Origin of the sequence: Cloacibacterium normanense, from assembly GCF_003860565.1 — a bacterium.
Taxonomy (GTDB): Bacteria; Bacteroidota; Bacteroidia; order Flavobacteriales; family Weeksellaceae; genus Cloacibacterium; species Cloacibacterium normanense.
The window spans coordinates 2,536,798-2,594,468 of record NZ_CP034157.1; the positions used below are offsets into that span (position 1 = coordinate 2,536,798).

The 57,671-nt window shown below is 33.5% G+C and carries 59 protein-coding genes (2 of these 59 only partly in view); 30 read left to right on the forward strand and 29 right to left on the reverse strand.

Annotated elements, in window-relative coordinates; all coding sequences use genetic code 11:
* The 8 genes from bglX to EB819_RS11660 all read left to right on the forward strand — a co-directional run.
* Nucleotides 1–802: the end of a beta-glucosidase BglX gene (gene bglX, locus EB819_RS11625; protein WP_069799738.1), read on the forward strand. 1,418 nt of this gene lie to the left of the window's left edge; the window shows 802 of its 2,220 coding nt (coding positions 1,419–2,220); the start codon falls outside the window, past its left edge; the stop codon is at nt 800–802.
* Nucleotides 803–851: 49 nt separating this feature from the next.
* Nucleotides 852–2,774 (forward strand): sialate O-acetylesterase, encoded by a 1,923-nt coding sequence (locus EB819_RS11630; protein WP_069799736.1) that lies wholly within the window; start codon nt 852–854, stop codon nt 2,772–2,774.
* A gap of 20 nt (nt 2,775–2,794) precedes the next feature.
* Nucleotides 2,795–3,634, forward strand: a complete 840-nt coding sequence (locus EB819_RS11635) for an endonuclease/exonuclease/phosphatase family protein (protein WP_069799734.1) — start codon at nt 2,795–2,797, stop codon at nt 3,632–3,634.
* Between the two features lie 85 nt (nt 3,635–3,719).
* Nucleotides 3,720–4,436 carry a class I SAM-dependent methyltransferase gene (locus EB819_RS11640; protein ID WP_069799732.1) on the forward strand — a complete coding sequence of 239 codons (717 nt, stop codon included), beginning with the start codon at nt 3,720–3,722 and terminating at the stop codon, nt 4,434–4,436.
* A gap of 74 nt (nt 4,437–4,510) precedes the next feature.
* A complete protein-coding gene (mutL, locus tag EB819_RS11645; protein ID WP_069799730.1) occupies nt 4,511–6,289 on the forward strand; it encodes a DNA mismatch repair endonuclease MutL in 1,779 nt (592 codons plus the stop codon).
* Between the two features lie 14 nt (nt 6,290–6,303).
* The gene (locus EB819_RS11650) at nt 6,304–7,011 is read left to right on the forward strand and encodes a rhomboid family intramembrane serine protease (protein ID WP_069799729.1); all 708 of its coding nucleotides are present in this window, start codon (nt 6,304–6,306) and stop codon (nt 7,009–7,011) included.
* 3 nt (nt 7,012–7,014) lie between these two features.
* Complete coding sequence (locus EB819_RS11655) at nt 7,015–8,013, forward strand: endonuclease/exonuclease/phosphatase family protein (RefSeq protein WP_069799727.1); 999 nt, start codon at nt 7,015–7,017, stop codon at nt 8,011–8,013.
* A gap of 2 nt (nt 8,014–8,015) precedes the next feature.
* Complete coding sequence (locus tag EB819_RS11660) at nt 8,016–8,390, forward strand: hypothetical protein (protein ID WP_069799725.1); 375 nt, start codon at nt 8,016–8,018, stop codon at nt 8,388–8,390.
* A gap of 91 nt (nt 8,391–8,481) precedes the next feature.
* Here EB819_RS11660 and EB819_RS11665 read toward each other — a convergent pair whose 3' ends face one another.
* The gene (locus tag EB819_RS11665; protein WP_069799723.1) at nt 8,482–9,075 is read right to left on the reverse strand and encodes a DUF3244 domain-containing protein; all 594 of its coding nucleotides are present in this window, start codon (nt 9,073–9,075) and stop codon (nt 8,482–8,484) included.
* 169 nt (nt 9,076–9,244) lie between these two features.
* On the opposite strand from EB819_RS11665, the gene EB819_RS11670 reads away from it, so the two are divergent.
* The gene (locus EB819_RS11670; protein ID WP_069799721.1) at nt 9,245–10,117 is read left to right on the forward strand and encodes an AraC family transcriptional regulator; all 873 of its coding nucleotides are present in this window, start codon (nt 9,245–9,247) and stop codon (nt 10,115–10,117) included.
* Between the two features lie 86 nt (nt 10,118–10,203).
* Here EB819_RS11670 and EB819_RS11675 read toward each other — a convergent pair whose 3' ends face one another.
* Complete coding sequence (locus EB819_RS11675) at nt 10,204–11,430, reverse strand: aminotransferase class V-fold PLP-dependent enzyme (protein WP_069799719.1); 1,227 nt, start codon at nt 11,428–11,430, stop codon at nt 10,204–10,206.
* A 240-nt stretch (nt 11,431–11,670) separates the two neighbouring features.
* Nucleotides 11,671–12,825 carry a serine hydrolase domain-containing protein gene (locus EB819_RS11680; RefSeq protein ID WP_069799717.1) on the reverse strand — a complete coding sequence of 385 codons (1,155 nt, stop codon included), beginning with the start codon at nt 12,823–12,825 and terminating at the stop codon, nt 11,671–11,673.
* Nucleotides 12,826–12,967: 142 nt separating this feature from the next.
* Between EB819_RS11680 and EB819_RS11685 the strand changes: the two genes are divergently transcribed.
* Nucleotides 12,968–13,567: an OmpW/AlkL family protein gene (locus tag EB819_RS11685; protein WP_069799954.1), complete on the forward strand. Its 600-nt coding sequence runs from the start codon at nt 12,968–12,970 to the stop codon at nt 13,565–13,567.
* 100 nt (nt 13,568–13,667) lie between these two features.
* On the opposite strand, the gene EB819_RS11690 is transcribed toward EB819_RS11685, so the two are convergent.
* Nucleotides 13,668–15,209, reverse strand: coding sequence for a glycine--tRNA ligase (locus EB819_RS11690; protein WP_069799715.1), 1,542 nt, complete (start codon nt 15,207–15,209; stop codon nt 13,668–13,670).
* Between the two features lie 635 nt (nt 15,210–15,844).
* Between EB819_RS11690 and EB819_RS11695 the strand changes: the two genes are divergently transcribed.
* Together EB819_RS11695 and EB819_RS11700 are read left to right on the forward strand one after the other, a co-directional pair.
* Entirely contained in the window at nt 15,845–16,870 is a 1,026-nt protein-coding gene (locus EB819_RS11695) for a quinone-dependent dihydroorotate dehydrogenase (RefSeq protein ID WP_069799711.1), read from the forward strand.
* An 87-nt stretch (nt 16,871–16,957) separates the two neighbouring features.
* Complete coding sequence (locus tag EB819_RS11700; protein WP_069799709.1) at nt 16,958–17,278, forward strand: DUF6572 domain-containing protein; 321 nt, start codon at nt 16,958–16,960, stop codon at nt 17,276–17,278.
* Between the two features lie 48 nt (nt 17,279–17,326).
* Here EB819_RS11700 and EB819_RS11705 read toward each other — a convergent pair whose 3' ends face one another.
* Entirely contained in the window at nt 17,327–18,571 is a 1,245-nt protein-coding gene (locus EB819_RS11705; RefSeq protein WP_069799706.1) for a DUF445 domain-containing protein, read from the reverse strand.
* Nucleotides 18,572–18,792: 221 nt separating this feature from the next.
* On the opposite strand from EB819_RS11705, the gene msrB reads away from it, so the two are divergent.
* Together msrB and EB819_RS11715 are read left to right on the forward strand one after the other, a co-directional pair.
* The gene (gene msrB / locus EB819_RS11710; protein WP_069799704.1) at nt 18,793–19,314 is read left to right on the forward strand and encodes a peptide-methionine (R)-S-oxide reductase MsrB; all 522 of its coding nucleotides are present in this window, start codon (nt 18,793–18,795) and stop codon (nt 19,312–19,314) included.
* Between the two features lie 131 nt (nt 19,315–19,445).
* The gene (locus EB819_RS11715) at nt 19,446–20,186 is read left to right on the forward strand and encodes a murein L,D-transpeptidase catalytic domain family protein (RefSeq protein ID WP_069799702.1); all 741 of its coding nucleotides are present in this window, start codon (nt 19,446–19,448) and stop codon (nt 20,184–20,186) included.
* A 54-nt stretch (nt 20,187–20,240) separates the two neighbouring features.
* Here the strand turns inward: EB819_RS11715 and EB819_RS11720 are convergent, their stop codons facing one another.
* From EB819_RS11720 to EB819_RS11730, 3 genes are all read right to left on the reverse strand, one after another.
* A complete protein-coding gene (locus EB819_RS11720) occupies nt 20,241–22,910 on the reverse strand; it encodes a TonB-dependent receptor domain-containing protein (RefSeq protein WP_069799952.1) in 2,670 nt (889 codons plus the stop codon).
* A gap of 74 nt (nt 22,911–22,984) precedes the next feature.
* A complete protein-coding gene (locus EB819_RS11725) occupies nt 22,985–23,356 on the reverse strand; it encodes a hypothetical protein (protein ID WP_069799700.1) in 372 nt (123 codons plus the stop codon).
* A gap of 76 nt (nt 23,357–23,432) precedes the next feature.
* A complete protein-coding gene (locus EB819_RS11730; RefSeq protein WP_069799950.1) occupies nt 23,433–24,260 on the reverse strand; it encodes a GLPGLI family protein in 828 nt (275 codons plus the stop codon).
* 142 nt (nt 24,261–24,402) lie between these two features.
* On the opposite strand from EB819_RS11730, the gene EB819_RS11735 reads away from it, so the two are divergent.
* Genes EB819_RS11735 through EB819_RS11765 form a run of 7 tightly spaced genes read left to right on the forward strand, consistent with a single transcriptional unit; the run spans nt 24,403 to nt 29,870 of the window.
* Nucleotides 24,403–24,732 (forward strand): HesB/IscA family protein, encoded by a 330-nt coding sequence (locus tag EB819_RS11735; protein WP_069799698.1) that lies wholly within the window; start codon nt 24,403–24,405, stop codon nt 24,730–24,732.
* Nucleotides 24,733–24,734: 2 nt separating this feature from the next.
* The gene (sufB, locus tag EB819_RS11740) at nt 24,735–26,183 is read left to right on the forward strand and encodes a Fe-S cluster assembly protein SufB (protein WP_069799696.1); all 1,449 of its coding nucleotides are present in this window, start codon (nt 24,735–24,737) and stop codon (nt 26,181–26,183) included.
* Between the two features lie 24 nt (nt 26,184–26,207).
* Nucleotides 26,208–26,951, forward strand: a complete 744-nt coding sequence (gene sufC / locus EB819_RS11745) for a Fe-S cluster assembly ATPase SufC (protein ID WP_069799694.1) — start codon at nt 26,208–26,210, stop codon at nt 26,949–26,951.
* An 18-nt stretch (nt 26,952–26,969) separates the two neighbouring features.
* Nucleotides 26,970–28,262 carry a Fe-S cluster assembly protein SufD gene (gene sufD / locus EB819_RS11750; RefSeq protein ID WP_069799692.1) on the forward strand — a complete coding sequence of 431 codons (1,293 nt, stop codon included), beginning with the start codon at nt 26,970–26,972 and terminating at the stop codon, nt 28,260–28,262.
* A 21-nt stretch (nt 28,263–28,283) separates the two neighbouring features.
* Entirely contained in the window at nt 28,284–28,793 is a 510-nt protein-coding gene (locus EB819_RS11755; RefSeq protein ID WP_069799690.1) for a hypothetical protein, read from the forward strand.
* A 27-nt stretch (nt 28,794–28,820) separates the two neighbouring features.
* Nucleotides 28,821–29,519 (forward strand): 3'-5' exonuclease, encoded by a 699-nt coding sequence (locus EB819_RS11760; RefSeq protein ID WP_069799688.1) that lies wholly within the window; start codon nt 28,821–28,823, stop codon nt 29,517–29,519.
* A gap of 21 nt (nt 29,520–29,540) precedes the next feature.
* Nucleotides 29,541–29,870, forward strand: a complete 330-nt coding sequence (locus tag EB819_RS11765) for an SUF system Fe-S cluster assembly protein (RefSeq protein ID WP_069799686.1) — start codon at nt 29,541–29,543, stop codon at nt 29,868–29,870.
* A gap of 54 nt (nt 29,871–29,924) precedes the next feature.
* Here EB819_RS11765 and EB819_RS11770 read toward each other — a convergent pair whose 3' ends face one another.
* From EB819_RS11770 to EB819_RS11780, 3 genes are all read right to left on the reverse strand, one after another.
* Nucleotides 29,925–30,476, reverse strand: coding sequence for a GNAT family N-acetyltransferase (locus tag EB819_RS11770; protein WP_069799684.1), 552 nt, complete (start codon nt 30,474–30,476; stop codon nt 29,925–29,927).
* A 1-nt stretch (nt 30,477) separates the two neighbouring features.
* Nucleotides 30,478–31,377 carry a sulfurtransferase gene (locus EB819_RS11775; protein WP_069799682.1) on the reverse strand — a complete coding sequence of 300 codons (900 nt, stop codon included), beginning with the start codon at nt 31,375–31,377 and terminating at the stop codon, nt 30,478–30,480.
* 225 nt (nt 31,378–31,602) lie between these two features.
* On the reverse strand, nt 31,603–32,448 hold the full coding sequence (locus EB819_RS11780) for a hydroxymethylglutaryl-CoA lyase (RefSeq protein ID WP_069799680.1): 846 nt from the start codon (nt 32,446–32,448) through the stop codon (nt 31,603–31,605).
* 301 nt (nt 32,449–32,749) lie between these two features.
* On the opposite strand from EB819_RS11780, the gene pepT reads away from it, so the two are divergent.
* Both pepT and EB819_RS11790 read left to right on the forward strand, forming a co-directional pair.
* Complete coding sequence (pepT, locus tag EB819_RS11785) at nt 32,750–34,000, forward strand: peptidase T (RefSeq protein WP_069799678.1); 1,251 nt, start codon at nt 32,750–32,752, stop codon at nt 33,998–34,000.
* Nucleotides 34,001–34,103: 103 nt separating this feature from the next.
* Nucleotides 34,104–34,955: a UDP-2,3-diacylglucosamine diphosphatase gene (locus tag EB819_RS11790; protein WP_069799676.1), complete on the forward strand. Its 852-nt coding sequence runs from the start codon at nt 34,104–34,106 to the stop codon at nt 34,953–34,955.
* 90 nt (nt 34,956–35,045) lie between these two features.
* Here the strand turns inward: EB819_RS11790 and thiL are convergent, their stop codons facing one another.
* Nucleotides 35,046–36,098, reverse strand: a complete 1,053-nt coding sequence (thiL, locus tag EB819_RS11795) for a thiamine-phosphate kinase (protein WP_069799674.1) — start codon at nt 36,096–36,098, stop codon at nt 35,046–35,048.
* A gap of 51 nt (nt 36,099–36,149) precedes the next feature.
* On the reverse strand, nt 36,150–36,650 hold the full coding sequence (locus EB819_RS11800) for an acyl-CoA thioesterase (protein WP_069799672.1): 501 nt from the start codon (nt 36,648–36,650) through the stop codon (nt 36,150–36,152).
* Nucleotides 36,651–37,032: 382 nt separating this feature from the next.
* On the opposite strand from EB819_RS11800, the gene EB819_RS11805 reads away from it, so the two are divergent.
* Nucleotides 37,033–38,238: a BaiN/RdsA family NAD(P)/FAD-dependent oxidoreductase gene (locus tag EB819_RS11805; protein ID WP_069799670.1), complete on the forward strand. Its 1,206-nt coding sequence runs from the start codon at nt 37,033–37,035 to the stop codon at nt 38,236–38,238.
* Nucleotides 38,239–38,333: 95 nt separating this feature from the next.
* Here EB819_RS11805 and EB819_RS11810 read toward each other — a convergent pair whose 3' ends face one another.
* Nucleotides 38,334–39,689 (reverse strand): DUF4403 family protein, encoded by a 1,356-nt coding sequence (locus tag EB819_RS11810; RefSeq protein WP_069799668.1) that lies wholly within the window; start codon nt 39,687–39,689, stop codon nt 38,334–38,336.
* Complete coding sequence (locus tag EB819_RS11815) at nt 39,686–40,054, reverse strand: ribosomal maturation YjgA family protein (protein ID WP_069799666.1); 369 nt, start codon at nt 40,052–40,054, stop codon at nt 39,686–39,688. Before EB819_RS11815 ends, EB819_RS11810 begins: the two co-directional genes overlap by 4 nt.
* 28 nt (nt 40,055–40,082) lie before the next feature.
* Between EB819_RS11815 and EB819_RS11820 the strand changes: the two genes are divergently transcribed.
* Nucleotides 40,083–40,520, forward strand: coding sequence for a hypothetical protein (locus tag EB819_RS11820; RefSeq protein ID WP_069799664.1), 438 nt, complete (start codon nt 40,083–40,085; stop codon nt 40,518–40,520).
* A 1-nt stretch (nt 40,521) separates the two neighbouring features.
* Entirely contained in the window at nt 40,522–40,920 is a 399-nt protein-coding gene (locus EB819_RS11825) for an energy transducer TonB (RefSeq protein WP_069799663.1), read from the forward strand.
* A gap of 33 nt (nt 40,921–40,953) precedes the next feature.
* On the opposite strand, the gene mutS is transcribed toward EB819_RS11825, so the two are convergent.
* Both mutS and EB819_RS11835 read right to left on the reverse strand, forming a co-directional pair.
* A complete protein-coding gene (gene mutS / locus EB819_RS11830) occupies nt 40,954–43,533 on the reverse strand; it encodes a DNA mismatch repair protein MutS (RefSeq protein WP_069799660.1) in 2,580 nt (859 codons plus the stop codon).
* 29 nt (nt 43,534–43,562) lie between these two features.
* On the reverse strand, nt 43,563–44,312 hold the full coding sequence (locus tag EB819_RS11835) for a DUF2625 domain-containing protein (RefSeq protein WP_245993160.1): 750 nt from the start codon (nt 44,310–44,312) through the stop codon (nt 43,563–43,565).
* A gap of 111 nt (nt 44,313–44,423) precedes the next feature.
* Between EB819_RS11835 and EB819_RS11840 the strand changes: the two genes are divergently transcribed.
* Both EB819_RS11840 and EB819_RS11845 read left to right on the forward strand, forming a co-directional pair.
* Nucleotides 44,424–44,960 carry an RNA methyltransferase gene (locus EB819_RS11840; RefSeq protein ID WP_069799658.1) on the forward strand — a complete coding sequence of 179 codons (537 nt, stop codon included), beginning with the start codon at nt 44,424–44,426 and terminating at the stop codon, nt 44,958–44,960.
* 112 nt (nt 44,961–45,072) lie between these two features.
* Nucleotides 45,073–46,427 (forward strand): IS3 family transposase gene (locus EB819_RS11845; RefSeq protein WP_124878766.1). Its coding sequence is split into 2 segments (ribosomal slippage): nt 45,073–45,547 and nt 45,547–46,427, totalling 1,356 coding nucleotides; the frame shifts between segments, so codons are not numbered across the junction.
* A 45-nt stretch (nt 46,428–46,472) separates the two neighbouring features.
* On the opposite strand, the gene EB819_RS11850 is transcribed toward EB819_RS11845, so the two are convergent.
* The 6 genes from EB819_RS11850 to EB819_RS11875 form a co-directional block, all read right to left on the reverse strand.
* Nucleotides 46,473–46,784 carry a hypothetical protein gene (locus EB819_RS11850; protein WP_069799981.1) on the reverse strand — a complete coding sequence of 104 codons (312 nt, stop codon included), beginning with the start codon at nt 46,782–46,784 and terminating at the stop codon, nt 46,473–46,475.
* A 7-nt stretch (nt 46,785–46,791) separates the two neighbouring features.
* Nucleotides 46,792–47,643, reverse strand: a complete 852-nt coding sequence (gene ypfJ / locus EB819_RS11855) for a KPN_02809 family neutral zinc metallopeptidase (RefSeq protein WP_069799983.1) — start codon at nt 47,641–47,643, stop codon at nt 46,792–46,794.
* A 45-nt stretch (nt 47,644–47,688) separates the two neighbouring features.
* Nucleotides 47,689–49,773, reverse strand: coding sequence for an LTA synthase family protein (locus tag EB819_RS11860; RefSeq protein ID WP_083250195.1), 2,085 nt, complete (start codon nt 49,771–49,773; stop codon nt 47,689–47,691).
* Nucleotides 49,774–49,809: 36 nt separating this feature from the next.
* Nucleotides 49,810–50,298 carry a 6,7-dimethyl-8-ribityllumazine synthase gene (ribH, locus tag EB819_RS11865; RefSeq protein ID WP_069799988.1) on the reverse strand — a complete coding sequence of 163 codons (489 nt, stop codon included), beginning with the start codon at nt 50,296–50,298 and terminating at the stop codon, nt 49,810–49,812.
* Nucleotides 50,299–50,307: 9 nt separating this feature from the next.
* Nucleotides 50,308–51,018, reverse strand: coding sequence for a YfgM family protein (locus tag EB819_RS11870; protein WP_069799990.1), 711 nt, complete (start codon nt 51,016–51,018; stop codon nt 50,308–50,310).
* A 99-nt stretch (nt 51,019–51,117) separates the two neighbouring features.
* Nucleotides 51,118–52,131 carry a potassium channel family protein gene (locus EB819_RS11875; protein WP_069799993.1) on the reverse strand — a complete coding sequence of 338 codons (1,014 nt, stop codon included), beginning with the start codon at nt 52,129–52,131 and terminating at the stop codon, nt 51,118–51,120.
* A 75-nt stretch (nt 52,132–52,206) separates the two neighbouring features.
* Here EB819_RS11875 and EB819_RS11880 point away from each other — a divergent pair, with 75 nt between their 5' ends.
* Complete coding sequence (locus tag EB819_RS11880) at nt 52,207–52,416, forward strand: DUF389 domain-containing protein (RefSeq protein WP_069799995.1); 210 nt, start codon at nt 52,207–52,209, stop codon at nt 52,414–52,416.
* A complete protein-coding gene (locus EB819_RS11885; protein WP_069799997.1) occupies nt 52,417–53,253 on the forward strand; it encodes a DUF389 domain-containing protein in 837 nt (278 codons plus the stop codon).
* Here the strand turns inward: EB819_RS11885 and EB819_RS11890 are convergent.
* From EB819_RS11890 to nrfD, 6 genes are all read right to left on the reverse strand, one after another.
* Nucleotides 53,250–53,786, reverse strand: a complete 537-nt coding sequence (locus tag EB819_RS11890) for an adenine phosphoribosyltransferase (RefSeq protein WP_069799999.1) — start codon at nt 53,784–53,786, stop codon at nt 53,250–53,252. The genes EB819_RS11885 and EB819_RS11890 overlap by 4 nt on opposite strands.
* Nucleotides 53,787–53,802: 16 nt before the next feature.
* A complete protein-coding gene (locus EB819_RS11895; protein WP_069800001.1) occupies nt 53,803–54,951 on the reverse strand; it encodes a DUF6694 family lipoprotein in 1,149 nt (382 codons plus the stop codon).
* Between the two features lie 75 nt (nt 54,952–55,026).
* Entirely contained in the window at nt 55,027–56,361 is a 1,335-nt protein-coding gene (locus tag EB819_RS11900; RefSeq protein WP_069800003.1) for a quinol:cytochrome C oxidoreductase, read from the reverse strand.
* A gap of 15 nt (nt 56,362–56,376) precedes the next feature.
* On the reverse strand, nt 56,377–57,069 hold the full coding sequence (locus tag EB819_RS11905) for a c-type cytochrome (protein WP_069800005.1): 693 nt from the start codon (nt 57,067–57,069) through the stop codon (nt 56,377–56,379).
* Nucleotides 57,062–57,583: a DUF3341 domain-containing protein gene (locus EB819_RS11910; RefSeq protein WP_069800008.1), complete on the reverse strand. Its 522-nt coding sequence runs from the start codon at nt 57,581–57,583 to the stop codon at nt 57,062–57,064. The genes EB819_RS11905 and EB819_RS11910 overlap by 8 nt, the downstream gene beginning before the upstream one ends.
* Nucleotides 57,570–57,671 carry the end of an NrfD/PsrC family molybdoenzyme membrane anchor subunit gene (gene nrfD, locus EB819_RS11915; RefSeq protein ID WP_069800010.1) on the reverse strand. Its footprint extends 1,296 nt past the window's final position, so only the last 102 of its 1,398 coding nucleotides appear in the window; the start codon falls outside the window, past its right edge; the stop codon is at nt 57,570–57,572. The genes EB819_RS11910 and nrfD overlap by 14 nt, the downstream gene beginning before the upstream one ends.

A 57,671-nucleotide genomic window follows, 5' to 3' on the forward strand; every position in this document is an offset into this window, starting at 1 on the left:
GAAAGCAGACGTAGTGATTATGACTTTAGGCGAAGGTCACGCCATGAGTGGCGAAGCAAAAAGCCGAAGCAACATCCATTTTTCTGGCGTTCAAGAAGATTTATTAAAAGAAATTGCCAAAACAGGAAAACCAATTATATTAATGATTAATGCCGGTCGTCCTTTGGTTTTTGATTGGGCTTCAGAAAACATTCCTACCATTGTTTATACTTGGTGGTTAGGTACAGAAGCAGGAAACTCTATTGCAGATGTACTTTTCGGGAAAATAAATCCTGGAGGTAAATTGCCAATGACTTTTCCTAGAACTGAAGGTCAAATTCCTATTTATTACAATCATTACAATACAGGAAGACCTGCTAAAAATAATACAGACAGAAACTATGTTTCGGCGTATATTGACTTAGATAATGACCCAGCTTATCCATTCGGATTTGGCTTGAGTTACACTACATTTCAATATTCGGATGTAAACGTAAGTGCTACGCAACTGAAAGGCAACCAAACTTTGACGGCTTCAGTTACCCTCACCAATTCAGGAAATTATGACGGAGAAGAGGTGGTTCAGTTGTACATCAGAGATTTAGTAGGAAAAGTAGTTCGTCCTGTAAAAGAACTGAAAGGTTTTCAAAAAATATTCTTGAAAAAAGGAGAAAGCAAAACCGTTTCTTTTAACATTACACCAGAAGATTTAAAATTCTATGATGATGAACTCAATTTCGATTGGGAATCAGGAGAATTTGACATCATGATAGGAACCAATTCTGCTCAGGTACAAACCAAAAGAGTAAATTGGGAAAAATAACATCCTTAAAAAATTAACCTTATAAGAAATAAATCTTAAAGGAATTAAAATGAAAAAATCACTCAGCGTATTCTTATTAATGACCATTCAATTATTGATGGCGAATGTTTCTTTACCATACATTTTCTCAGACAATATGGTGTTGCAGAGAAATTCTAAAATTCCAGTTTGGGGTTTTGCATCACCTCATGAAAAAGTGTTGGTAAGTTTTAAAAATCAAACCAAATCCACTGTTGCTGACCAAAATGGCAATTGGAAAGTAGATTTAGACCAAGAAAAAGAAGGTGGTCCTTTTACATTGACGATTAAAGGAAATAATGAAATTGTTTTCAAAAATGTTTTGGTAGGAGATGTTTGGTTATGCAGCGGACAAAGCAATATGGAGTGGGCTCTCTCATCTTCTGAAGGTTATAAAGAGGAATTAAATCAAAAAGAGTTTCCGATTATTAGACATATTAAAGTTGAAAGAAAAATAAATTCTTTACCTCAAAATAACCTTGCAAAAACAGAATGGAATGTTGCGAATGCTTCTAATATTGGAGATTTTTCTGCAGTAGCCTATTTTTTTGCTAAAAAAATGTATCACGAGAGACAAGTTCCTATAGGAATCATTAATTCTTCTTGGGGCGGAACTGTAATTGAAGCTTGGATTCCTAAAAACGCATTCGAGCAATCGCCTTATTTCAAAGAAATGATTGCCAATATGCCACAAATAGACATAGAAAGTCTTCAACAGAAAAATTTCGAGGCTAAAACTGTTTTTTTTGAGAAAAAACTGAATGCTAAAATTGCAGATTTTAATCAAGAACAATTCTTGAGTGCAGATTATAACGCTTCTGTTTTAAAAGATTTATATGTTCCAAAAGCATGGGAACAACAAGGTTTCGAAGGTTTAGACGGAGTAGCTTGGGTTAGAAAAACAATCGTTCTTTCAGAGGAAGACCTTACTGGAAATGCAGTGCTGTATTTAGGAAAAATTGATGACGAAGACCTTACTTATTTTAATGGAAAATTAGTGGGACAAATGAAACAATGGTCAGATGATAGAATTTATACCATTCCGAAAGAAATTTTAAAGAAAGGAGAGAATATTATTGCAGTAAAGGTTAATGACACTGGTGGTGGCGGTGGTTTGTGGAGTAATGATGATGAGGTGAAATTAGTCACCGCTCAAAAAAGTATTCCATTGGCAGGAAATTGGAAATTTGCTGTAGAAAAAATTTATGCAGCCATTAATCAAAATGAATTTCCTTCTTTGATTTACAATACCATGATTCACCCGATTGAAGATTTTAGAATTTCTGGAATGCTTTGGTATCAAGGAGAATCTAATGCAGAGAGAGCATATGAATATAACCAAAGTTTCCCACTATTGATTAACAGTTGGAGACAGAGATTTGGAGAAAACTTACCTTTTTATTTCGTTCAATTAGCCACTTTTAACACTAAAGGCGACAGTAATGAAGGTTGCGATTGGTGTGAAGTACGAGATGCTCAACTGAATACTACCAAAATGAAAAACACTGGAATGGTAGTAACTACCGATGTAGGAAATCCGAATGATATTCACCCAAGAAATAAAAAAACAGTAGGAGAAAGATTGGCTAATTTAGCCTTAAATAATGGTCTGAAAAGCCCAATTTATCAAAAATCAACGGTAAAAGGAAATAAAATTACCATCAGTTTCAATACAAAAGAAAAATTAATTTCTAAAAATAATGAAATCTTAAAAGGTTTTGAAATTGCAGGAAATGACCAAAAATTCTATCCAGCAAAAGCAGAAATTAAGAAAAATAAAATTGTAGTTACATGCGAAAAGGTAAGCAATCCCGTTGCTGTAAGATATGGCTGGAAAGGAGATGACTCAGAAATTAATCTTTTCACCGAAAAAGGATTACCTATAGCGCCTTTTAGAACAGATTCTTTTAAACTTTCTACAGAAAACAAAAAATATCAGTTCGAGTTAAAATAATTTTCATCAAGAATTAAAATATGAAAACAAAAAACATTTCTACCATTTTGTTTATACTTTTTGCATCGTTTTTATTTTGCCAAACCATTGATGTAATGAGTTTTAACATCAGATTGGCAAGCGTAGATGATGGCGAAAACCACTGGAACATCAGAAAAGATAAAGTAAAAGACCTTATTTCTTATTATGAAGCAGATTTTGTAGGACTACAAGAAGCGCAGAAACCTCAGATTGATTATTTATTAGATAACAACTCTGCTTATAGTTTTTTAGGAAGACCGAGAACAGATGAAGCGAATGCAGAATTTTCATGTATTTTTTATCTGAAAAATAAGTATAAAGTTCTAGAACAAAACACATTTTGGCTTTCAGAAAATCCTGAAAAATCAGGAAAATCTTGGGACGCAGCATATCCTAGAATCGTTACGTATGCTCTTTTTGAAAATATAAAAACCAAAAAGAAAGTTTGGGTACTGAATACGCATTTTGACCATGTAGGTGTTATTGCGAGACAGAAGTCTGCAGAAATCATTCTGGAAAAAATTAAAACCTTGCAGAAGAAAAGAAATGTTCCTGCAGTTCTTACGGGTGATTTTAATTCTGTAGAGAGTGATTCATGGATGAAACCGCTTTTTGAGAATTTGCAAGAAGCCAGAAGCAATAGCGTTACAAAACCTTACGCTGATAAAGCAACTTGGAATGGATTTAAATTCAATGAAAAACCTAGCGAACAAATAGATTTTATTTTTAGCTCAAAAAACAATACGAAAGTTTTAAAATACAGAACGATTACAGACTTTTATGATTATAAATATCCGTCTGATCATTTTCCTATAGTAGCAAAAATACAATTGAAATAATCTGAAAAAAATATAATTCAACCTTCTCAAAACGAGAAGCCTTTTTTATTTATTTTGTATTTTTATTGGCTCAAAATATTTTCAGATGAAGAAAGAAGAAGTTTCTCAGTTCTATGACCAGTTCTCCGAAAGACAAATAAAAATAGGAGTTAATGAAAGATTGATTTTTTTGTTTAAACAACTTAAAAAATTAGGACTTACTAAAAAATCTAAAATTTTAGAACTGGGGTGTGGAGTGGGAGCTTTTACCTATTTACTTTCTAAAAAAGTAGAAAAAGGTTATATAGAAGCAGTAGATTTAAGCGAAAAAAGTATAGAAAACGCACAGAAAAATATCCAAAAAAATAACGTTCAACTTTTTGTAGGAGACGTGGTGCATTATCAGCCCCAAGAATCTGATTTTGATTTCATCACACTGTTAGATGTTATAGAGCATATTCCTGTAGAAGAGCATTTTAATTTGTTTAAAAACATCAGCAATTATATTTCAGAAAAATCTCTTTTACTCATCAATATTCCAAATCCAGAATACATTAAATATCTTCATCAGCATCAGCCAGAATCACTTCAAGTGATAGACCAACCCATCGAATTGCCAACTTTAGCAGAAAATATAGATAAAAATAATCTAGAGATGGTTTTCTTTCAGAAATATGGAATTTGGGAGCAAGAAGATTATCATCTTTTTGTAGTGAGAAAAAAAAGAGAATTTAAACTTCGTCATCTTGCTGATGAAAGAACATTAACCCAGAAAATCACTAAAAAACTTCGTCAGAAATTAGACTTCATAAAATTTTCTTAACAATCAGGATTACTCATCCACAAATTCAATTTTTTTAGAAATTAAACACTATTTTTGGAGTTTCAATTATAGAAATGTCAGATATTATTCAACTTTTACCAGATCATGTTGCCAATCAGATTGCTGCAGGAGAAGTAGTGCAAAGACCTGCTTCTATTGTTAAGGAATTGCTAGAAAACGCCATAGATGCTGGTGCTACTAAAATAGAATTGATTGTAGAAGAAGCGGGCAGAAATCTCATAAAAGTAGCAGATAACGGAAGCGGAATGTCTGAAACCGATGCGAGAATGGCGTTCGAAAGACACGCTACTTCTAAAATTAGAACTACAGAAGATATTTTTCATATCGCTACTAAAGGTTTTCGTGGTGAAGCTTTGGCTTCTATTGCTGCGGTAGCTCAGGTAGAACTCAAAACCAAAAAACAAGACGCAGAAATAGGAACCGTTATCTACATAGAAGGCGGAGAATTACAATTTCAGGAGCCTGCACAAACTACGGAAGGCGCTGTTTTTTCGGTGAAAAATCTGTTTTTTAATGTTCCAGCGCGTAGAAAATTTCTGAAATCCAACAATATAGAATTCAGACATATTATAGATGAATTCCAAAGAGTAGCTTTGGCTCATGAAAATTTAGAGTTTTCGCTCTACCATAATGATGAGGTGATTTTTAACCTCAGAAAAGGAAGCCAAATGCAGAGAATTGTAGATATTTTCGGTAGAAAATTGCATCCACTTTTGGTTCCTATCAAAGAAGATTTAGGTTGGGTAAAACTCAATGGTTTCGTGGGAAAACCAGAAGCAGCGAAAAAATCTAGAGGCGAACAGTTTTTCTTTGTCAATGGAAGATATTTTAGAAGTCCGTACTTAAATAGAGCGGTTCAGGAAGCTTTTGAAGGGCTGTTGCAAAGCAATTACAGCCCGAGTTTTTTCTTGTATTTGGATCTTGACCCAGAAAAAATAGATGTCAACATACATCCGCAAAAAACAGAGGTAAAATTCGAAGATGAGAACCTTATTTTTGCATTGATTCGTTCTACAATTAAAAAATCTTTGGGAATTTATAATGTAGCGCCAAGTCTAGATTTTGAGCGAAATGAACAAATGGATTCATTTTTTCCACCAAAAGTAGATGCTGCGAAAAGTTATCACGCTCCAGGAATTCATATCGACAGAAATTTTAATCCGTTTAAAGACCAAATTCCTTCTAAAATTAATGATACAGCAATGGTAAATCTCACCGAAATGTATCAACAAGAATCATCAGCTTTGCCATCTAAAATTAACCTTTTTGATGAAGAAGACGAGGATTTAGAAGAAGATTTGCTCAGATTGCCAAATGGTTATTGGCTTTTTAATAAAGACCACAGAACGTTGATGCTCGATTTGGGAAGAATTCACCAAATTGTCTTAGCCGAAAACCGTAAAAATGTTTCTAAAAGTAAGAAAAGTCAAAGTTTGCTGTTTTCTTTAGAATATCATTTAAATGAAATTGAGAAAAATAAATTTCGTTCGATTAAAAAATACTTGCCAGATTTAGGTTTCGATATTGTTTTGGCACAAGATAATGTGCTGAGAATAAATGCGGTGCCTGAAGATGTGAAAGAATCTCAAGTAATCAAATTTTTAGAAAATCTCTTCGAAATTTTAGAATACAAAACTGAAGAAGAATTTTTAGAAAATTATAACAATCAGTGGATTAGAACCAATGCGAAATCTAAGTTTGATTTTCTGTATAAAGCTGAAGTGGAACAAATTTTGAAAGATTTTATCAAGTTAGGCTTCCCAGAGTTTACAACAAACGGAAACAGAACCTTTGTAGAAGTTCCTACAGAAGAATTGAAAAATAAATTTTAACACACCAAAACAATATGTTTCAAAATATAACACCCATCACCAGAAATATTATCATCCTGAATGTGATTGTTTTCATTCTAGCGATGCTTATTCCGCAATCCTATCAATATTTAGCGGCTTTTTTTCCTACATCTCCTTATTTTAAATCTTGGCAAATCATCACACACATGTTTATGCATGGAGGTTTTATGCATATTGCTTTTAATATGTTGACTTTTGCGAGTTTCGGACCAGTTTTAGAGCGGTTTTTAGGAGAAAAGAAATTTTTAATTTTATATTTTCTTTCTGGGTTAGGAGCTTTTGCATTGTTTAATCTTTGGGAATATTATCAGTTATACCAAGATGCTCAACCGCTTATTGTAGAAGGTTTACAATTTTCGGATATTTTAAAGGGTGATTTTGGAAAATTTCCAGTAAGATTAGAAGGAAATGCACAGAATATAGTAAACATACTTTCTACACCGATGGTTGGAGCTTCTGGAGCTATTTTTGGTGTAATTGCGGCGTTTTCTTTGCTGTATCCTAATGCAGAAATGTTCATTATGTTTATTCCGTTTCCGATTAAAGCAAAGGTTTTATTTCCTATTACTATTATAGTTTCTCTATATCTAGGTTTTTCTGGAAGTGGAGGAAATATTGCACATTTCGCACATATCGGTGGCGCTTTAGTAGGCTATATTTTAGTGAAAGTTTGGGGTAGAAACAGATATAGAATTAATTAATCAGTGGGGATTTTCAGAAGTATTTTTACCGTTGTTCATGTAGTAATTGTGTTGCTTTTAGGAGCAACCATGCTTAATGCTTATATCCCTCCAAAAGTATTTCCTTTACTCAATTTATTATCATTGGCATTTCCTTTTTTGATGATTGCCAATCTGTTACTCTGTGTTTTTTGGATTTTTTCTTGGCGAAAAAGAGCCTTTGTTTTTTTGCTGATTTCCACATTATTTTTAACTCCAGTAAGAAGATGGATTAATTATTCTGAGCCAAAAAGTGAGGAAAATTCTATTAAAGTAATCAGTTATAATGCGAGAATTGTAGGCTGGGAAACAATAAATCCCACTTCTGATTTTATTGACGAGCAAAATGCAGATGTGATTTTGATGCAAGAATGTGGTGACCGAAAAATTGTAAAACCAAAATCCTCTAAATATGCCATTATTGATGATTATAAAATCATGACCATCTATACCAAACATCCTATTATAGAACATGGTCTGATTTTAGAAAATAGAATGGCTGGAAATGCTCATTATGCAGATATTGATATTAGCGGAAAGAGAATTAGATTTATAAATGTTTACTTAGAGCCCTATAAATTACACGAAGATTTGCAAGAAACACCGGAAAATATAGATAACACCGAGAAAAAAGCGAAAACCATTGTTGGGAAAATGTTACCCATATTTAAAAAACATCAAGAACAGGTAGAGAAAATTGCAGCTTTTATTAAGAAATCTCCTTATCCTGTTATTTTAGCGGGTGATTTCAATGCTGTTCCTAATTCTTATGAATATTATAAACTTTCAGAAGGTTTACAAGATGCGTTTTTAGAATCTGGAAAAGGCAGTGGAACCAGTTTCCATGATTATATTTTCCCTTTGAGAATTGATTATATTTTTGCATCAAAAGAATTTGAATCCAATTCCTTTAAAGTAAAAAGAAATTTGGGATTAACTTCTGACCATTATCCCGTTTTTGCAGAATTTAGTTTTAAAAATTAAAAATGAAGAAAATAGCCTTTTTATTAACCAGTTTTATGTTACTTTCTTGTTGGAAAAACAATAAAGAAGAAGAGCAATTTTATGCTGAAGACAATTCTCCTATTGATACCACTTTGGTAGATTCTGTAGTGGGACAAACTTCTTTTTCGGCAATTAATTCTGCTATTGAAGATGCTAAAAAAGCGCCTGTTTTAAAACAAGACACCACTAAAAGTCCCGAACAGAAATTGGCAGAGGAAAAGAAAAAAATAGAACAAAAAAAGAAATCAGAGCTAGAGAAAAAATTGGCTGAACAAAACGCTGCTAAAAATGCAGAAAAAGAAAAAGCTCAGCAAGAAAAAAAAGTAAATGAATTAGTTACTCCAGAAAAAGAATAATTATTCTCTAAAATTTTTAGCTCTTAAAAAAACAAAAAGTCTCAATTTTATGAGACTTTTTTTGATGTGATGTGAAAATTAACCCTAAAATTTATTTTAGATATATGATTTTGTTGAAGGTGTTATCGCCTTTTTCCACACTGATTACATACGCATCAGCATTTTCTGGGTTTAAATCAAATTGTATAACCAATTCGCCATTATTTGGAGTTAAGGTTTGGTTATAATAAACCGTATTCGTGAAATCTTCAACAGAAACTGTTACTCCATCAGTTAGTTTAGGCATCACTAATTTTACATGATTGCCTTCAATCGTGTATTCTGGTTTGAAAATTTCAGCAACTGGTGTCTTCTCAATTGAAGCATCAGTTTCGTCAATAGTAATTTTATATTTTTCGATTTTAGAATCAGATTCCGCTACTAAATAATAAGTTCCAACAGGAAAATTTTTCAAGTCATACGTTCTAGAAACCTCATCTTGTTTTCTCACTTTTTCAGCAAAAAGTTCTCCTTGCTTGTCATTGTAAACATATAGCGCTACATTCTTTGCATTCGTCATTTGAAAGCTTAGTTTTTTCGCACTGATGTTGTCAATAGAAATAGAGAAATCTTTGTCATTGGCCATTACATTTGCCGAAATAAATAGAAATCCTATAAGGAAGCTGAATTTTAATAAATTTTTCATAATTATAATTGTTAGTGTGTTAGTCAATTAAGTACACTGCAAATCTAGACTTGAATTTTGGGTTATTTTACAAGATAATTTTCTTATATATGCTCTATTTTAACATTAATACAAAATTAACATTAACTTAAAGATAAAATAGTATATTTGTATATCGAAATAGAACAAAATGAAGCAGACAAGTCCTACATATGAAGCAGTTAACCCCAATATTGGAAGTAGTTTTTCTTGTTTCAAATTCCTTCAAAATGAAAATTTAAAATCTAATTTTTGGCACTATCACCCAGAAATAGAATTGGTTTTTGTAGGTGGAGGTTCTGGGAAAAGACAAATTGGTAGCACCATTTCTTATTTTACTAAAGGAGATTTGGTTTTAATAGGCAGTAATTTACCGCATTGTGGTTTAACCAATGAAAATACCAGAAATGAGTATGAAATTGTAGTTCAGTTTTTGCCTGATTTTTTAGGAGCTCACATCTGGAAAACTCCTGAAATGAAGAAAATTACGAATTTATTAGATGCTTCAAAAGGTGGAATTGTGTTTGGTGAATCGGTTAAAAAATCTTTAGAAAGTAAAATTTTAGAAATGTATGAGGCAACTTCACTGGACAAGTTGATTAAATTTTTAGAGATTTTAAATGTTCTTGCCAATACCGAAGATTTCAAAATTCTAAATGCTGGAAATTTCTATATTCAAACTCAAGTGGAAGATAATGAGAGAATTAACCTCATTTTCAATCACGTAAAAAATAAATTCAAAGAGCAAATTACTTTAGAAGAAGTAGCCAATCTCGCCAATATGACTGAACCTTCTTTTTGCAGATATTTTAAAAAAATTACCAATAAAACGTTTACACAATTCGTGAATGAATATCGTATCATTCACTCTATGAAATTGTTGGCAGAGAAACCACTGAGTATTAACGAGATATGTTACGAAAGCGGATTTAATAATTTCAGTTATTTCAATAAAACTTTTAAAGAATATACGCAGAAAAGCCCATCTCAATACCGAAAAGAGTTTAAAAATATTATTGAATAAAACTTTTAGAAGCAATAAAAAACTCCCGAAATTTAAATTTCGGGAGTTTGTATTTTTATGAAATTAAATTTGAAATTATTTAAAATTTACATCAGCATTCTTTGAGCCTTTTTCACGCCTTCTACTAAAGCATCTACCTCTTCTAAAGTGTTATACACCGCAAAACTCGCTCTTACGGTTCCTGCAATCTTGAAGAATTCCATAATAGGTTGTGTACAATGATGACCTGTTCTTACAGCAATTCCCAGTTTATCCAGAATCATTCCTACATCCGAAGCAATTCCTATTCCTTCTAAATTAAAAGAAACTACACTGGTTCTATTCGCTTTTTCACCGTAAATTTTAAGTCCATCTATTTCTAGAAGTCTTTTTTGGGCATAATTTAGCAGTTCATTTTCATGATTTCTGATATTTTCTACACCTATTTTTTTCATGAAATCTATGGCAGCTCCTATTGCAATATTTCCGCCAACATTTGGTGTTCCCGCTTCGAATTTAAAGGGAAGTGCAGCATAAGTGGTTTTCTCAAAACTACAAGTAGCAATCATCTCACCACCTCCATGAAAAGGCGCTAATTTTTCTAAAATTTCTTCCTTTCCGTAGAGAATACCAACTCCCATTGGTGCGTACATTTTGTGACCAGAAAATGCAAAAAAGTCGCAGTCTAATTTCTGAACATCAATCTCGAAATGTGGTACAGATTGTGCTCCGTCAATCATCATGAGTGCAGAAGAATTTTTTCTCACTTTTGTGATGATTTCTTCAATAGGATTAATGATTCCTAAAGCGTTAGAAACATGATTTACAGATACAATTTTGGTTTTTTCTGAAAGGTTTTTATCTAAAAAATCGAGTTGAAGAATTCCGTTTTCGTCCATCGGAATTACTTTCAATTTTGCACCCGTTCTTTCGCAAAGCATTTGCCAAGGAACAATATTGGAGTGATGTTCTAAATAACCGATGATGATTTCGTCATCTTTTTTTAAGAAATTAGAATTTCCCAAAGCGTAGGCAACCAAATTGATGCTTTCGGTAGTTCCTCTGGTAAAAATCACCTCATAATCATGCTTTGCATTAATGAAATGTTGTACTTTTTTTCTGGAATTTTCCATTTCTTCTGTTGCCAATTGAGACAAAGTGTGTATTCCTCTGTGTACATTGGCATTGATTTCTTCATAATATCTTTTCCAAGTTTCAAGTACAGAAATTGGTTTTTGAGAAGAAGCGGCATTGTCTAAATAAACCAATGGTTTACCGTTAACTTGCTGCTGAAGAATAGGAAACTGATTGCGTATTTCTTTTATATTAAACATTGTAAATTTTGTTTAAACCGCAAAAGCAACAAATTTTTTATTTTTAAGTTTTTACAAAAGAAGAAAAAGCGAATTGAATTTCACTTTTTTTACTTTTGAATTGCTTGTTATCAATATTTTCTTTTGTCTCTTTTGTGGTAAATCATTTAAGTAAAAAATAAAACCACTCTAAAACTTGTTTAGAATGGTTCAAAATTACGGAATTAATTATTAAAATTTCTAATAATTTCTTCTATTGCTTTAATTGGCAAACGTTTTCACAGCATTTTCGGCTAAAAACGCAGCTTGTACAGAACGGCCTTTATCGTCTTTGGCTTCATTGTTAAACTTGCCAGTTCTCACCACGACCATATTTTTTTCAGGAATTACGATGATTAATTGGCTGGTAAATCCCCAGAAATGATAATATTTATAAGGGGCGTCATTATTAACCCAAATTCCCAAACCATAGATTCCGCCAGAATGTTGAGTTGGCGTAATCATTTTTTGAATGTAGGTAGAATCAATCAGTTGTTTTCCGTTCCAATTTCCTTTTTGGAGCATCAGTTGTCCTAATTTTGCATAATCACGAGGAATAGCATTGATACAGCAGAACGTTTTTTCCATTTTATTGTCTTCATCCACATTCCAATAAGCGTCTGATTCCATTCCTAGAGGTTTCCAAAGTTTTTGAGAAGCATATGCAGAAAGCGGAATATTTACCGCCTTTCTAATCGCAAATCCCAATAATTGCGTAGCACCAGATTGGTATTCGAATCTGCTTCCTGGTTTTGCCTCAAATTGAGGAGATTTCAAGAGTGCTTCTGCCATGTTTTTACCGTAATAAATTCTAGGATTTTGTAAAAACGGATTTCTGTAATCTTCATCCCAATAATAGCCAGCTTCCATTGCGGCTAAATCTCTTAAGGTTAACTCGTTACCGTGTTCTACTTCGTTGAAATTAGGATAAAAATCTGCAAATTTTTGATTTTCTGATTGTATTTTGTGGTCTTCAATTGCCAATCCCATCAATAAAACGGTGATGGCTTTTGCCATAGAAAAAGAATTGGTTTGCGTGGTAGGTTTGTACTCTCCGAAGTATTCTTCATGAACTAATTTGCCATCTTTTATCACCAAAAATGAAGCAGAATTCGTAGATTTTAAATTGTCAACGATGTTTTTCGGTAAAGAAGTTTTATTGTATAACGAATCTTTTTGCCAAGGTTGTGCCACTCCTTTTTCTATATTTCTAGACGGAAAATCTACACCATCATCTATGGTAGCGCTGGTTTTGCCTTTGAGATATGTAAGCGCAATTGCATTAAAAAGATGTTGATAATTAAAAGCATAAGCCAGCGCAATAACTGTTGCTATAAAAAGTAGAATTCCAAATAAGAGGTTCTTAAGCGTTTTCATAAATCATTTTTTTCAAATTTAAAAAATATTTCGAAGCAAAATTATTTCCACCATAAATATGATAAAACTCAGTGATATAAATCATTTTGGGCGTTATACTGAAAATAATATCTTAGCCACCATAACAAAAAAAAAAATAACAATGAGAAAATTACTATTTTTAGCTGGGTTATTATTTACCGTAAGCTTAAGTGCACAAAACTGGCAAGTTAGATTAAGAGGTGTAAGTGTACAACCTTATGAAAAATCTACAGTAGGAGGAGAAGACAGCGATGTAAACATTTCAAACGCATTTATTCCAGAATTAGACTTTACTTATTTCTTTAACAAAAATTTTGCAGCAGAACTAATTCTAGGAACTTCTAAACATGATGTTAAAGTTGGAAATGATGAAGTTTCTCTAGGAAGTGTAAGATTATTACCTCCAACAGTAACTTTGCAATATCACTTTTATCCAACTAAAAGTTTAAAACCTTATGTAGGAGCTGGTCTTAATTATACCATTTTCTATGATGTAGAAAACGGTGATACACTAGGAATGGATTACAAAAACAATGTGGGAATTGCATTACAAGGTGGTGTAGATTATTTTGTGAATGACAAATTTTTCCTTAACGTAGATATTAAAAAACTTTACCTTCAAACAGATGTAGATGTAGACTTAGGTTTACCAGCAACTGTTCCTGCGGAAGTTAAAATCAATCCACTTTTAATTGGTTTTGGTGTAGGAATGAAATTCTAATATTTCGCTATAAACTAAATTATGAAAAAATCCCGAAGAATTTTCTTCGGGATTTTTGATAATTATCAATCCTTAAAGGTTTTTAAAACCTTTAAGGATTCTATATTTTAGAAAGCAAAGTTCTGAAATTTACTTTTTCATCAATAATTCTTCTTAAATCTTCTACTTTTACACGCTCTTGTTTCATGGTGTCTCTTTCTCTTAAAGTTACCGTGTTATCTGTCAAAGAATCATGGTCAACAGTAATACAGAAAGGTGTTCCGATAGCATCTTGTCTTCTGTAACGTTTACCAATGCTGTCTTTTTCCTCAGAAATCACATTGAAATCATATTTCAAATCATTGAAGATTTTTTCTGCAAATTCTGGCAATCCATCTTTTTTCACTAATGGCAAAATAGCTGCTTTTACAGGAGCTAAAGCTGGCGGAAGTGATAAAACTGTTCTTTCTGAACCGTCTTCTAAAACTTCGTCTTTTAAGCAATTAGAGAATAATGCCAAGAACATTCTGTCGAGACCAATAGAAGTTTCTACTACATAAGGAACGTAGTTTTCATTTCTTTCTGGGTCGAAATATTGTAGTTTTCTACCAGAATGCTGCTCATGTGCAGATAAATCGAAATCAGTTCTTGAGTGAATTCCTTCTAATTCTTTGAAACCAAATGGGAATTTAAATTCAATGTCAGCAGCAGCATTCGCATAGTGCGCCAGTTTTTCGTGATCGTGGAATTTATAATTTTCTTGTCCTAAACCAAGCGCCAAATGCCAGTTGAGACGTTTTTGTTTCCATTCTTCGTAGAATTTCAATTCTGTTCCTGGTGGAACGAAAAATTGCATTTCCATTTGTTCAAACTCTCTCATTCTGAAGATGAATTGTCTTGCAACAATCTCATTTCTAAATGCTTTACCTATTTGCGCAATTCCGAAAGGCAATTTATGACGAGAAGTTTTTTGTACGTTTAAGAAATTCACGAAAATACCTTGTGCAGTTTCCGGACGAAGATATAAATCCATCGCACTTTCCGCAGAAGCTCCTAATTTAGTCCCGAACATTAGGTTGAATTGTCTTACATCCGTCCAGTTTTTAGAACCAGTGTCAGGATCAGCAATTTCTAATTCTTCAATGAGTGCTTTTACATCTGCTAAATCATTGTTTTCCAGAGATTTTGCCATTCTTGCAAGAATGGTTTTTTGTTTTTCTCTGTATTCTATAACTCTAGGATTGGTAGCTTCAAACTGTGCTTTATCAAAAGCATCACCAAATCTTTTTTCTGCTTTTTCGATTTCTTTTTGCGCTTTATCTTCTAGTTTTGCACAGTAATCTTCAATCAAAACATCTGCACGAAAACGCTTTTTAGAATCTTTATTGTCAATCAATGGGTCGTTAAAAGCATCCACGTGTCCAGAAGCCTTCCAAGTAGTTGGGTGCATCAGGATTGCAGAATCCAGTCCTACAATATTCTCGTTCAGTTGCACCATTGCTTTCCACCAATATTGCTTGATGTTATTTTTCAGTTCTGCACCATTTTGTCCATAATCGTAAACCGCCGAAAGTCCGTCATAAATTTCAGAACTTGGGAAAATAAAACCATATTCTTTTGCGTGAGAAACTACCTTCTTGAAAACGTCTTCTTGTTTTGCCATAACTTTTGAATTGAATTGCAAAAATAGGGAATTTATAGCAATTTTATACATTTTTAAGGAGCAAGAGATTTCGTAAATTTATAGAAACTCAGTCCTGCTTTCCGTTGCAATTCCTCGTTCCATTACTTAACCCAACGCTTACTGCGGGATTTCCACTGCAATCAGGGCTAAAAACACCTTTCAATTATTCTTTCACTGAAAAATCTGCATTAAAAATTAACATCCACTTTGTCATTGACTTCATCGAATCTTCGATTTCCGCAGGAATCTCTACAAATAATTACAGATAATTTTGAGTTTAGATTCCTACGGATGACAAAAAAACCGTTAAAAATCTTCGTGTACTTAGCGAAACACTTAGCGACTTTGCGTGAAAAAAAACTTTAAAATATTTCTTCCACTAAAATAAGCATCATCTGCAAAATCAGCGAGAACTTTCTTCATCATAAACTTTCAAAAACCTTTGCGCTCATTTCATTAAAGATTTAACCACAGAGAAATCAGAGTTTACACAGAGATTACAGAGGGAAAATATTCCTAAAATCAATTAAGGAAAAAAACTCTATGAACTTCGTGTGAAACTCTGTGTCTCCGTGTTTAAAAAATTCTGTACATTTGTAAAACCTTTTTTCAAAATGTACAAATCACTTCTTCGTCCGATTTTTTTCAAATTTGATCCTGAAAAAGTTCATCATTTCATCTTTTTTGTCCTTAAAAATTTCGGTTTCTTAATCAGATTATTTTTCCCAAAACCTAAAGAAGATAAACGTCTCGAACGTGAATTATTCGGCTTGAAATTCAAAAATCCAGTAGGTTTAGCTGCGGGTTTTGACAAAAATGCAGTGCTGTTTAATGAATTAGCAGATTTAGGATTCGGATTTGTAGAAATAGGAACCGTAACACCAAAAGCACAATCTGGTAATCCGAAAAAACGTCTTTTCAGACTAATAGAAGACGCCGGAATTATCAACAGAATGGGTTTTAACAATGAAGGTTTAGCAAAAATTGTAGAAAATCTTAAAAAATCTCCTCACAAAGTAATCATCGGTGGAAATATTGGTAAAAACACAGACACTTTACCCGAAAATTACACCGCAGATTATGTAGAATGTTTCCGAGGTTTGCACGATTTTGTAGATTATTTTGTACTGAATGTGAGTTGCCCAAATGTTTCTAGTCACGCCAAGTTAGAAGACGCAGATTATTTAAAGGAACTGATTACAGAAATTCAGAAAGTGAATGCTGAGTATGCTCAGCCAAAACCTGTTCTTCTGAAAATCGCTCCAGATCTCAATAAAATTCAACTCGATGAAATCGTAGAGTTGGTTGCCGAAACCAAAATTGATGGAATTATTGCCACCAATACTTCTGTTTCAAGAGAAAACCTTAAAGCCTCTAAAGAAACTTTGGAAAAAATTGGAAACGGAGGACTTTCAGGAAAACCTATTCGCGAAAAAAGTACAGAAGTCATCAGATATTTGGCTGAAAGGTCTAACAAATCTTTCCCAATCATTGGAGTGGGCGGAATTCACAGTGCAGAAGATGCCATCGAAAAATTAGAAGCAGGGGCAAGTTTGGTGCAAATTTATACAGGATTTATTTACGAAGGGCCAGGTTTGATTAATGAAATTAATAAGAAGATTTTACAGTCCGAAGACTGAGGATTTTTTTGTGAAATGTAATTGCGATCGGAATGCGCTGAAGCGTAGAATATTTTCTTTAAATTTAGAAAAAATTAATTTACCATTATGAGTGTTGAACAAATTGATAAAGTTGACTTTATAAGCACAACTGAAAAAGGAATTATAAAACTCACTATTTCTGATCATCTAGAATGGGATTCAAAAAATGAGCACCTTTTAATTTTGCAAAATAAAATAAATGCATACTTAAATTTTATAGAAAGTGGACAAATTTTTGAAGAATATCCAAGTTCCGTAAATAAAAAAGTTGAGATTGAAATTGTTTTGAAATTTCCTCCAAATGAAATTGGAAATACTTTTTTAGATAAATGCAAAAAAATAATTGATGAACTAAAAATTGAATTTTCTTGGAAAGTTTTTGAATAAAGTTTCAGAATGACAAAAACATAATTTTCCTTAAAATCTGCGGGAAAATTAAATGAGTTGCGCAATACTGTAAATCAACAAACCAACCAATCCACCAACCAAAGTCCCGTTAATTCTAATAAATTGTAAGTCTTTCCCAACTTCTAATTCTAGTTTTTCGGAGAGTTCTTTTCCTTGCCAGTTTCCTACGGTATCTGCAATCAAATCTCCAAATTTATTGGTGTTTCGCAAGATATGTTTGTATGCGGTAACTCTTACCCAATGGTCAATTTTATGCTGTAGTTTTTCGTCAGTTCTTAGGTTTTCAGAAAATTCTGCAATGTTTTTGTGAAGGTAATTCTTGAGCGAAGAATGCTCTTGTATCAATTCTTCCGTCAATGTCTTTTTCAAAGAAACCCAAATATCATGGGAATATTGATGAATTTTTTCTGGTTGCAGAAAATCATCTTTCATCGCATTGAGTTCTTGTTCGTAATGAGGATTGATTTTGATTTCAGATGAAAAATCAAATAATTTTTGAGTGATTTCTTTTCTCAAAGCATGGTTTTGATCTTGCTCTACTTCTTCAAAATATTTAGAAAGTCCAGAAGTGATTTTCTCTGCGATTTTATCATCTACAAAACTTGGGATAAGCGTGAAACTCTCTTTTTTCACACGTTCTCTCACCATTTCGTGGTGTTCCAGAATATAGTTTTTGATTTGCGCAGAAAGGCTGGTAATGAGTTTTTGATGGTCATTTTTTTCGAGAAGATATTCCATTCCATTTCCTAAAATTTGATTGATTTTAACATCTCCCGTCATTTCTTTTGCTTTTTTGCTGATGAAATTTACCACAGCGTCATCTTCTAATTTATGGAGAATATCCAGTACGATTTCTGATAAATTTTTCACCAGAACAGAGGCGTTTTTCTCTTTCTGAAGCCATTCTCCAATGAAATGAGAAATCTTCAAATTCTGTATGTAAGGTCTTATATTTTGTGGCGAAAGAAAATTAGTAACCACAAAATTCCCCAGATTATCGCCGATTCTTTCTTTAGATTGCTCAATTAAATTGGTGTGTGGAATTTTTAATCCAAGCGGATGATGAAAAAGTGCTGTCACCGCAAACCAATCTGCCAAAGCTCCCACCATCGCTGCTTCAGAAAAGGCTTTTACATAACCTACCCAATGTCCGAAATTTTGATATTTCTGAAGATAAGTCATCGTCAAAAAAATACAAGTCATCAAAACGAAAAGTCCTGTTGCGAGCATTTTATGATTTCTGAGTTGGCGTTTTTTTATTTCTTCATTCATCTCAATAATGATTATCGAAATTTTTTATAAAGATACGAATCCTAAAAATTGTTTTCTTTCTATTTTTACCAAACTTTATTATAAAATTAAAATAACAACAAACCAAGAGTTTAATTTAATGAACTTAATTTCTTAATTAAAATTTAATGGAAAAATTTTAACATTAAGAATACGTTAAGGTATTAAGGGAATTAAGTTTTCCGAAAATCAAAGATTTTCATATGAATAAAATTTTAAAAATATTATTTTGCTTGTTATTTCTGCAAAGTTGTTCACAAATACAAAAACCAAAGTCAATGGAAAATCAAACCGTTAAAAACCCATATTATTCTAGAACAGATAAAACGAAACTGAATGTTTCTAATGCAGAATGGAAGAAAATTCTTCCTACAGATTTATATTATGTAGCGAGAGAAGCAGATACAGAACGTCCTTTTACAGGGAAATACAATGATTTTGACGAAATAGGAGAATATTATTGTGCGGTTTGCGGCAATCATTTATTCAGAAGTTCTTCTAAGTTTGCATCAACTTGTGGCTGGCCAAGTTTCTTCGAAGCAGATAAAGAAGGCGTATCTTACAAGAGAGATTCTTCTCACGGAATGGAAAGAATAGAAGTGCTTTGCAAGCGTTGTGATTCGCATCTTGGTCATGTTTTTAATGACGGTCCAGAACCTACAGGAATGCGCTATTGTATGAACTCTGTGAGTCTAGATTTTCAGAGAGATTCTGAGAAAAAATAGCATTTCTATAATTCTAGTTTCTTTATATTATGTTAAATAGAGTTAAATAAAAGTTAATTAATTTTAATTTAATTTGTTGGTTTATAGTGTTTTGTATTTTTGCCCGACTAAAAATACCAAAACCAAAATCGATGAAGAAATTACTATTACTACTCACGGCAATTTTGATGATTGCCACGTCATTTTATAAAAAAACAAACTTAGAAGTTAATTCTAAAAAATCCTTATCAACTAAAATTGAAAAGAATTCTGGTAAAGCAACAGAACTTAGCGAAGCTGAAACTTTATACCATGCTATAGAATTCAATAACTCCAATAAACTAGAATTAGATGTTTTTGAAAAAGCAATTTTAGGTTTCAATAATTTAAAAAAAGCTGAGAAAATAGATGAAAACTGTCACCTTTTAACCGTTTGTGATTTTTCACTTTCGTCTACTCAAAAAAGACTTTGGGTAATTGATTTAAATGATAAAAAAATATTGTTTAATTCTCTGGTAGCCCACGGAAAAAACACGGGTGAAGAATTTGCCAGAAAATTTTCGAATACAGAAAGTTCATTGCAAAGTAGCCTTGGTTTTTACGTTACAGAATCTACTTATAACGGAAGTAATGGGTTTTCACTAAAGCTTCACGGAATGGATAAAGGCTTTAATGACCGAGCTTTACAGCGTGCTATAGTGATGCATGGAGCAGATTATGTGAGCGAAGATTTTATAAAATCTCAGCGCAGAATTGGCAGAAGTTGGGGTTGTCCAGCTGTTCCGACAGCGTTAGCAAAACCAATTATCAATACAATTAAAGATAAAAACGTAATATTTATTTATTATCCAGACGAAAATTATCTTTCATCTTCAGTGTGGCTAAATGCTTAGTAATTGATATAAAAGAAAAAGGATTTCAAAATTTTGAAATCCTTTTTTATTTGTTTAAAAATTTACATCAAATCCTACATAAAAATTGGCAGGCATGATGGGCGCATAAACCATTCCTCCGTCAAAATAATTTCCGAAAGGATTTTGTGCATCTACAATCGGATTTTTTTGTCGAGTTCCAGTCAGGTTTTCCCCACCGAAATACGCTCTGATGTTTTTATTGAAATTGTGAGCAATTTGAGCATTCCAAGTCATATAAGAATCAGAAAATTCTGGCAACTGTAAATTTTGAGGGTTAGAAGCAGTATTCGGAATTCTCTGTTTTCCCACGTATTGAACGGTTGTGTCAAAGGTCCAAAAAGCATCTTTTCCTTCTTTTTTAGTGCTATAAGCGGCGTTGAAAAAACCTCTGTTTTTCGCCATGAAAGGAATTTCTTTTCTTCCGCTAGCGAAATCTGCTTGTACATCATAATACTTGTACGCTACTCTGAAATCTAGATTTTTTGCCACGCTAAAGTCTAATTGCGTTTGCAGTGAATTGGCAAATGATTTTCCATCTAAATTATAGAAAACGATTTTCTGAGGATTTTCTAAATCTACTAAAACTTGATTTTGGAAATCTGTTCTGAAGAAATCTGTAATCCAACTTGCTTTTTTGCCAAAAAGTTTGAAATCTTGTTGTAGGCTTGCTCCATAATTCCAAGCGATTTCTGGTTTTAGACCGTATGTTTTCCCTCCGTTTTGTAAAATTTCTACACTTCTGTTTGATGCAAAAAACTGTTGGTTTTCTGCAAAAATATTTGCTGTTCTAAAGCCTTTTCCAGCAGAAAGTCTCAAAATGGTTTTTGGCGAAAAGTCATATTTGAAATTAATTCTCGGCGTGAATTGAGTTCCCGCTAAATTGTGAAAATCTACACGAGAACCTGCTACCAAAGTGTATTTAAGTCCCGTTAAAGTATATTCGAAAAACAATCCGGGAACGGTTTCTGTTCTTTGGAAATTTTGAGCTAAATAATCTTCATTATAGTCATCATATAAGAAACTTGCTCCTGTTTTATATTTATGATTGGTATTTCCAAAAATAGATTCGAAAATCAAGTTAGAATAATAGGTTTTCTGTTCTCCGAAATAATTTCTAAGACCAAAAAAGCTATTTTGTTTATGATAAGTAAATTGGTTCATCAAACCGATGCTTTGGTAAGGTTTTCCTTTGAAAATGTAACCTGTTTTGTTCCAAACCTGAAAACGATTGATGTCAATATTCACTCCATATTTATTCTGAGCAATTTGCGGAAGTTTGTCATCAAATCCCACTTGTCCTGCAATTCTTTTGTCTACTAAATATTGAATCCCAAAATGTGAACCAAAACCGGAGTTTTCTAAATCATTGTAATCCAATAAATAAGCTGCATTAATTTGGTTTCCTTTTGGTCTGTCAAGAAATGTGTCATTATTATCATCCATTTCACCAACGGTTGCGTTTCCGTGCAGTAAAATAGATTGTCCCCATTTTTCATTCAATTTAGATGTAGAAACAATGTTCGCTTCGTATCTTCCGTTAAAATCTGCAAAAAGATTTACAGAGTTTTCTGGTTCTTTATTGAATTTTACAAATTCTGTATTGATTTGTCCTGTAATGCTTTCGTAACCATTTACTACGGTGCTTCCTCCTTTTGTTAATTGAATCCCTGAAATCCAACGACCAGGAATGAAATTCAAACCATAAGCAGAAGCTAATCCTCTAATTTCTGGTAAAAGTTCTTTGGTTAAAGCGGTATATTTTTGGTCTAAACCAAGCATTTTCAACTGTTTAGTTCCTGTAACAGCGTTAGAAAAAGAAACGTCTACTGTTGCATTGGTTTCGAAACTTTCAGAAAGGTTACAACAAGCCGCTTTCAATAATTCTTTTGAATTAATATTGAAAACCAAGCCTGCTTCTTTTTTATTGAGTGCGGTTGCTGCTTGATATTTGGTTAGTTTTACTCCCTCTATCATTTTTTCGTTTTTGCTTGTTTCAGCATTATGTTCAGAATGATCTTCCGTAGATGCTGTGTGTTCAGAATTTTTAGAAGTAACTGCTTCTTCCATATTGGCTGTTCTATCATAATGACAACATCCAGGCAAAGCATTGTAGGTGCTCTCGTCTGTTTTATATTTTTCATTGTCGTGGCCTACTGTTGCAATGTCCTTTAGAATTTGGTCTAAAGAAGTTTTGCTTTGGTCAAATTCTAACTTTAGAAGAAGTGTTTCTGCGTTCCATTCTGCTTGAGTTGCGCCAGATTTTTTGGCAGTTTCTTCTATTCTTTCTTTACACATTTCACAAGCGCCATTCACTTTTGCTAGTGTTGTAATGACTTGTGGAGTGTTTTTCTCTTCGTTTTTGTTAAAAGTAACCGTTCTGTCGTAATGACAACAAGCGGGTAGATTGTCATAAACGTCCTGGGAGGTTTTATACTTTTCGTTATCATGACCTACATCTGCAATGTTTTTCAGAAGTTTGTCCAAAGAGGTTTTAGAAGTGTCAAATTCTACTTCTAAGGTTTGGGTTTCTGCGGTCCAAGTTGCGGTTTTGGCACCAGATTTTAGTGCCGTTTTTTCTATTCTGTCTTTGCACATTCCACATTCGCCTTTTACTAAAGCTTTTTCTTTGGTGATTTGTGAAAAGGTAATTTGGAATACGAATAAAAGGAGTAAAGTCAGAAGACTTTTCTGTATATTTTTCATTTTTAATAAGTTAAGTAAATTTTGTTGAAATAATTTTTCAGAATAAGCCACAGTTATGGCTGTACAAATTTTATTTAACCTATTTTGGGCGGTTGCCAAATCGAAATAGAAAGTTGAGATAAATAAGGGTCTAAGTAGAAATTTTCTACTTTATTAGAAATTGCGTGAGAAGAAATTTCGCCTAGAGATTTGTCCGTTTCTTCGCCTAAGAAAACCACACTTAATGAGCAAGAAGTACATTTTGCACAATTGCTATTACAAGATTGTGATTTTTTGGAAGTATCGTGACAAGGACTAGATTTTTTAGAAGCACTACAGCAATCTTTCTCGGATTTTTCTGTAGTACAACAAGCAGTTTCTGTATTTTGAGCAAAAAGCATCTGATTAGGAACGATGAACATTCCCAATGCGAAAATCATTACAATTATTTTTAAATGCTTTGCCATTTCGGGAGCAAAATTATAAAAAAAACTTTGCCAAAATACATTTGTTGAGTTTTTGACAAAGTTTAACTTTTTTTTTTTAATTCTTTTCCAGTGGATTATTGTTGGCTTTCGCTTCTTCTTTCAGCCTTTCTTCCATTCTTTTTCGTCTATCAGCTTCGTTAGAATTATCTCTACTTTGTGGAGGAGCAGGAGCTCCAAAACCTCCACCACCTTGATTTTGAAAAAATGACATCGGGTCTTTATTGAATTTTTCTTGCTGTTTTAAGAATTCGCTTCTTTTCACTTTAATATTATTGCCAAATCTGCTTTCAAAATTAGGAAGTTCAGCAATTTTTTTGGTTTCTTTCAGGTCAAAAGAATAATCTCCTTTTTCGTCTTCTACTTTTACGATTAATCCTGGCAATCCAGAAAATTTATAAGGGCCATCTATAAAAGGAAGATCTTGAGTAAACCAAGCAAACCATTTTCTACCTGCAAAAGTAGTTTCTGCCTTTTGAGTTTCATATTCACCGATTTTTACAGTTTCTGGTAAGATTTTCCAAGTAAAGGTTCTGTCTTCATCATACCAATATTGGTCTCTTGCGATTCTGTCTTTATAAGAAATGGTTTTGGTAGCGTGATTTTTTTCGATGGAATAAGTGATGGCAGTTCTGAACTGCTCCATAGAATTTCTGTCAAAATTGAAATTTCTGGTTTCCATCGCTTGACGAATGGTAGAATCTCTTTTCATTCTTTTTTCACCATAGAAAATAGATTTTTCTGTAGAGATGTCTAAGTAAGCATTTTCTATTTTAGGAGCTGCAGTAGAATCTGTTTTCATAGAAACTTGATACACAAAACGTGTATTTTGTGAAAAACTGAATGCTGACATGAGTCCTAAAAATAAAATTCCTATTTTTTTCATGTATAAATTTTCTTTTTGATGATTAAATTTCCCCAAAGTTAAAATTTATCTATGAAATACATAGACAAATATTTCGCCACAAATTTGATATTGATTTGAAATGTAGTATTTTTGCAATCTAAAATCATTCTAAATAAAAATAATGATTAAAGTATCAGATTTAGCAAAAGAAAAAGCATCTCAATTGATGAAAGAAGAAGGCTTCAACCCAGAAACCGACTACATAAGAGTTGGCGTTAAGAGTGGAGGTTGTTCTGGATTAGAGTATGTTTTGAAATTCGACAATGAAAAAACAGAAGCTGACCAAGTTTTTGAAGACAATGGGGTAAAGATTGTGGTAGATAAAAAATCATTCTTATACCTTGTTGGAACCACGCTAGAGTTTTCTGGTGGTTTGAATGGAAAGGGTTTCGTTTTTAATAATCCAAACGCTGCAAGAACTTGCGGTTGTGGAGAAAGTTTTAGTTTATAAGTATGGCAAAATATACAGAAGATGATTTGAGGGAAGACCTCAAAACCAAAGAATACGAAGCTGGTTTTTATACAGATATTGAATATGAAGATTTTCCAACGGGATTGTCTGAAGAAATTGTGCGCATGATTTCTGCAAAGAAAAATGAGCCAAGTTGGATGACCGAATGGCGTTTAGAATCTTTCAGAATTTGGCAAAAAATGGAAGAGCCAGATTGGGCAAATATTAAATATGAAAAACCTGATTTTCAGGCGATTAAGTATTACGCTGCTCCGAAAGTAAAGCCAGAATTGGCAAGCTTAGATGAAGTAGATCCAGAATTACTGAAAACTTTTGCGAAGTTAGGAATCAATATCGAAGAACAAAAGCGTTTAGCTGGAGTTGCAGTAGATATTGTGATGGATTCGGTTTCTGTGAAAACTACTTTCCAAGCAACTTTGAAAGAAAAAGGAATTATTTTCTGCTCTATTTCTGAAGCGATTAAAGAATATCCTGAGTTGGTTCAAAAATATATTGGAAAAGTTGTTCCAAGAGGAGACAATTTCTATGCAGCTTTAAACTCTGCTGTATTTTCAGACGGAAGTTTCTGCTACATTCCGAAAGGTGTAAAATGTCCGATGGAACTTTCTACTTATTTCAGAATTAATCAGGCAGGAACTGGTCAGTTCGAGAGAACTTTGGTGATTGCCGATGAAGGTAGTTACGTTTCTTATTTGGAAGGTTGTACTGCTCCAGCTCGTGATGAAAACCAATTGCACGCTGCTGTGGTAGAATTGATTGCGATGGACAATGCAGAAATTAAATATTCTACCGTACAAAACTGGTTTCCAGGAGACGAAAACGGAAAAGGTGGAGTGTATAACTTTGTGACTAAGAGAGGTTTATGCGAAAAAAATGCTAAAATTTCTTGGACTCAAGTAGAAACAGGTTCTGCGGTAACATGGAAATATCCTTCTTGTATTTTGAAAGGTGATAATTCTGTTGGCGAATTTTATTCGATTGCAGTGACTAATAATCATCAGTATGCAGATACTGGAACCAAGATGATTCACATTGGTAAAAACACCAAATCTACGATTATTTCTAAAGGAATTTCGGCAGGGAAATCTAATAATTCTTATCGTGGTTTGGTGAAAGTTATGCCTTCTGCAAAAGGTGCGAGAAACTTTTCACAGTGTGATTCTCTTTTGATGGGGAATGAATGTGGAGCGCACACTTTTCCTTACATCGAAATCAAAGATCCAACTGCACAATTAGAACACGAAGCTACAACTTCTAAAATTGGTGAAGACCAAATTTTCTACTGTAACCAAAGAGGAATTGATACAGAAAAAGCCATCGCATTGATTGTAAATGGTTTCAGTAAAGAAGTTTTGAACAAATTACCAATGGAATTTGCGATTGAAGCACAGAAATTATTAGAAATTTCATTAGAAGGTTCTGTAGGATAATCTTTAAATAAGAAAATATACAAAATGTTAAAAATAAATAACTTACACGCCAAAATTGAAGACGGCGTAGAAATTCTGAAAGGAATTAATTTAGAAATAAAACCAGGCGAGGTTCACGCGATTATGGGACCAAATGGTGCAGGAAAATCTACCCTTTCTTCTGTTATTGCAGGAAAAGAAGATTACGAAGTTACTGATGGAGAAATTCTTTTCGAAGGAGAAGATATTATAGAAGATGCTCCTGAAGAAAGAGCACACAAAGGAATTTTCCTTTCTTTCCAATATCCAGTAGAAATTCCGGGAGTTACGGTGACTAATTTCATCAAAGCAGCACTTAACGAAACCAGAAAAGCAAATGGTTTAGAAGATATGCCTGCTAAAGAAATGTTGGCCTTAGTTCGTGAAAAATCAGAATTATTAGGAATTAAAAAAGACTTCCTTTCTCGTTCATTGAATGAAGGTTTTTCTGGTGGCGAAAAGAAAAGAAATGAAATTTTCCAAATGATGATGCTTAATCCTAAATTGGCTATTCTTGATGAAACCGATTCAGGTTTGGATATTGACGCACTGAGAATCGTAGCTGATGGTGTAAATGCTTTCAAAAATGAAGGAAATGCAGTGCTATTAATTACGCACTACCAAAGATTATTAAACTACATTCAGCCAGATTTTGTACACGTTTTAGCAGACGGAAAAATCATTAAAACGGGTGATAAATCTCTCGCGTTAGAACTCGAAGAAAAAGGATACGATTGGCTCTTAAAATAATGAAAATTGTAAATTAAAATGAGTTTATTCGAACAAATAGAACTTCAAAAAGCTTCACTTTCTAGGAGCAAACTTCAGGCTTTAGAACAATTCTTGAGCGCAGGTTTTCCTACCAAAAAAGACGAAGAATACAAATATACCAACCTGAAGGAAATTGTAGAAAAAGATTACAATTTTTCTGCTTCAGAGCACCATTCTATCAGCAAAAAACAATTGGATGAACTTCACCTTGGCGAAGAACATTTCGATTTTATTGTTTTTGTGAATGGAAAATTACACAAAGAATTATCGAATATTTCTGTAGAAAATGCTGAGTTTTTAACCTTGAATTATGCACTTTCTCACGAATCTTATTCAGAAATTATTAAAAATCACTTCAATACAATTGCTAATCAAGATTTAGCTTTTTGTAATCTTAATGAAGCACTTCATGAGAATGGTTTCTTCCTTCTCGTTCCGAAAAATGTGGTGATAGAAAAGCCAATTCATGTTTTCTATCTTTCTCAAAGTCAAGAACAGAACACTTTCTATAATACCAGAAATTTATTGGTAGTAGAAGAAGGTGCGAAAGTAGAAGTGATAGAATCTCATCATAATTTTGATGAAACTTACGTGTTTACCAACTCTGTAACCGAAATTTTTGCAGGCAAAAACGCAAAAGCAGATTGGCACAAATTGCAAAATGATTCTGATACTTCTTATTTGGTAGACCACACTTTTGCGAAGCAAGAAAGAGATTCTTTGGCAACCGTAAATACATTTTCTTTCGGTGGAAAATTGGTGAGAAACAATCTAGATTTCATTCATAACGGAGAAAACATCAACTCGTTTATGAACGGAATTACCATTATTGGTGGGGAACAACTAGTTGACCATCACACTGCGGTTCATCATAACCAACCGAATTGTGAATCTTATCAGAATTACAAAGGTGTTTTCAAAGATAAAGCGCATGGCGTTTTTAACGGAAAAGTTTTTGTAGATAAAATTGCTCAAAAGACCAATGCTTATCAGCAAAACAATAATATTTTGTTAGACGAAGGTGCTACAATTGATACGAAACCTCAGTTAGAAATTTTCGCAGATGATGTAAAATGTTCTCACGGTTGTACGGTTGGTCAGCTGAATGAAGATGCTTTATTTTATCTAAGAGCGAGAGGAATTTCTAAAAAAGAAGCACAAGCATTGTTATTATACGCTTTTGCGAATGATGCGATGCAAAACATTGATATTGAGCCTTTAAAGTTGAAAATTTCTAAACTTTTGGCTGAAAAATTAGAAGTAGAAATTGCTTTTGAAGATTTAGATTAAAATTCATATTTTCGTTAAGAAATGAATTTAGAACAAGTTAATTTACATCTTAATGCTTATAAAGAAAGTAACCAAATTTTAGATGCAGCCAAGTATCTGATTAGAAATTTCGACTTAGAACATGAGAATTTTGCAGGTTTTGCGTTCAGAGATGAACTGAAAAATGATGGACTTTTATTAACTGCAGAAGGAGAAATAGGAGAAAAACAAATCGTAAAAATTCCTAGAAATTTGTTTGATTTTGATATCAAATTGGTTTTGAATATGGTGGCTCACGAAATGCTTCATGTTCGTCAAAAAGACCCAAATTCTCTAGTGGAAGATAAAAATGAAAGAGAATTTCAAGCTTATTATGAAATGCTTTTTCATAAAGTTTTTCCACAAATTCCTGAGCTTTCGCCTTTTTACATTAAACAATTTGGTGGTAAAGCTTTAGAATATTACAAAAGAATGGGAGAAGGTTCTGAATTGCAGCAGAAATATGCCGAACAGAAAAAAGAAGTGGAGGAACTTATATCTGTTCAACCATAATTTTAAAAAAAACTAAAACCAACCAAAATGATAAAAAATATTCCGATAGAAAAAGTGCTTTTTCTGGATATAGAAACCGTTCCGCAAGTAAGTAATTTTGCAGAACTTTCTGAAGCCGAACAAAAACTTTGGGACAAAAAAACTGCAAGACAAAGAGAAGAAGATATTTCTGCCGAAGATTTTTACAGAGATAGAGCTGGAATAATGGCAGAATTTGGTAAAATTATTTGCATTTCTATTGGGATTTACGATAAAAATAATAAAATTCTCATCAGAAGTTTTGCAGGAGACCATGAAGAAGAATTATTAAAAGAATTTGGAGAAATTTTCAATCGCCCGAAGTTGCAAAACGTAATTTTGTGTGCACACAACGGAAAAGAATTTGATTTTCCTTGGATTGCTAGAAGATTTCTCATTAATGGAATGCAACCACCAATTCCATTCCAGATGTTTGGAAAAAAACCTTGGGAAATCCCGCATCTTGATACGATGGAATTGTGGAAATTTGGTGATTGGAAAAGTTTTATTTCTTTGGAATTAATGGCGCATATTTTTGGCGTTCCTACTCCCAAAGATGATATAGATGGTTCTATGGTTTCGTCTATTTATTATATAGAAAAAGACTTGCCGAGAATTGTAAAATATTGCGAAAAAGATGTGCTAACTTTGGCCAATATCTTTCGCAAAATGAGACAAGAAGATTTATTAGAAAGAAGAGAAGATTAAATCTCAAATGTATTAAGAATTATGAAATATACAGACGAACAAATTGCAGATATAGGTGAAAATATCATTAAAGCCTTAAAAACCGTTTTCGATCCAGAAATTCCTGTAGATATCTACGAATTGGGATTGGTTTATGATGTGCAAATTTCTGAAGATGGAGATGTAAAAGTGGTGATGACTCTTACTACGCCGAATTGTCCTGTAGCAGAATCTCTACCTCAAGAAGTAAAAGAAAAAGTTGCGGCTGTAGAAAATGTAAAATCTGTAGATTTAGAATTGACTTTTGAGCCAAGTTGGAACAAAGACATGATGAGTGAAGAAGCAAAATTTGAATTGGGAATTCTTTTTTAATCCCAATCATTTCACAGATAAAAATTAAAAACACCAAATTATTAGGTGTTTTTTTTATCTCCAATCCCATAAAACCACTAACCAATCTATTCCAAAGACATCAGTGTAACGATGTATGGTTTTAAAGCCTATCCTTTCGTGTGCACGTATAGAACGAGTATTATTTACTGCAATTTCTGTGATGCAAAAATCATAGTCTTTTTCTAAATTTTCTCTGTAAAATTGGTAAATTTCATCAAAAACACCTTTACCTCTTACTTTTTCTCCCACACAAACTTGTCCACAAACCATGTAATTATAATCAGAAATTTTCTTGTTTTTGTAAAAAATTTCATCAAAAATTTTAAACATTGGCTCTAGAATTGGAATTAAGTTTTTAGATTTTTTAGTCATTGCTAAAACATACGCTTCTACTTGGTTATCGACTTTCAGAATTGTGTGTTTCTCTATGTTGTTTAATGCTTTTATTTCTGAAAATGAATGCTTTACCGTAACGAAGCCTTGTTTTGCTTTGGTGTCTTCATCTACAGAATCCTTATGGTTTTGGGCTTGTAATTGAAGAATTTGTTTCAATTCTTCATCTGTTTCAGAAAATTTGTAAATCATTTTATACACCTTTAGCAATTTCTTTTCCTTCTCTTCGGCTCCATTCGCTCCAAGAACCTACATATAAATTCGGCACTTCGAGGACTTCGTCCGCAGACTTTCTGTCTGTGCTCAGTGTGACGAAACCAGCATAGTCTAAAGCCAAAATCGTATGACAAGCAGTAACGCCAGAACCACAGTGAATGATTAATTTTTTTGTCATGTTTAGCTGTGGCGAAGCATCGGCCAAAAATTGTTGATATTTTTCCTTCAAAATTTCAGGAGAAAGAAACTCGCCATTTTCATCTAAATTTTCAGAAAAAGGAATATTGATTGCGCCAGGAATATGTCCTGCAACTAAATCTATCGGTTCGCTTTCTCCACGGTATCTGTAAGCATCTCTTACATCTATGACGGTAGCAGAATTTTCGGTAATTTCTTTTTCTACCTCTTCCAAAGTTGAGGTTGGCCAACTCCAATTTTCTTTCAATATAAAAGAAGTTTTTTCAAAAATTTCTTCACCAGATTTTAAAGGAATCCCGGTCTTTTCTGCCGTTTTAAATCCACCACTCAAAACCTGAACTTTTTCAATTCCAAAAGATTTTAACATCCACCAACAACGAGCCGCTGCATTTGCACCGTTAGAAGTGTCATAAACCACAAGGTGTGAATCTTCAGAAATTCCTAAATTTTGTAGAGTCTCTGCAAATTTTGAAATCTTTGGCAAGGGATGCCTTCCTCCGAAAGCTGCATCTTCGCCAATTTCTGCTAAATCTTTGTCAAGGTCGATAAACCTAGCACCTTTGATGTGATTTTGCAGGTAATTTTCACGGGCATCTTTTCCCGTTCTAGCATCAAGAATCACTAAGTTTTCTTGATGGAAAATTTCTGAAAGTTCGGTTGCAGTGATGATGGGTTTCATTGAAAGAATATTATATATGAAATTAAGAAAATGTGTATTAATAGCAGTAAACTTGGAATTAATATTGACAGTTTTTTATTGCCTCTTTTTTTGAAGAAATTATAGGTTGATATTATTACCATCACTGGAATTACAAACACAGAGAAGATAACAATGATGAAAGTAACTAAGCCTAAACTTGCTAAAACTGGACTTTCTTCAAAGGTTTCTATCATTATATTTTATTTAAAACTTAAAAATATCTTTTGCTCTATTCCAAGCTGCTTCAAAATTAAGAAGATTCAGTTTGTGGTTTATTTTTTCAGATGCCATAAAATTTATGACTTGTTCCGTTGGCATATTTCCTACTAAATCATCTTTTGCATAAGGACAACCGCCAATTCCTTTAATCGCAGAGTCAAATCTTCTGCAACCTTGATCATAAGCCGCTTTCAGTTTTACGTAAGAATCTTCGTATTTATTATGAAAATGTGCTCCGAAATGAATATCAGGAAACTGCGCAGGAATTTTTTCAAACAATTGCGAAATTCGCTCTACGTTACCAGTTCCTGTAGTGTCTGAAAGCAAAATGTTTTTGATGCCAATTTCCGCAAATCTTTTAGCCCAAAATTCTACATCTTGCCATTTCCAGATTTCGCCATAAGGATTTCCGAAAGCCATAGAAAAATAAAGGTTCAATTCTCTGTTTTCGGATTGTACTAACTCCCAAATTTTAACAATTTCTTCATACGCTTCTTCTTGGTTTTTATTGGTGTTTCTGTACTGAAACGTTTCAGAAATAGAAAAAGGAAAGCCTAAAATATCTATATTTTCATGCTTCAAGGCTCGTTCTGCTCCAGAAAGATTGGCAACGATGACAGAAATTTTGGTGTTATTTTTTTTCTGAATTTCGGGGATTACGTCTTTAGTATCTGCCATTTGAGGAATGGCTTTTGGCGACACGAAACTTCCACAATCGAGTACATCAAAGCCTACTTCCATCAATGCATTAATGTAATCAATCTTTTTTTGAGTGGGAATAAATTCTCCCCAACCTTGCATGGCGTCTCGTGGACATTCAGTTAAAAACATTTCTAATTTTTAGATTTTATTTCTTGCCTAAAAATACGATTTTTTTGACCAAAAGAAAATGGAAAGTCAATTTTATGAAAACCCTTGATTCTGTGTGCCAAACTGCGCCCCAGATTGAGCGGCATGTTTGAGCTCTTTTTTCTAAAAATTTTGAAAAGATGGCTAAGAGGATGAATTTTTAGAAAAAAAGCGAGTAGCGAAAGCTGGAATTTGGCGCCAAATATTTTTTAAGAAACATCCATCATCTAACATCTATCATCCCGTCAAAAATCTGTAAATTTGTGAGAAATAAAATTAAGAAATGCAGACAATAGAATTCAATCACGAATGGAAAATGCGTCTTCTGAACCGTTTTCTGACTTATGTTAAAATATATTCCACCAGTGATGCTGAAAGCGAAACTACGCCTTCTTCTCCACAGCAATGGGACATTGCGAAATACATCTTCCAAGAATTGCAAGATTTAGGACTTTCTGATGTTTCTATGGACGAAAATGGTTACATCATGGCGTATGTTCCTTCTAATATTTCTGAAAATGAGCCAACAGTGGGTTTTATTGCACATTATGATACTTCACCAGATTTTAACGGGAAAGATGTAAATCCACAAATTTGGGAAGATTACAACGGTGGAGATTTGTTGCTCAACCAAGAAACGGGTTTCACGCTTTCTTCTGAAAAATTCCCAAGTCTGAAAAAATATGTTGGAAAAACATTGATTACTACAGACGGAACTTCACTTCTTGGAGCTGATGACAAAGCGGGAGTTGCAGAAATTGTAACCGCTGCAGAATATCTTTTGGCGCATCCAGAAATAAAACACGGAAGAATTGCGATAGGTTTCACACCAGATGAAGAAATCGGAAGAGGTGCACACAAATTTGATGTAGCGAAATTCGGGGCAGAATATGCGTATACATTGGACGGAAGTGAAGTGGGAGAACTAGAATTCGAGAATTTCAATGCAGCAGGAGCAGTGGTGAAAATCAATGGACTTTCTGTACATCCAGGTTATGCTTTTGGTCAAATGAAAAATGCAGGACTTCTTGCAGTGGAATTTGCACAGATGTTACCTGCTAATGAAACACCATCTACAACAAAAGGTTTTGAAGGTTTTTATCATTTAATGGAAATTAAAGGTGATGTTTCCGAAGCGAAATTACAATACATTATCAGAGACCACGATGCTGAAAAATTTGAAAACAGAAAGAAATTCATCACCGAAAAAGTAGCAGAATTTAATGCAAAACACGGTGAAAATACTGCCGAAATTGAAATTAAAGAGCAGTACAGAAATATGAAACAGCAATTTGAAGGCAAAATGCACATTGTAGAAATTGCAGAACAAGCGATGAAAGACGCTAACATAGAACCGAAAATTAAAGCAATTAGAGGTGGAACTGATGGTGCGCAATTGTCTTACATGGGATTGCCTTGTCCAAATATTTTTGCAGGTGGAGAAAATTTCCACGGGCCGTATGAATATGTGGCGCTAGAGTCTATGGAAAAAGCTGTGAAAGTAATTGTGAATATCGCGAAAGCGAGGAAATAAATAATCACAATCCTTCAAGGATTCTAAATCCTTGAAGGATTAAAATTTAAAACTCTGTTAATCACTAATTAACACTTCTAGCCTAATTTTACAAAAACTATTTATGGCAAAACAAAAACGCGAAGTAGAAGTAGTTGTTTTATCAGACATTCATTTGGGAACGTATGGTTGTCATGCCAAAGAATTGGTGGCGTATCTCAAAAGTGTTTCTCCGAAAGTGTTGATTCTCAATGGTGATGTAATTGACGGTTGGGCTTTTTCTAAAAGATATTTTCCCAATTCTCATATGTCGGTTTTGAGTGAATTTTTCAAAATGATGAAAAAAGGAACTCAGGTAATTTACATTACAGGAAATCACGACGAATTTTTAAGAAAATATACCGATTTATCAATGGGAAATTTATTCCTTACCGATAAATATTTACTAGAAATTGAAGGAAAAAAACATTGGATTTTTCACGGAGACGTTTTTGACCATACTACTTCTGGCGGAGCTAAATTCATTGCCAAATTAGGAGGAATGGGTTATGATTGGCTGATTTTGGTGAATAGAGCTATTAATTGGATTTTAGAAAAATTTGGGAAAGGAAAAGTTTCGCTTTCTAAAAAAGTAAAAAATTCGGTGAAAAAAGCGGTGAAATTTATTGGAGATTTTGAAAAAAAAGCCACTGAAATTGCCATCAACAATCATTATGATTATGTGATTTGCGGACATATTCATCAACCTGCTGATAAAATTTGGACAACGGAAAAAGGAAGTGTTCATTACCTGAATTCAGGCGATTGGATTGAAAATCTCTCTTGGTTAGAATACAATCATGGAGAATGGAGTTTAAAATTCTTTAACGAAAAAGATTTTGAAAAGCCTATTATTGAGAAAAATGATATTTCAGTCAATATGGAAGAACTGATTCACCCGAAAGTTTTTGCAGAATTTGCAACTCAAAAAGTTTAAATTAATTCTCGCAGATTTAGCAAATCTAGCAGATGATTATTTGATAATCTGCTTAATCCGTAAAATCTGCGAGAGATTTTCCTTAGAAATTTATTTCTTCAAAAAAGCATCCCAACCTTGTGCGGTAATTTGCGCCAGTTCATTGCTTCCTCGTAAAACCATAAAATTACCCTGTTCCAAATCTACAGCGTGACCAATTACAGTAAAATCTGGATGATTTCTTAGTTTTTCGTAATCATTTGGAGAAATGGTGAACAACAATTCATAATCTTCTCCACCGCTTAAAGCACACATTGCAGGATTCAGGTTAAATTCATCTGCTGTAGTAATCGTAAGTGTATCCAAAGGAATTTTTTCTTCATACAATCTGAAACCCACTTTACTTTGGTCAGAAAGATGCAGTATTTCCGAAGCTAAACCATCAGAAACATCAATCATAGAAGTCGGTTTTATGTCGAGTTCTTCTAACGTTTTCTTGATGTCAGTTCTTGCTTCAGGTTTTAACTGACGTTCCAAAATGTAATCGTAGCCTTCCATTTCGGGTTGCATATTCGGATTGGCGAGATAAACAGAATGTTCTCTTTCCAAAATTTGTAAACCCATATAAGCGCCACCTAAATCTCCAGTAACTACTAATAAATCATTGGTTTTAGCACCATTTCTGGTAACTAAATTTTCAGAATTTTCTAATCCAATTGCAGTAATCGTAATTACCAAACCAGAGGTAGAACTGGTAGTATCTCCACCCACCAAATCTACATTGTATTTTTCGCAAGCTCTGTAAATTCCATCGTAAATTTCATCAAGAGCTTCCACGGGAAATCTGTTAGAAACCGCCATAGAAACCAAAATCTGTGTAGGAACAGCGTTCATTGCGGCAATATCGCTCAAGTTCACCACTACTGCTTTGTATCCTAAATGTTTCAATGGAACATAGCCCAAATTAAAATGTACTCCTTCTGCTAAAACATCAGACGTAATCACTACCTTTTTCCCTTCAGGATTGATGATTGCAGCATCATCACCAATAGAACGTTCAGTGGAAGAATTTTTAATCGAAAAATTTTCGGTAAGGTGTTTAATCAATCCAAATTCTCCTAATTCAGAAATGGGCGTTAATTGAGGTTTTTTATCTTCTAACATAATTGTAAAGCGTAAAATGAGCCAAAAATTTTGACTCTAAATTTTTAAAATTTAACGATTTAAATCCATTAAACTTGCATCTATATTTTCCGGACGGAAAGGCAATGCTTTAATGTCTTCTCTTGATAATAATTTGGTGTTTTCTGTCTTAAAATCATTCATCACTACCAAAATATCATCTGGTGGAGTCGTGGTTTTTCTCAGCATCATATCAATCCAAACTCCCGTTGCTTCGGCAGTTGCACAGTGAGTTCCGTCTGGTAAATAGAACTTGTGTGTAAATTGGTAAATACTTGCGTCTTCAGAACTTCCAGAAATTTCTAGCGAAACAATCACTTCTTGGTCAGCGTAAACCTCTTTGAAAAAAGAATATCTTTCATGCAAAATCACAGGGCCAATTCCCCATCTGTTGAGTTGTGCCACTCCCATTTTATGCTTCGTCATAAAAGCCATTCTCGTTTGCGCACAATATTGCACATAAGAAGAGTTGGCTAAATGTCTGTTGGCATCTATATCGCTCCAGCGAACTTCGTGTTTATGGTAGTAAATCATAAATTTTTATTTTTTATGGCGCCAAATTCCTCGTTCCGTTCCCGCTTCCCGAAAAAAATATTTTTTACATTCTTTAAAAAATATTTTCTCGGGAGAGCTCCACTCAACTCGGGGCGCAATTCCGTTATAAAATCATATTTTTTTCAAGCCTCAAAAATACGCAATAATCATGGTTTTAAAAAATCGTATTTTTGCAGAAAATTATTATAACGACCTATGAATTCGGAGGCGTATAAAATTTGAGATAAAATTCGTTGAAAAATTCCTGCTGTTTGAGCAAAGCGAGTTTCAGGGATTTTAGAATTTTGTAGCAAATTTTAGCCGAGAATTCAAGTCTTGAACTTTTGGTTCTTTTGTTTCAAGACAAAAGAACATATAAAAAATGAAAAAGAAAATTACCATTATTGGAGGAGGAGCAGCTGGATTTTTCTGTGCTGCAAACCTCGACGAAAATAAATTCAACGTAACGATTTTAGAACAAAACAACGAAACACTGCAAAAAGTAAAAATTTCTGGTGGAGGAAGATGCAATGTTTCTCACGCTTGTTTTGATCCTAGAGAATTGGTGAAATTTTACCCGAGAGGAAATAAAGAATTATTAAGCGTTTTTCACAAATTTCAACCAGGAGATACGATGGATTGGTTTGCTCAACGAAATGTTTCGTTGAAAATAGAAGGTGATAATAGAATTTTCCCAGAAAGTAATTCCTCTCAAACCATTATGGATTGTTTCTTGAAAGAAGTTCAGGCTAAAAATTTTGAAATCAAAACACAATCGGTCGTTTTAGAAATTCAGAGATTAGAAGAAGGGTATAAAATCATCACCAAAGAAGGAGAAATCCTCACCAATTATGTGATTTATACCACAGGAAGTTCGCCGAAATCTTTGAAAATGATTGAAAATTTAGGGCATAAAATTGTTTCGCCAGTTCCGTCATTATTTACTTTTAATATCAAAAATGATGTGCTGAATGATTTAATGGGAACGAGTTTTCCTCATGCAGAAGTTTCTATTCCAAAATTAAAAATGGAAGAATCTGGGCCTCTTCTCATTACACATTGGGGACTTTCTGGCCCTGCAATTTTAAAACTTTCTGCGTGGAAAGCGAGAGAACTTTCCGATTTGAAATACAATTTTGAAATTAAAGTCAATTTCATAGGCATAGACAAAGAACAAGCGGAAGAAGTTTTCAAAAATTACAGAGAAGAAAACCCTAAAAAAACTATCGGAAATTCTAAAATTTTTGAGATTACGAATCGTTTTTGGCACAGAATTCTTTGGTTGTCTAAGATAGATTTGGAGAAAAATATTTCGCACATCACCAAGCAAGAACTCCAAAAAATTCTAGAAAATCTTTGCGAAAACACAATGCAAGTCAAGGGGAAATCTACCTTTAAAGATGAATTTGTAACTGCAGGTGGTGTAGATTTGAAGGAGATAAACTTCAAAACGATGGAATCTAAAATTTTAGAAAATTTTTATATTGCAGGAGAAGTTCTGAATATTGACGCTGTAACTGGTGGTTTTAATTTCCAAGCTTGTTGGAGCGAAGCATGGCTGATTGCGCAGGATTTGAATGCTAAATAAGAAGCATTTTTGTCATTCTGAACGAAATAAGAATCTATTTTGATAAGATTCTTCATTTCGCTACGATGCATTCAGAATGACAACTGCATGAAATTCTAAAAACTCATTCCTTCGATTTTCAGTTCTACTTTTGCATAAGTATCAACTACCGTTGTAATATGTTCATCAGAAATTAAGAATTCTGTAGGTTTAAAATCCATTACTTTTCCCGAAAGTTTAAATCCTTTTTGGTATTCTTTGTTGAAGCTTTCTTCAATAGATTTTTTTGATGCGTTTTCGAGGTCTAAAAACGGAATTCCGTAGTCTTGTTCAATCATTTTCACGATTTTTCCTTCAAAAAGTGAAGTAATCGCTTTGTGAAAAATATTTTTGGTTTTCAGTTTAAAATCAGATTTGGTGAATCCTATTTTATGTTTCTGGGCGTCATAAACGAGTTTTCCTTTGATATAAGAAATGCCATTTACTTTTCCTGAAGTTTGAATTTCGATGACTACATTTTCGTTTTCAGCATAGACTTTTATGTCTTCTACTTTAATTTTTGATTTCCCTTCGTTAAAAGGAAATTCTTTGCCTTGAAATTGTTTTTGGGCAATCGCTGTAGCTTCAGAAAAAGGAATATTCGTGGTGGTTTTGAGTAAAAATTCTTTGCCTAAATTTTGCGCTGGGGTAAAATAAGGAACCGCATTCACCAAAGGATTTTTCGAAGGTTTGGTTCCCACAAAAGTTTCCGAGAACAAATCAATGGAAACTGTAGTTTTCATCTTGTCAAGGTAAATTTCTAGTGGCGACATTTTTACGGTTTGAGGCGTAATTTTTAGCCAAGTGTTGTATTCATCAGAAATCTTCATTGGTTCAGAAAAATTATTCCACACTTTGATAATATACGGTTGAAGATTCATTTTTTGTTGGATTTGCGCATCAATTACAGTGGTAAAATCTTTTTGTTGTTTCACCAGAATTTTTTCGATGACGCTGGCTAAAGGAAATTTTATTTTCCCAAAATCTAAGACCGGTTTTTCTCGCCACACAAAACCAGCGGTAGAAGTAGTGGTTTTCACTTGCCAATTTTGTGAAAATTCTACGGATGAAATAAAATTCATCACCACTCTGAATTGGGTTTCTTGATAAGAATACAAACCGAGCGTTCCGATGCCTTTTTCTGCCCAGATTTTAAGCGGAACAGAAAATAGTAATCGGTTGTTGGTTAATGCTTTCATCGTGATTTCGCCATCTTTTTCTACTTTGGTTTTCAGTTGGTCATTGTCATTATTTTCATAAGATTGGTCTTCGTAAAGTGTTCCTGTGATGGATTGATTCGTTAATCTTTGGATTTCTGAAATCGGCAAAGAAATCGGCACGGAAATGCTAGAAGGAATCTTAGGAAATTGATAAGTTCCAGTTTGTGAAAATCCAAAAATGGATAAAAATATGAATAGAAGTGATAGTCTCATTTTAAAATCTTATGGAAAGTAAAAATACAAAAAGAACCCATTGCATAGCACAAAATATCAATCCAAGAAAAAGAATTTCCGAGGACAATCATGGCAATTTTGTTGTCTTTTAACCCAAGCCATTCTGCGAAATGAAAATATTGAGCAAATTCTATGACACAAGCAAATAAGAAAATACCAATATTGAGGAGCATTTTGTTTTTAATTTCAAGGAAAGTTAGCATAAAAGTATAAATCAAAATCACCACCAAAACATCACCAAAATAAGCTCGCAACCAAAAAATATCCTTGAAAAAGGTAGCGATGGAAACCTCTGCTAGAAATAGAAATATAGTTGTTAAGAAATATTTGTAATTAAAAATCATATTATTGTATCTTTGATAAAAACAAACGATGAAAAAAATTATTGTATTAACAGCTGTATTTTTTATGGGTGTATTTTTCGCACAAGAGCCTATTAAAAATTTAAGTAAAGAAGATATTCCCATAGAAGTGGCCAATTTAGTAGATATTTCTACCGTTACTTTTATGATAGACACCGAACCTTCATTTCCAGGAGGAATGAGTGCTTTTAGAAAAGAATTTTCTCAGAATTTTGATGCTTCTGCTTTAGAAAAAACAGATGGTGGAACGCTGAAAACGGTGGTGTATTATGTAGTAGAAGTAGATGGAAGCATTGTATATGTAAAAGCTATCGGAGAAAATGAATCTTTCAACAAAGAAGCTGAAAGAACGCTAAAATCCATCAAAACGAAATATGCTCCAGCAAAAGTGAACAACTTAGTGGTAAGACACATATTAAGAATGCCACTCAGTATGAATTTTAAATAATATGAAAAAACTAATTTACCTAATCGCTGTAATTTTCAGCAGTTTAATTTTTGGGCAAGTAAAAGACACAATTATTGATGGGAAAAAAACTGTAATTTATTCAAGTATTGAAAAAGAAGCTGTTTTTTCTAAAGGTAATGCCGAGTTCCAAAGATTAATTGCAGAAAATTTTAGACTTAAAAAAATTAGAGCAAACTCTTTAATTACTTGTGAGATTAAATTTATTGTTGAAAAAGACGGGACATTAAGTAATATCACTGCAACTGGAGAAAATGAAAGTTTTAATAAAGAAGCAATACGAGCGGTTACTAAAATTAAAGAAAAATGGATTCCTGCTACAATTAATGGACAAGCAGTAAGAGAAAGATTTAAAATTCCACTGACAATAAATTTTGAATAATTTTCAAATTATCTCATTTTCAAATCTTCAAATTTATTTACCAATCATCTTCTTAATCGCATTCAATTTCATTAAGGCTTCAATCGGTGTTAAAGTATTGATGTCAATTTTCGTAAGTTCTTCTCTGATGTTTTCCAAAACAGGATCATCGAGTTGGAAGAAAGAAAGTTGAAGGTTTTCTTCGGTTACCCGTTTTATTTTTTCGGTAGAACCACTGTTGGAACGAGAATTTTCCAAAGTTTTCAGAATTTCAGAAGCTCTGTTTACTACTTTTGAAGGCATTCCTGCCAATTTTGCCACGTGAATCCCGAAACTGTGTTCACTGCCACCAGAAACCAGTTTTCGGAGAAAAATAATATTGCCTTTATTCTCCTGAATGGTCACGTGGAAATTTTTAATTCTCTCAAAATTTACACTCATTTCATTGAGTTCGTGGTAGTGCGTGGCGAAAAGGGTTTTCGGTTGAGTAGAATGTTGGTGAAGATATTCTGCAATCGCCCAAGCGATGGAAACCCCGTCATAAGTAGAAGTACCACGTCCGATTTCATCAAGTAAAATCAAACTTCTCTCCGAAATATTATTCAAAATATTCGCCGCTTCGTTCATTTCTACCATAAAAGTAGATTCCCCCGCAGAAATATTATCGGTAGCGCCAACTCTGGTAAAAATTTTGTCTAAAATACCGATTTCGGCATGTTTTGCAGGAACAAAACTTCCAATTTGTGCCAGCAAACAAATAATTGCAGTTTGTCTCAAAATTGCAGATTTACCCGCCATATTTGGTCCGGTTACCATAATGATTTGTTGAGAATCTTTATCTAGAAAAACATCATTCGGAATGTATTTTTCACCTAAAGGAAGCGATTTTTCTATAATTGGATGCCTTCCTTCTTTGATGTCAATCGCAAAAGTTTCGTTGAGAATGGGTTTTGTATAATTTTCGGAAATCGCCAATTCAGAAAGCGAAACCGCACAATCTAATTCAGCAATTAATCTAGAATTTTCCTGAATTTGGTCAATATACATCATCACATTTTCACAAACCTGACGATACAATTGGTGCTCAATCTGCGAAATTTTTTCTTCTGCACCGAGAATTTGCGTTTCGTATTCCTTTAATTCTTCGGTAATGTAGCGCTCTGCATTTACCAACGTTTGTTTACGAATCCAATCTTCTGGAACTTTGTCTTTATGTGTATTTCTAACCTCGATGTAGTAACCAAAAACATTATTAAAATCAATTTTCAAGGAAGAAATTCCCGTTCTTTCGATTTCTCTTTGGCACATTTCGTCTAAGAAACCTTTGCCTTTGTTTTGAAGATTTCTCAATCTATCGAGTTCTTCCGAAACTTCGGATTTGATCACATTTCCTTTGTTGAGGTTTACCGGAAGTTCTTCATTCAAATGATTTTGAAGATAAGAAATGAGTTCTTCCAAATTGTTCAGAGGTTCTAGCCAAGCTAAAACATCGTGATGAGAACTCAATAATTCTCTAATTTTCTGAATATTGATTAAACTCTGACGAAGATAACCGAGTTCTTTCGGTGAAATTTTTTCGGCAGCCAATTTTCCAACCAATCGGTCTAAATCTGAAATTCCTTTTAATAAATCCAGAATTTCAAATTTCAAAGAATCTTCTTTGTTGAAAAACTCAATCAGAGAAAGTCTTCGGTTGATTTCGTTTACTGATTTTAAAGGTAAAATTAATCTTCGGCGAAGCAATCTTCCTCCCATTGCTGTGGAAGTTTTATCGATAATATCGAGCAAAGATTTCCCTTGAAAATTACTAGAATGTACAATTTCTAAATTCCTTAAAGTGAAATTATCCATCATCAAATAATCATCTTGCGGAATGCTCTGAATTTTAGTAATATGCTGTAAAAGAGCGTGATGTGTATCTTCAACTAAATAAGCGAAAATTGCTCCAGCTGCTGTAATCCCCAATTTTTGTTCTTCAATCCCGAAACCTTTTAGAGATTTTGTTTTGAAATGGGAATTCAGTTTTTCGTAAGCAAAATTATATTGATAAGCCCAATCTTCTAGCTTAAAACAGTTTTTATTTTTAAGTTGAGAAGGAATTTCGGCGGTTCTTTGGTAAATAATTTCAGCAGGATCAAAAGTGTGAACAATGTGCAGTAATTTCTCTAAATTTCCTTCTGCAACTAGAAATTCACCCGTAGAAACGTCTACTAGCGCAATCCCAAATTTCTCTTTTTCCTTGTGTAGAGAAAGCAAGAAATTATTTTTTTTGGAATTGAGAACTTGTTCGTTAAACGTAACACCCGGAGTTACCAATTCTGTAACGCCACGTTTCACGATACCTTTCACCATTTTTGGGTCTTCCAATTGGTCGCAAATCGCAACACGCATTCCGGCTCTTACCAATTTTGGCAAGTAAGAATCTACAGAATGATGCGGAAAACCTGCTAACTCAATATGACCTTCTCCATTGGCTCTTTTGGTAAGAACTATCCCTAAAATTTGTGAAGTTTTAATGGCATCTTGCCCGAAAGTCTCATAGAAATCTCCCACTCTGAAAAGCAATAGCGCATCTGGATATTTCGCCTTGATGGTATTGTACTGAGTCATTAACGGAGTTTCTTTTTTTGCCATATGATTTGTTCTTTAACGCAGAGGCGCAATTAATCATTATTAATTTTGAGTTGTTTTCTAAAATCAATATTTAGATGATATTGTTCTTCAATTTGAATAATTTTTTTTGAAGCATTTTCTATATTTTTTCCTTCTTTCGTCCACAAATAAGGAAAAAAATTATAAACTTCATCTCCATTTAATTTCGAGATATCATTTTCCCAGTTTTTCCAGCGATAATCTTGATAAAAGCCTTTTAAATTTCCATTAAAACAAAAATTTAGAAAGTCTGAATATGTCAAATCAAGTGGTTCAAATTCTAAAGTATCAGGCGCAAAATAATAAACTTTTCCTAAATCTTTTCCAAATTCCCCATTATTTAGAACATAAAAACCGCCAATTACATCATCTGCAATTAAAAAGAAAGATGTTGGCTCTCCATATTTCTCAAAAGATTTTCCTTTATTCCACTCTGGTAATGATCTTTTTATTTTTTCATTTCCAGAACCTAATATTCTTATCCATCCATTATCAATTAAGATTCCACCAGTCATATAAACAATTGCTCCCATCGGAGAACGGGTTGTAACTTGTGTTTTATAAAGAGCATCTTTTGCTTGTTCAATGTTTGAAATCGGTAAAATTTCAACTTTATTTTTAGAATTAACAATCCATTCTTTTACAAGTGACCAAGATGAATCTTCAGTGTTTATAAGTTCATTAATGGGACGCATTTTAATTTGACCAAAAGTTATTATTGGAAAAAAAAGTAAGATTAAAATTCTAAAATATTTTATCATTCTAAAAAACTTCACAAAAAATTGAAAAAAAAATCTAAAAAATTAGTGTTCTTTGTGCAAAATCTTTGTGTGCTTTGTGTTTAAAAATTAATTTTGCCCAAAAATACGAAAATGCAACCTACCAAAAAACTGAAATTAGAAGAATTAGGAAGAATAGATGTAGAAACCTTCAAAAAGACGGAGAAAATTCCGTTGTTGGTGGTTTTAGATAATGTAAGAAGTATGCATAATGTAGGTGCGGCTTTCCGAACTGCAGATGCTTTTTTGGTGGAGAAAATTATTCTTTGTGGCATTACTCCGAAACCGCCTCACAGAGAAATTCACAAAGCAGCATTAGGCGCAACTGAAAGTGTAGATTGGCAATTTTATGAGAATGTAAAAGAAGCTGTAATAGATTTAAAAACTCTGGGTTACGAAGTTTTAGGAATAGAACAGACCACTAACTCTGTGATGATTACAGATTTTAACATTGATAGAACTAAAAAATATGCTTTGGTTTTAGGCAATGAAGTAGACGGAATTTCTGATGAAATTTTATCCGATTTAGATGAATGTCTAGAAATTCCACAGTTGGGAACTAAACATTCTCTAAATGTTTCGGTTTGCGGTGGAATCGTGATGTGGGAATTTTTTAAAGGTCTAAAGTAGAATTGAAAAGGCGCGAGCGAAGCGAGCGTTGATTGTTTTCAAAATTAAAAAAATAAATCCCGAAAATTTTGGACTGCCCCAAAAAGTTAGACACTTTTTAGGGGCATTTTTTATGGGAAAAAGTAAATATTCAGTAGACTTTAAATTAAAAGCTATAAAGAGATATCACAAAGGGGACATTGGAACAGACGATTTAGGAAAACGCATTGGAGTTTGTGGTTCCTTGGTTCGTAAATGGATAAAATTTTATGAACTTTATGGAGTTTCAGGACTTGTTCGGCTTTCCAATACGCATTACACAAAAGATTTTAAATTAAAGATTTTATCAGTAATTGAGAAAGAGAATTTAAGTTTAAAAGAAGCGTCGAGAAGGTTTAATATTCCTGCGGAGTCCAGTATTCTTAGTTGGCAGCGTAATTACAAAAAAAATGGTATTTTAGGTTTAGAAAACAGACCCAGAGGAAGACCTAAAACCATGAGTAATTACAAGCGAAAAAAAAAGAAAACAGGCAAACCCTTAACAAGGGAGGAAGAACTGTTGGAGAGGATTTATTATTTAGAAGCCGAGAACGCCATTTTAAAAAAGTTAGACGCCTTAATTCAGGAAAGGAAAAATCCAAAGCCATCGAAGAGTTAAGGCAGGACTTTGATTTAGCAGTACTGCTGCATTGTACATCGATGGCAAGAAGCAGTTTTTATTACTATCAAAAACGCTTTCAAATGAAAGATAAATATGCGGAAATAAAAGAAATGATTAAGCAGATTTATCATCGTCACAAAGGAAGGTTGGGCTATAGAAGAATTACTTTGCTTTTGAAAGAAAAAGGAATTTTGATTAATCACAAAACGGTTTTACGACTTATGAAAATATTAGGTTTAAAGAGTATTATCCGAGTGAAGAAATATAAATCTTACAAGGGAGAGCAGGGGAAAATTGCGCCCAATGTTCTACAGAGGGATTTCAAATCGGACACTCCTAATCAGAAATGGGCAACCGATGTTACAGAGTTTAATGTATCGGGTAATAAACTTTACCTATCTCCAATCATCGATTTATTTAATGGTGAAATTGTCAGTTTTGACTTATCTGAAAGACCTGTGTTTAGCCAAATCATCAGAATGCTAAAGAAATCATTCAGAAAAGTAAAATCTACACAAAACATCATTCTACATTCTGATCAAGGTTGGCAATATCAAATGAAACATTACCAAAACTTGTTAAAAGAAAAAGGTATTATTCAAAGTATGTCCCGAAAAGGAAACTGTTTGGACAATGCGGTGATAGAAAACTTTTTTGGAACGATAAAATCAGAAATGTTTTATACCAGAAAGTTTGGTTCCATTCAGGAACTTAAGATCGAAATAGTGAAGTACATTCACTATTACAACAATGATAGAATAAGACTCAATCTCAAAGGAAAGAGTCCGGTACAGTACCGAACTCTTTCCTTTGAAAATATTGTTTAATTTTGTCTAAACTTTTGGGTGCAGTCTATTTTCGGGATTTTAATTTTATCTTAATGCTTTTCTTAAATGAACTTCTCTATTGATGAGATAAATTATCGCCACTAAATTCCCTATAAAAAGCAAGGGAATAATCCACAATAATTTATTTTTTATCGGATTTTTTGCAATATCTAATAAAACTACAAATATTGATAAAAGCGAACAAACAATTGAAATTGATAGTACTAAATTTGGAGTAAATATTCCAAAACTCCAATGATTTAGTTTCATTAACGTTCCTATAACAGTCAATATTAATCCTAGTATTGATATGGGAAGAATAATATTTTTTGGAATTAATAAATGATGGGTTTTCATCTTGATATTATCTAAACAATTGATCAAAAGTATTTCCTTGGGTTATATCTCCAGAATTATAACCTTTCATGAACCATTCCACACGTTGTTTCGAGCTACCATGAGTAAAAGCTTCTTGGTTTACATAACCTGCGGTTCTTTTTTGAATATTATCATCGCCTACTGCTGCTGCTGCTTCCATAGCGCTCTGAATATCTTGAGGATCAAGAAATTTTTCTCTGTTATCGGTTTGTTTTGCCCATAAACCTGCGTAGAAATCTGCTTGTAATTCTGTAGCAACCGAAGCTCTATTCATTTCACCCTCGGAATATTGTCCGCTTCTGCGCATTTTATCTACTTGTTGAGTAGTTCCTAAAATCGTCTGGATGTGATGCCCAATTTCATGAGCCAAAACATAAGCCACCGTAAATTCTGTAACTCGAGCGCCAAATTTCTGTTGCATTTCACCAAAGAAACTCATATCCATGTAAACCGTTTCATCTGCAGGGCAATAAAAAGGTCCCATTGCAGCTTGTGCAGTTCCGCAGCCAGATTGCGTTACATTTTCGAAGAGTACAATTTTAGGTTCTCTGTATTGCATTCCGTTTTCTGAGAAAATTTTAGTCCAAGTTTGGTTATTTTCTGCAGAAAGCATTCTTACAAATTCTTTTACCTGAAGTTCTTCAGCAGTGAGTTCTCTTTGTTCTGTTTGAGGAGCGTTTCCAACACCGTTACTTAAAATAGCAGAAGGATCACCTCCCAAGAAAAATATAATTGCAGCAATAATTAAGGTTCCTAATCCACCTCCAACTAGCATTCCGCCACCACCAGAACCTCTTCTATCATCTACGTTGTCTGCTCTATCGTTTGTCCATTTCATAATTTTAAAATTTTAGATTTAATGATGGATAAATGTAATAAAAAATTATTTGTCGAGCATTTTATTTTTTAGCCAAAAGCTTGTACTTTGATAATTTGAAATGGTTTGATCTACCAAATCTTTTCTAGGATTGTCTTGTAAAAGATTTTCGGTGTAATAAATGTTAAACTCAGTTGTGGTATTGGTATTAGGTTTTTGAACTAATTGATATTGTTTAATATTTTTAGTAGGAGAAATCACCGTAAGGTAATTGTCTTTTACGAATCCTAAATCCTGATACGTTGCAATATACGCTCTAGGAACGAAATTTTTAGAGAAAACATCTTGACCTAAAAATTTAGATTGATATTTGAAGTTCAATAATCCCAAAACGGTAGGCATTACATCTATCTGAGAAGTAACTTGTGAGAATTTCTGTGGCGCCACAAATTCTGGTGAATAAATCATCGCCGGAATTCTATATTTATCCATTGGAAGTTCTGTTTTACCAGCACTAGATGAACAATGGTCTGCTACAATCACGAAAACGGTATTTTTGAACCAAGGCTGTTTTTGAGCCATTTCAAAAAATTTCATGATAGAATAATCGGTGTATTTTACGCCACCTTTTCTAGATTTAGAATCTGCAGGAATGTCTATTTTTCCTTCTGGATAAGTAAAAGGTCTGTGGTTAGAAACCGTCATCCAATGATGGAAGAAAGGTTTACCAGCTTTATAATCTTTGTTCATTTCGCTGATGGCTTTTTTGGCCATATCTTCGTCACAAACTCCCCAAACATTGGCAAAAGTGATTTCTTCTGGCGTGAAATTATCTCTATCTACAATTTCGTAGCCGTTTCCTCCGTAGAAATCTTTCATATTGTCAAAATAGCTGTAACCACCGTATAAATATTTTACGCTGTAACCTTTTGACTTAAATACGCTTCCTGTGGTAAATTTATTTTTGTTTTCTTTTTCTCTTTTAATTACACTTTCTCCAGCAGTTGGCGGAATACAAAGCGTTAATGCTTCTAAACCTCTTACCGTTCTGTTTCCTGTGGCGTATAAATTGGTGAAAAATAAACTTTTTTGTGCCAATTGGTCTAAGAAAGGAGTTACACTTTCTTCGTAACCGTAAGCTTTCATGTAAGCTGCGGACAAACTTTCTATAGAAATGAGAACTACATTTTTTTGTAATTCTGGTTTATCAGAAGTGATAGTTCTGCTTAAAGTGGTGGTTCCTAAAGGAAGCAGAGTGTTTTTTTCTGCAGCTTTTTGGTCAACAGTAGGATAGAAGGTGAAAAAATCTAATGTATTATTGCTAAACGCTTCGTAGAATTTTACCATTCCGTTGGCTGCGATTTCTTGTTGGAAAATGTTTCCTTTTTTAAGGTTAATTTTCTCTGCAAAGCTTAAACTAATTCCCAATAAAACAGCAAAAACACCTAATAAAGTAAGTTTTTGAACCAAATTAGGTAATTGTAGAAGGCTGTCTTTAGTTTTTTTATAAATCCACCAAGTTGCCAATCCGGTTACTACGAAAATAGCAGTAAACAAAGGAATGATAGGATAACTTTCCATGATGTTTCCTATAACTTCGGTGGTGTAAATAAGATAATCTACCGCGATAAAATTATAACGAACCCCAAATTCATTGTAGAAAAAATATTCTGAAACGGCATTGAAAATAATCAATAACACGTACAAAAATAGTGTGGTAAAGTATAAACTGTTTCTGATTTTGAGCCTTTGTTTTGGTAAAAACAGCATCAGTGCAAAAAATAAAATTTTAAGTCCCAAAAATGCTAAAACAATTTTTACTACGCCACCTCCATATTGTTTGAAAATATTATTCGGGGTAGCCAAAATGTATATAAAAGCAAGAACCAGAACTCCTAGGATGATTTGTCCGTAAGGGTTTTGATATTTACCGTTTGACAGGAATAAAAAATAAAGTGCTAAAAAGCTACTGGCAATTGTAAATACCAAAATGTCATTCACTAATCCTAGTGAAGTAACCTTCAGTACTTCTGCAAAAGAAAAATCTGCAGTGGTAATCGGATGGAATACAAATACTAACCTTAATAAAAAGGAAACGATAAGGTAAAAAATTCCTAAATAGAGAAAAGGTTTTACTTTTTGAAGATACATTTTAATGCAATTTTGAGATTTGGGTGTAGAATTTGATTATTTATTCAAATTTCTTCTGAATTCAATCATTCTAAGAGCAGTAACCGCCGCTTCTACGCCTTTGTTTCCTAGGTTTCCTCCACTTCTTGCTAAAGATTGTTCCTTATTGTCATCTGTCAAAACACAGAAAATAGCCGGAACATCCGTCATTACATTACAATCTTTAATTCCTTGAGCTACAGCGCTGCAAACGTAATCAAAATGTGGAGTTTCTCCTCTAATTACATTTCCGATGGCAATTACTGCATCATGGTTTTCTGCGGCACACAATTGCATGCAAGCGTAGCTTAGCTCAAATGCACCAGGAACAGAAAAAATTTCTATATTTTCTTTTTTTACGCCTTCTTTTTCTAGAATTTGTATCGCTGCATCGCGAAGGTTATAGGTTACAAAATCATTCCAATCTGAAACAACAATGCCGATTCTAAAAGAATCAGCATTTGAGATTTGTAATGGTTTGTAATCCGAAAGATTTACAGTTGCCATTTTATATTTTTAAAAGTTTTTTACCATTTCTATATAAGCATCAGAAGTGCCGCCGTCATAATCTGCATATTTTTCTTCGATGGTTTCGAAGTATTTTTTAGCTTCAGCGTTTTTCTTCATTGCAAGTGCTAGTAAACCAGCTTTTCTTGTAAAGTAATAAGAAGTGTAAGCATCATCAGAAGCAGAAGCAGCTTTGTCTAAAAGAGAAAGTGCATCTTCATTTTTGTTAAGATTTGCTTGAGCATCTCCCATTGCTCCATATTTTAGAGCCATTAAGATTTTATTATCAGAAGAAAACTTGTCTAATAAATCATAAGCTTCTTGGTATTTGCCTTCTTTGAATTTTAATAAACCTGCATTGTAAGCAGAAAGTTTACCAGCATCAGTACCAGGAAATTGTTCATAAGTACCTTTGAATCCTGGATTTGCAGCAGATTTTCCACCTAGTGCGATATCATCTTTCCCTTCAGAAAGGTTTTTTTGAGCAGCCAGATAGCTCAGTGTAGCTTCTTCGTTTTTAGGATTTGCGATGAATTGCTGATAAGCAAAGTATCCTAAAACCGCTAATACTACAGCACCGAAAATAATCCCGATTTGTTTAGCGTATTTTTCAATGAACATCTCTGTTTTGAGCGCGGTTTGGTCTAAATCTTGAAAAATTTCTACCGTTTCTTTTCCTTCGTTCTCTAGCTCTTTTTTGCTTTTATGCTTGTCTGTCATAATTTTGAAATTGAAATGCAAAAATAATAGTTTCTATTGTGATATACAATATTTATTTTCAGTGGTTTTCAGTTAAGGTTTTTATGAGAAATATTTGTCTTATTGAGGATACATGTTTTGTAGGTTTTCAATCTGATGAGGTTGCCCAAGAATGAAAATACAACTATTCGGTTCTATGAGTTTACTTTCGTCAGGATTGATGATGTATTCGCCGTGAACGTCTTTGTAGCCTACAATTTTACATCCTGTTTTTGGGAAAATTTTAAGTTCTTCTAATTTTTTGCCGATAAATTCTTTGGAAAGTTTATCCGTATAAATTTCTAAAACGTTAATTTTTTTGGTGCCTTCCAACACAATATTGTCAATAAATTCTACCAAATCTGGCGTAATAAGAAGAGAAGCCATGTGTTCGCCGCCAATTTTATCAGGCATAATTACATTTTCGGCGCCTGCAGTTTTCAATTTTTTGATGGTACTGCTGTTAGAAGCTCTGCTGATGACTTTAATTTTTGGATTTAATTCTTTGGAACTGATTACAATAAAAAGATTATCTGCATCAGATGGTAAACTAGCGATGATTCCATTTGCCTTTTCTACTCCAGCTTTGATCAAGATTTCATCTTCTACTGCATTTCCGTGGATAAAAATAGTGTTGCGGAACTCATCATCTCTATTTTCTAGCGGTTTTTTGTCAATAATAACAAAAGGTTTTTTGTGGAGAATAAGTTTTCTGGCGGCTTGTCTGCCATTTCTCCCGAAACCACAAATGATGATGTGATTTTCTAAATTTTTCATATTGCGTTTGATGAGATTTTGTTTGTATTCTTTGGAGAAATTTCCGTTAAAAAATTCTAATGAAAGCGCTGTTAAACCATAAAGCACAGCTCCCACACCGAAAAGCATTAAAAAAATAGTAATGATTTTTCCTAAATCTGAGAAATTATCAGGCACTCCAAAACCTACGGTAGTAAGCGTCATAATACTGTACCAAACCGCGTCCAGAAATCTCATTTCTTCGGAATACATAAGTGCTAATGCTCCCAATAAGACAAAAATGAGTATGGAGACTACTAAAATTAAAATTCTTTTATATAATGCGGAAAATCTATTCATTGTCAATGAATTCTTGTATAAATTTACAAAAAAAATAGCGTAGATATTGCTTACTTTTGAAAAAAATCATTTGATATGCCTTATCATAAACTTAAAAGAACATTAGCATTACCAAGAGAAGAAGAAGAGCGTTTTACTTTTGCAGAAATAGAAGAAGGTGTTTATTTCCGTGGGCATAACTTGTGGTTACTTGTTTTGTCTATGGCGATTGCAAGTATTGGTCTTAATATCAATTCTCCTGCTGCAGTAATTGGTGCGATGCTTATATCTCCATTAATGGGATGAGTGGTAGGACTTTCTTTTGGTTTGTCCATTCACAATAAAAATTTGGTAAAACTTAGTCTTTATAACTGGGCGATAATGATTGTTACCAGTTTGGTAGCTTCTACTATTTATTTTTTATTATCACCATTTCATCAAGAGACGTCACAATTAGCAGCGTTTAAAGAAGCTACTATTTTCGATTGTATGTTAGCGCTTTTTGGTGGTTTTGCATGGTTTTTAGGAATCATCAGAAAGGAAGCCATCAAAGTAATTGCAGGAGTTGCAGTAGCCACGGCTTGTATTCCTCCATTGTGTACGGCTGGTTATGGAATTGCAAATTTGAATTGGGATTTTTTCTTTGGCGGGATGTATTATTATCTCATTAATTGTTTTTTCATAGGAGTGGGAACTTGGATTTTGAGTATTGTTTTGGGATATCAAAAATATTATCTCGAAAAAGTGGAAAAAAGAAATAAAAAAGATATTCTAATCATTACCATTATCTCTTTATTGGTGCTGTTTCCAAGTATTTTATTGACTCAGAAAAAGTGGAACGCCGAAAAATTGAAATCAGATGCCGAAAAATATATTGATACCATTCAAAAACAAAACCCTGAATTGGCTATTGTAAATTATAAAGCGGAAGAAGAAAATGGTGAAAAATTTCTAGACATTACCATTCTCAATGATCAAAATTTTATAGATTCTCAGAAATTAGACGCAGCAGATTTGCTCAATAAAGAAATTAAATTGAGATGGCATTATGCGCCGAATTCTAAGGCTACAGAAATAAATTATCTTCAGCAACAGATTAATGAGCTGAAGAAAGAATTAGAAAAAACAAAATCTAAAAATTAGTAGTTCAGAATACTGTAGACTTCAGCGTCAAACTGTTTCAGTTTATCTTCGCCGTGTAGATCTTTAAGACCAATTAAAAAACTAAATTGCGTCACTTTTGCGCCTTGTTTTTCAACCAATTTAGCAGCAGCTTCAGTTGTGCCACCTGTTGCTAATAAATCATCATGAATCAAAACTCTTTGATTTGGTTGAATTTGGTTCGTGCGCATTTCTATTTCGGCAGTTCCGTATTCTAAATCATATTTTTCTGAAATAAATGGAGGAGGAAGTTTTCCTTTTTTTCTAATTAAAATAAATGGAACTTCTAGGGCAACAGCAATTGCAATTCCGAAGAGATAGCCTCTGCTTTCTATTCCGCACACTGCATCAACTTTTCCTCTGCTGAATTCTACTAAATCTGCAATTACGTCTTCGTATAATTTAGGATTTAAGAAAATGGGCGTAATGTCTTTGAATTGTATTCCTTCGATTGGGAAATCTGGAATATTCTGAATTGTGCTTTCTAATCTAGCGATTAAATCTTGCGTTGCCATTTTATGGGATTTTAATTTATTTTTTTTGAGAAGAATTGATTTTATAGCTGGTGATTTTCCAGCCTGTTTCTGTCGCTTTTAATCCATAAGAAACATCAAGTGAAGTTGCGTTTCCTGCTTTATCTGTTACCGTATACGTTGCATTTACACTTGCAGTGTTATTGGCATTCGCTTTAGTAGAAACGTTGGTTACATCTACACTTTTTACCGTTCCAAAACCAGACGTAGGATTGGCAAATGTTTCATAAGAACCCCAATTCGGGTTTTCTGACTGACTGTAAGCTGCTTTTAAGTTCTGACTGTTTAAGTTGCTTAAGAAATTCACAACGGTATTTTTTGGATCTCCAATTACTTTTGGAGAATCTGTTCCCGTAGCATTTTCTTCTGGAGTTCCTTCAAGATTTTCTGGATTTTCAGAGCTTTGAGGCATCAAAAGAGCGTTAGGATTTACATCTACACCCATTTTGGTCATTTGAATGGTTTTCTTAGAAGTTTTTACAGTAACTTTTATGTCAATTTTATTGTCTATTACTTTCTCTTGAGGAAGAGAAGAAAATCTCATATAAAACCCTTTGAATTGATTGTTTTGCATTAAATTTTTAGAAGTCAAAAGTTTTACACCTTGGCTAGAAACTTCTAAAGTGGTTTCTAAGGCTGCATTTTCGAAATCTACTTTATTTCCTGCTGCGTCTAATAATCTTGGAACGATTTGTAAAGCTTTTGGTCCTAAAACACTATCTACAGAAACTTCACTGATTGTAATTTGCAAAGAATTTGCGGCAATATCATTTACATCTGTTTCAGACGGCATGATATTTTGGAAGATATTCATTTCACCTAATGAAGGAGGAGCTGTACTTGCCCAGTTGATTCCGTTTTCTTGTGCTACTTTGTCTGCCATTGCAAAGATTTCTGGCACTTTTTTTCCTTCTAGAAGTTTGCCAAGAGCTTTTAACTCTTCGATATCGCCTTCTGCATCTACCCCAAAGGTTTTTAGAATATAAAGGGCTTCATTAAACTTAATTTGTTTAATAGTGGGAAGCGAAGAAGACATGTCATTGATACTTTCTTGGAAGGCTTTTGTACTGCTTGCGTCTACTGCATCTTTTTTACAACCAATTAAAAAAAGCAATGAAAATATGCTTAGAAAAAGGAAACGTTTCATAAAATGAATATTTATATACAAAAATAAAAAAATCCCAACAATAAGTTGGGATTTATATGATGTTTCTTTCTGAAATTAGAAAGGATATTCAAAAATCTTAGATTCTTTTACTAGAGGATTTCCTTCAGGAATCAATTTAAGTTTAGATAATGCAGACATTACTACTAAAACGAATAAACCTACCATGAATAAGAATGCACCAACTACTAATAAGAATGTGTATGCATTATTCCAGAAAGGTCCTACTGTTCCTGGCATTACCATGTTGAAGAAATCTAACCAGTGACCTAGAATTACTAGAACAGCCATTGTAGTTACTACTTTGTAATTTCTCTTTATGCTAGAACTTACTAACACCAATAGTGGTATTAAGAAGTTGATGATAAGCATTGGTAAGAATGTGTACTTGTAGTAAGCAAATCTATCGAAGAAATATCTTACTTCTTCTGGGATGTTTGCATACCAGTAAAGCATGAATTGGTCAAAGAATAAATAAGTCCATAACATTGAAGTAGCAAATAAGAATTTAGCTAAATCATGTAGGTGGTTATCATTAAACTGTGGTAAAACTCCTTTTTTCTTTAAGTAAACTGCAACAATAATGATTACTGCAACAGCACTAGATAAAGTAGATACCATAGAATACCAAATATAAAGAGTAGAATACCAGTGAGGGTCAATAGACATTAAGAAATCCCAAGCCCAAGCTGCAGAAGCAAATCCGAAGAATGCTATGTAACCTACGCTCCAGTTGTATAATGCTTTGTAATCTTTTCTATCTTTAGTTTCGTCTAATCTCTTAGAAACTTTTTTAATTTTCCAAACGAAGAACCAAGAACCAATTACATAGATAAGGATTCTCACTACATAGAAAGGAATATTTAAAAATTTAGATTTTTCGTAAAGGATGACATCAAAGTTTGGAGAATTAGGATCGATTAAGTCTTTATCCATCCAGTGATATAAGTGAGCAATGCCACCTACATTTAATAAGGTTAAGATTAATAAAACAATCCCACCTACTGGAATGAATGAAGCTACCGCTTCCATTACTCTTGTTACAATTACAGACCAACCAGCGTGAGCTGCATGCTGAATTGATAAAAAGAATAAAGCACAAGCAGAAATTCCGAAGAATAACATAGCAGCAGTTAATAAAGCCGAGAACGGTGTATTATGAATCTGATGCGTTGCATGTTCTAAGTGTGCAGCATTATCTTGAGGTCCTACTAATTCTGAAGAGTTCATTGGGGTATGATGTTCTGTACCATGGTGTACATTATCCATCATTGTCTGAATTGCAGACTCATTTAACCCATGATTTAATAGGTAGCCAATACCGAATAGTACCAATCCAACAACTATCAGTATAATAGAATACAATTTTAATTTTGGTGAAAAACTATACATTTTTTTCTGTTTTTATTATTTAGTATTGGTTTGAGTTGTAGTTGCATCAGCAGCGGCTACAGGAGCTACAGCATCAGCTTTGAAAGCGCTCATTACATACATTGCTACTCTCCATCTATCAGCAGGAGCTAATTGACCAGCGTAAGATCCCATCAAGTTTCTTCCGTTTACAATTACATAATGAGTAGTTCCTACTGTAATCTGTCTGTCTTTGAAAGCTGGAACACCAGAATATGCACCACTTTGTACAATTGGACCTTGTCCATCACCAGCCACACCGTGACAAGCTGCGCAAGTCATTTCGTATAATTTTTTACCTCTTGCTAAGTCCTTTTCTTTATTTTTAGGATCTAGAGGAGAAACAGTAACACTTTTTGACTCTTCATAAAATGCAGTATATTCTTCTACATTTTTAGGAGTTTTATCTTCTGGTAAAATTCCTTCCTTGTCTTGAGGAACCGTACCTTCTACAGGAGAAAGTAGAGTAGAACCGTAGTTATTTACAAAAGCCGGGATTTCGTTTTCTTTGCTTACATAATGTCCATCTGCTTTACTAGCAGTTTTAATCATTGGATCATAAGCAATAGGGAAATACATATCCGGGAAAAAAACTAATGGCGGATTATCTTTTGGTCCACAAGAATTCAGCGCGATAACTGAGATTCCCAAGATGGTTGTTATTTTTAAAATATTTTTCATATTACGCATCTTTTACAGTTATTTCTTCTACACCTGTTTCAATCAGCATCTGTTTAATGGTTTCTACATCGTCAGACACAAACTCCATCATAAACTTATCATCCGTAGTTCTAGGATCTGGATTCTGAGGAGCAGCTCCAGGATACATTTTATTTCTTACTAAGAAAGTAAGAGACATCATGTGTGCAGCACAGAATACCATTAATTCAAACATTGGAACTACAAAAGCAGGCATGTTATGAGCCCACCAGAAAGCTGGTTTACCACCTATGTTTTGTGGCCAGTCATGATTCATCATGTACCAAGTTGCTAAAGCACCAATGGTAACACCATAAACTGCATAGATAAAAGCTGCGTCTGAAATTCTAGTTTTCTTAAGACCTAAAGCTTTATCTAGTCCGTGAACTGGGAATGGAGTATACACTTCGGTAATTTCAATACCTTTATCTCTGAAAGCTTTAACGCCGTTCATTAAATCGTCGTCATCGCCATAAAGTCCATATATTCTTTTAGTGGTGCTCATCTCCTTCTTTTGCTTTATAAGTTTCACCTGAAATTTTCAAAATAGTCTTCAATTCAGCCTGTGCAATTACAGGGAATGTTCTAGCGTA

Coding starts and splice junctions, on each gene's coding strand:
- EB819_RS11630 (WP_069799736.1), top strand. CDS start 852: ATGAAAAAATCACTCAGCGTATTCTTATTAATGACCATTCAATTATTG.
- EB819_RS11635 (WP_069799734.1), top strand. CDS start 2,795: ATGAAAACAAAAAACATTTCTACCATTTTGTTTATACTTTTTGCATCG.
- EB819_RS11640 (WP_069799732.1), top strand. CDS start 3,720: ATGAAGAAAGAAGAAGTTTCTCAGTTCTATGACCAGTTCTCCGAAAGA.
- mutL (WP_069799730.1), top strand. CDS start 4,511: ATGTCAGATATTATTCAACTTTTACCAGATCATGTTGCCAATCAGATT.
- EB819_RS11650 (WP_069799729.1), top strand. CDS start 6,304: ATGTTTCAAAATATAACACCCATCACCAGAAATATTATCATCCTGAAT.
- EB819_RS11660 (WP_069799725.1), top strand. CDS start 8,016: ATGAAGAAAATAGCCTTTTTATTAACCAGTTTTATGTTACTTTCTTGT.
- EB819_RS11665 (WP_069799723.1), bottom strand. CDS start 9,075: ATGAAAAATTTATTAAAATTCAGCTTCCTTATAGGATTTCTATTTATT.
- EB819_RS11670 (WP_069799721.1), top strand. CDS start 9,245: ATGAAGCAGACAAGTCCTACATATGAAGCAGTTAACCCCAATATTGGA.
- EB819_RS11675 (WP_069799719.1), bottom strand. CDS start 11,430: ATGTTTAATATAAAAGAAATACGCAATCAGTTTCCTATTCTTCAGCAG.
- EB819_RS11680 (WP_069799717.1), bottom strand. CDS start 12,825: ATGAAAACGCTTAAGAACCTCTTATTTGGAATTCTACTTTTTATAGCA.
- EB819_RS11685 (WP_069799954.1), top strand. CDS start 12,968: ATGAGAAAATTACTATTTTTAGCTGGGTTATTATTTACCGTAAGCTTA.
- EB819_RS11690 (WP_069799715.1), bottom strand. CDS start 15,209: ATGGCAAAACAAGAAGACGTTTTCAAGAAGGTAGTTTCTCACGCAAAA.
- EB819_RS11695 (WP_069799711.1), top strand. CDS start 15,845: ATGTACAAATCACTTCTTCGTCCGATTTTTTTCAAATTTGATCCTGAA.
- EB819_RS11700 (WP_069799709.1), top strand. CDS start 16,958: ATGAGTGTTGAACAAATTGATAAAGTTGACTTTATAAGCACAACTGAA.
- EB819_RS11705 (WP_069799706.1), bottom strand. CDS start 18,571: ATGAATGAAGAAATAAAAAAACGCCAACTCAGAAATCATAAAATGCTC.
- msrB (WP_069799704.1), top strand. CDS start 18,793: ATGAATAAAATTTTAAAAATATTATTTTGCTTGTTATTTCTGCAAAGT.
- EB819_RS11715 (WP_069799702.1), top strand. CDS start 19,446: ATGAAGAAATTACTATTACTACTCACGGCAATTTTGATGATTGCCACG.
- EB819_RS11720 (WP_069799952.1), bottom strand. CDS start 22,910: ATGAAAAATATACAGAAAAGTCTTCTGACTTTACTCCTTTTATTCGTA.
- EB819_RS11725 (WP_069799700.1), bottom strand. CDS start 23,356: ATGGCAAAGCATTTAAAAATAATTGTAATGATTTTCGCATTGGGAATG.
- EB819_RS11730 (WP_069799950.1), bottom strand. CDS start 24,260: ATGAAAAAAATAGGAATTTTATTTTTAGGACTCATGTCAGCATTCAGT.
- EB819_RS11735 (WP_069799698.1), top strand. CDS start 24,403: ATGATTAAAGTATCAGATTTAGCAAAAGAAAAAGCATCTCAATTGATG.
- sufB (WP_069799696.1), top strand. CDS start 24,735: ATGGCAAAATATACAGAAGATGATTTGAGGGAAGACCTCAAAACCAAA.
- sufC (WP_069799694.1), top strand. CDS start 26,208: ATGTTAAAAATAAATAACTTACACGCCAAAATTGAAGACGGCGTAGAA.
- sufD (WP_069799692.1), top strand. CDS start 26,970: ATGAGTTTATTCGAACAAATAGAACTTCAAAAAGCTTCACTTTCTAGG.
- EB819_RS11755 (WP_069799690.1), top strand. CDS start 28,284: ATGAATTTAGAACAAGTTAATTTACATCTTAATGCTTATAAAGAAAGT.
- EB819_RS11760 (WP_069799688.1), top strand. CDS start 28,821: ATGATAAAAAATATTCCGATAGAAAAAGTGCTTTTTCTGGATATAGAA.
- EB819_RS11765 (WP_069799686.1), top strand. CDS start 29,541: ATGAAATATACAGACGAACAAATTGCAGATATAGGTGAAAATATCATT.
- EB819_RS11770 (WP_069799684.1), bottom strand. CDS start 30,476: ATGATTTACAAATTTTCTGAAACAGATGAAGAATTGAAACAAATTCTT.
- EB819_RS11775 (WP_069799682.1), bottom strand. CDS start 31,377: ATGAAACCCATCATCACTGCAACCGAACTTTCAGAAATTTTCCATCAA.
- EB819_RS11780 (WP_069799680.1), bottom strand. CDS start 32,448: ATGTTTTTAACTGAATGTCCACGAGACGCCATGCAAGGTTGGGGAGAA.
- pepT (WP_069799678.1), top strand. CDS start 32,750: ATGCAGACAATAGAATTCAATCACGAATGGAAAATGCGTCTTCTGAAC.
- EB819_RS11790 (WP_069799676.1), top strand. CDS start 34,104: ATGGCAAAACAAAAACGCGAAGTAGAAGTAGTTGTTTTATCAGACATT.
- thiL (WP_069799674.1), bottom strand. CDS start 36,098: ATGTTAGAAGATAAAAAACCTCAATTAACGCCCATTTCTGAATTAGGA.
- EB819_RS11800 (WP_069799672.1), bottom strand. CDS start 36,650: ATGATTTACTACCATAAACACGAAGTTCGCTGGAGCGATATAGATGCC.
- EB819_RS11805 (WP_069799670.1), top strand. CDS start 37,033: ATGAAAAAGAAAATTACCATTATTGGAGGAGGAGCAGCTGGATTTTTC.
- EB819_RS11810 (WP_069799668.1), bottom strand. CDS start 39,689: ATGAGACTATCACTTCTATTCATATTTTTATCCATTTTTGGATTTTCA.
- EB819_RS11815 (WP_069799666.1), bottom strand. CDS start 40,054: ATGATTTTTAATTACAAATATTTCTTAACAACTATATTTCTATTTCTA.
- EB819_RS11820 (WP_069799664.1), top strand. CDS start 40,083: ATGAAAAAAATTATTGTATTAACAGCTGTATTTTTTATGGGTGTATTT.
- EB819_RS11825 (WP_069799663.1), top strand. CDS start 40,522: ATGAAAAAACTAATTTACCTAATCGCTGTAATTTTCAGCAGTTTAATT.
- mutS (WP_069799660.1), bottom strand. CDS start 43,533: ATGGCAAAAAAAGAAACTCCGTTAATGACTCAGTACAATACCATCAAG.
- EB819_RS11835 (WP_245993160.1), bottom strand. CDS start 44,312: ATGATAAAATATTTTAGAATTTTAATCTTACTTTTTTTTCCAATAATA.
- EB819_RS11840 (WP_069799658.1), top strand. CDS start 44,424: ATGCAACCTACCAAAAAACTGAAATTAGAAGAATTAGGAAGAATAGAT.
- EB819_RS11850 (WP_069799981.1), bottom strand. CDS start 46,784: ATGAAAACCCATCATTTATTAATTCCAAAAAATATTATTCTTCCCATA.
- ypfJ (WP_069799983.1), bottom strand. CDS start 47,643: ATGAAATGGACAAACGATAGAGCAGACAACGTAGATGATAGAAGAGGT.
- EB819_RS11860 (WP_083250195.1), bottom strand. CDS start 49,773: ATGTATCTTCAAAAAGTAAAACCTTTTCTCTATTTAGGAATTTTTTAC.
- ribH (WP_069799988.1), bottom strand. CDS start 50,298: ATGGCAACTGTAAATCTTTCGGATTACAAACCATTACAAATCTCAAAT.
- EB819_RS11870 (WP_069799990.1), bottom strand. CDS start 51,018: ATGACAGACAAGCATAAAAGCAAAAAAGAGCTAGAGAACGAAGGAAAA.
- EB819_RS11875 (WP_069799993.1), bottom strand. CDS start 52,131: ATGAATAGATTTTCCGCATTATATAAAAGAATTTTAATTTTAGTAGTC.
- EB819_RS11880 (WP_069799995.1), top strand. CDS start 52,207: ATGCCTTATCATAAACTTAAAAGAACATTAGCATTACCAAGAGAAGAA.
- EB819_RS11890 (WP_069799999.1), bottom strand. CDS start 53,786: ATGGCAACGCAAGATTTAATCGCTAGATTAGAAAGCACAATTCAGAAT.
- EB819_RS11895 (WP_069800001.1), bottom strand. CDS start 54,951: ATGAAACGTTTCCTTTTTCTAAGCATATTTTCATTGCTTTTTTTAATT.
- EB819_RS11900 (WP_069800003.1), bottom strand. CDS start 56,361: ATGTATAGTTTTTCACCAAAATTAAAATTGTATTCTATTATACTGATA.
- EB819_RS11905 (WP_069800005.1), bottom strand. CDS start 57,069: ATGCGTAATATGAAAAATATTTTAAAAATAACAACCATCTTGGGAATC.
- EB819_RS11910 (WP_069800008.1), bottom strand. CDS start 57,583: ATGAGCACCACTAAAAGAATATATGGACTTTATGGCGATGACGACGAT.